We start from the raw sequence: 57671 nt of genomic DNA, 5'->3' as shown, positions 1-57671 counted from the left end.
ATCGGCAATTCAACGATATCAAAACCAAGTTTCCAGGCAGTGAATTTCATTTCGATCTGAAAAGCATATCCGATAAACCTGATTTTATCCAAATTAATGGCCTCCAGCACCTTTCTGTGGTAGCAGATAAAGCCCGCTGTGGTATCCTTGATGGGAATGCCGGTAATAAGTTGTACATACTTACTGGCAAAAAAGGACATCAATACCCTGCCCATAGGCCAGTTGACTACGTTTACTCCTGATACATAGCGGGAGCCGATCACCATATCACGGCCTTCCTCATATGCCTTAAGATACAGTTTACTGAGGTCTTTGGGGTCATGGGAAAAATCAGCATCCATTTCAAAAATATATTCATAGCCCTTTTCCAGCGCATAAGAAAAGCCTGCCAGGTAGGCTGTTCCCAATCCCAGCTTTCCTTTTCTTTCCATTAAATGAAGCCTGTTTGGGAAATCGGTCTGCAATGCCTTTACCAGTTCCGCGGTGCCATCAGGAGATCCGTCGTCAATTACCAATACATCAAATACCTCCGGAAGATGCAGTACGGCAGCTACAATATCCTGGATATTTTCCTTCTCATTGTAAGTGGGTATGATGACTAGTTTCCGGCTTTTCATATTTCAGAAAACAAAAGTAGGGTTTATAACCGTTTTTTTCTGAAAAACGGAAAGAAATACGGTTTTTATACAGTTAAAAATTATTAAATGAGTTCATGTATCCTTGCGCTCATTGGTAGCCATTGCAACGTTGCAAATTTGATTTGGCAAGTAAATTGCCGTTTAATGCGGCTGTTTCTAAGTCGAAGCAAGCCTGCCGGGGATTTTTGTCCATAAGGCAAATAGCCCGTCTGGCCAGGGCTTCATAATGTTTCGGATTGTCATCCAACACCTTATCAAAATCCTCAATGGCCCATTCCTTATAACCCAGTTTCATCAGGGCAAATCCCCGGTTGTAATGGGCACTCAGGTTATCGGGTTCAATTTCCAGGTATTTGTTAAAGGAAACAATTACTCCCAAACCATCTCCGGAATAGGCCATGGCAATTCCTTTATAATAGTGAGGCATGGGCTCTTCAGGTTTTAACCCGATGGCTTCATCCAAGAATTCCACTGCACTTTTATACCTCCCGTTTTTGATCATGGCCCTGGAGAGGAAAATAAGGATGTCATAATCTTTGGGGTCATGCCTGGCTGCCAGCAAAAAATTCTTTTCGGCAGTCTTCATGTCATCCTTTTCCCAGGCGATTTTTCCTATCCCTGCATAAGCCTGGGCATAAGTTGGATCCAGACTGAGGATTCTGCGGTAATCCTTGGTTGCCTTATCATACATCTGCAATTCCTCGTAAGACCGGGCTCTCAAATGTAAGGTCTTCAGGTCCGTTGCACTTACAAACAAAACCTTGTTAAATTCCTCAATGGCCTCTTCGTACCTGCCGTTTTGGTACAATGCTTCTGCATCCCTGAAGCTACCTATGCATTGGCTAAAAAGCAGGGAATAAAGCATAGCATAAAGGAAGGGAAGAGCAAAGGAAGATTTCATATATTAACTATTTAGTTTTAAATATACTGGATTTATATTTTTTTTACAAAAATTCCCTATCATTTCAATCCAATCGCTAGGATTCTGACGTAGGTTATCTCATAAATAACCGAAGTTCAGCTTGTAAATGTTCAAAAAAAGTGTGCGTCCATAGGCTGGGTTTGAGCAGAGGAGGCCGTGGGAATCTTCAAAATAGGGATAATACCAGGTTCTTACTCCTCCCACAATCAGGAAAAAGGTTTCTCAGTGACGAAATTGAAGGTTTTTTTGGAGAAATCAGCTCAAATCCAGGTTAATAACTGGCAATGTGAAACTTCCCTGATTTACCACGATAAGCGTAAGAATATCGCTTTAGGAATTGTTAAAAAGTAAATGCAATAAGGTAGAAAAAACAGCTATTTTTTAATAAAGGGCTATCCAATACGGCGGGATAGCCCTTTTGTTTCACAGTGTTCCTTTGGTACTTGGCAACTGGTCAAGCCCATGGGGATCTTTTTTTACCGCCATTTTGATGGCCCTTGCCAGGCCCTTGAAAATGGCTTCAATTTTATGGTGCTCGTTTTCTCCGCTTGCTTTGATGTTCAGGTTACATTTTGCCGTGTCGCTGAAGGATTTGAAAAAGTGAAAAAACATTTCTGTGGGCATATCACCAATTTTTTCCCGTTTAAAATCGGCTTCCCAGACCAGCCAGGGTCTTCCTCCAAAGTCAACGGCTACCTGGGCCAGGCAGTCATCCATGGGTAATAGAAAACCATATCTGTAAATACCTTTTTTATCTCCCAAAGCCTTTAGATATGCTTCACCCAGGGCCAATCCTGTGTCCTCGATGGTATGGTGCTCATCTATATGTAAATCACCGTTTACCTTTATTTCCAGATCTGTGCTCCCATGCCGGGCCAATTGATCCAGCATGTGGTCAAAAAAAGGAATGCCGGTCTGAATGTCGCTTTTCCCGGAGCCATCGAGGTTTAGGTGAATGGAAATTTCTGTTTCTGATGTGTTTCTTTTCAAACTTGATTTTCTGGGAGGCAATTTTAAAAAGTTGTAAATTCCATCCCAGGAATGGATACATAAATCGGCTCCCTGCATTTCCTCTGTTCCGAAAAAAATGGCACGGGTACCCAGGTTTTTCGCCAACTGAACGTCTGTCTTTCTATCGCCTATTACGAAGGAGTTTTCAAGATCATACTCCCCATTCAGGTAATCCTTAAGCAAGCCGATACCGGGTTTGCGAGTGGGTGCCTTTTCATGCTCAAAGGTCTTATCGATGTGAATGGCTTTGAATACCACTCCTTCCTGTTCCAGGGTTTTAAGCATCTTGTACTGGGCAGGCCAGAAGGTTTCCTCTGGAAAAGAGGGCGTGCCCAGACCATCCTGATTGGTGACCATTACCAGGTCAAAATCCCCATCTTCCGACAGCTTACTCAGGTTGGTAATGGCTCTGGGAATAAATTCCAATTTTTCAAGACTATCCACCTGAAAATCTGTAGGTGGCTCCTTGATGATGGTGCCGTCTCTATCAATAAACAATACCTTTCTTTTCATAATTTTCTTGGTTCAGGGATTTAGGAGCCTGCCTGACATTCCAAAACCTCTTTTAAGGCCTGCAGCATGCGCTTATTTTCGTCCATACTCCCTACAGTAATTCTCAAACAATCATCACATCGCTGTACTTGTGACCGGTCTCTTACTATTATTTTTCTACCAATAAGTTCCTGATAGACCTTCCGGGCTTGTGGTACTTTGACCAACAAGAAATTGGCCTGGGAGGGATAGACCTTTTCCACCAGCGGAATTCTATTTAATTCTTCTGCTAGTGATTCTTTTTGGGTCAGGATTTCCCGTACCATCCCATCCAGCTTATCCATATCGTTCATGGCCTGCAGCACCGTTTGCTGGGTAAGCCCGCTCACATTGTAGGGAGGCTTGATTTTATTGAGTATGGCTATGATTTCTGGGGAAGCGAAGGCCATTCCCAGTCTCAAAGCCGCCAGCCCCCATGCTTTGGATAAGGTTTGCAAGACCAAAAGGTTTGGGAACTGATCCAGTTCCAGAGAAAAACTGGGTTCATCACTAAAATCAATGTAGGCTTCATCGACCACCAGCAGGCCATCGAAACTCCGAAGGATTTGGTAGATGGATGCTCTTTTCAGTTTATTCCCACTGGGATTATTGGGTGAGCAGATAAATATGATTTTGGTATGCTCATCCACAGCCTGAAGGACTTTTTCTTCCTCCATCTGAAAATCAGTGCTTAAAGGCACCTTGACCACCCGGGTATCATTAATCCCTGCACTGACTTCATACATGCCATAGGTAGGAGGGAGAATGATTATATTGTCAATTCCAGGCCTGCAGAAAGCCCGGAAGAGCAAATCAATGGCTTCATCGCTTCCATTTCCTATAAATATCCTGTCCGCAGGTACTTGCTTAATTTGGGATAACCTGGCTTTCAGCGCTGTTTGATACGGATCCGGGTAGCGATTGAAAGCATCCTGAGTAATTGAACCGAGAGGATTTTCATTGGCATCCAGAAAAATGCCTTCTTTGCCTGTATATTCATCTCTGGCAGAGGAGTATGGTTTGAGTGCCGCAATGTGTGGCCTTAACAGGCTTTTAAGGTCAAACGCCATGTTATTTGTTTTTGGAGAGGTACTGTAATCGGATGCTTACTGCATTTTTGTGGGCCAGCAGGTTTTCATTTTCCGCCATGATTTCGATGGTTGGGCCCAAAGCTTTAATCCCCGCAGCAGTGATTTTCTGGTAGGTGATCTTTTTGACAAAACTATCCAGGGATACTCCGGAATAGCTCCTGGCATACCCATTGGTAGGTAGGGTGTGGTTGGTCCCTGAAGCATAGTCTCCCGCTGATTCCGGCGTATAATTGCCGATAAATACAGATCCTGCGTTAATTATACCTGATACGGCTTTATCTTCCTCTTTTACTGAAATGATCAGGTGTTCGGGGGCATAGGCATTGATCAGGTCCAGGGCTTTTTCAGTAGACGACATGACCACAGCTACACTGTTTTCCAGGGCTTTTTTAGCAATTTTTTGCCGGGGAAGATTTTCCAATTGAAGGTTAACAGATTTGATTACCTTTTTTACAAATTTCTCCGTGGGGCATACCAAAACCACCTGACTATCTACCCCATGCTCTGCCTGGGAAAGCAGGTCGGCAGCGACAAACTCTGGGATGGCCGTTTCGTCAGCATATACCAGTACTTCTGAAGGCCCGGCAGGCATATCTATGGCCACGCCTTGCTTGGTAGCCAACTGTTTGGCCGCAGTAACATACTGGTTACCAGGACCGAATATTTTGTCGACCTTTGGCACCGAATCCGTACCATAGGTCATGGCAGCGATGGCTTGTGCACCTCCGGCTTTAACAATTTTATCAATACCTACCATTTTGGCAGTAAATAAAATGGCGGGATGTATTTCTCCTTTGGTATCCGGAGGAGTGCATAAAACAATCTCCTGACAACCAGCTAATTTAGCTGGAATACCCAACATCAATACGGTGGAAAACAGGGGTGCGGTACCACCCGGAATATAGAGTCCTACTTTCTGGATGGGCACACTTCTTCTCATGCAGGTAACGCCATCCATGATTTCGGTGCTTAGGGGAGGGGCTTCCTGCAGTTTATGAAATTTCTCTATGTTTATTTTGGCGGTCTGTATGGCTTCTTTTAGCCGGGTATCGATTTTTTGGCCGGCTTTATCCAGGGCCTCCTGAGTTACCAATAACTGTTCAATTTCAACATGGTCATATTCCAAAGCAAACTTCCTCAAAGCCTTATCGCCCTGACGCTTTACTTTCTTCATGATCGGTTTGACGATCTTTTCGATATCCTTCATTTTCTGAACCGGCCTGGCCAGTTCTTTGCTCCAGGTATGGATGTCAGGATTCACCAGGATTTTCATGTTATATCGTATTTAATTGAGCCCTGATAATTACAGGAAATTTTATATTCAGTTTTGACCAGTAAAGCTGCAACAGGTAGTTTGCACTTGTTGAAAATGCGTTTAAATCACCATTTTTTCTATGGGCACTACCAAAATTCCCTGGGCACCAGCGGCCCTTAATTCCTCTATGTTTTCCCAAAACTGGTCTTCACTGATGACTGAATGTACCGAAGACCAGCCTTGCTCTGCCAGTGGCAATATGGTAGGACTTCTCATTCCGGGTATCAGCGAGACAATGCGATCCAATGAATCATTTGGAGCATTCAAAAGGACATATTTGTTCTTCTTGCCTTTTTGAACAGCGTCCATTCTAAAAAGCAGTTTTTCAACCGTTTGTTGCTTTAGATTCGAAATGCCCTTGTGGCAAATCAGGACTGCTTCAGATTGGAAAATCTCCTCTACTTCTTTCAAGCCATTCATCATCAGGGTGGAGCCGGAACTGACGATATCACAGATACCCTCTGCCAATCCAATACTGGGGGCTATTTCTACAGATCCACTGATTTCATGTATTTCGGCCTTAATTTTCTGAGACTCCAGGTAGTCACCCAATATTTTAGGATAGGAAGTAGCGATGCTTTTTCCCTCAAAATAGTTCATTCCCGTATAGTTTTCTCCTTTCGGTATGGCCAGGGATAGGCGGCATTTGGAAAAACCCAGTTTTTTAAGCACATCAATGGACTTGTTTTTTTCGACTACCTCATTTTCTCCGACAATTCCCAAATCTGCCACTCCATCTGCCACATATCCCGGAATATCATCATCTCTTAAAAACAAAAATTCTATCGGGAAGTTGGTAGAAGTAGACTTTAATTTTCCTGTTCCGTTGTAAAATTTAATGCCGCATTCTTTAATTAACTTCAGTGATTCCTCACTTAACCTTCCGCTTTTTTGAACAGCAATTCTGATGATATTTTCCATGTAATGATAGGTACAATATGATTTTAAATAAATTGTAGTATTTTTTGATTGAAAAAGTGCTTCGGCATTTTGAGCTACTTTCCGGTAACCATATGGTTTGCATGATGCCAGGCTGCATTTGAAAAACGTAAAAATAGTATGTTAGTGTATCTGTTCTTTTTGGTCATCATGATAGGGCAAATTTAGTGAGCTATTTCTAACATACAAAATATATGCTGCTTTCCAACGCAAAAAAGAGGCTCCATCCGGAGCCTCTGAAACAATAAACCAACTTAACCAAAAAACTTCTTTATATTTTAGCTTAATAGGTTGAAAAAATCATTGACAAAAATTAATTGTATAAATAAAAATCGTTTACCATTCTTTCATAATTGATCATGTCTTTATAAGGAGAAGCACTTCTGATTTTTTCAATTGACTTTTTCAAAAGCTGTTTATTCATCAGGCTGCTGGTCAAGCTTTTTTTGACCTTAAGGTTGTCATTATTCATGACTTTGGTAAAATATTGATCTCCGAAGGAGTGCTTATTAAGTAAGTCATTGGCTTGATCTAGCATATTCAAACCTTTTTTTTTATCCATCCAATCAAAAAATACCGCATTCCTTTGAGCAATAAGGGGTTTTGCTTTCTTTAACCACCTTTTATTGATGTCCATTTTATTTTCAATTATCTGATAGATATCTGCCAGCTCGAAAGAAATCACCAATTCATGATGGTTTAACCAAGCCAGGAAATCTCCTTTTAAAGACAGGTCTATCAATACTTTTGGGGAGGAAAGATCTGGTGTTTCCAGTTCTTGAGAAAATACCGGCTCCAGATCTTCCAGTGTGGAAATCACGATATCATTTTCCTGAAGCACATTTTTCGTTTGATCAAATGGCTCAAAGATGAAATTTTTCAATTCCTCACCTTGTAAGGTTGAAAAAGAAGTGATGCTGCTTTCTACAATGGTTATTTTGTTGAATCCCTTTTGGGTGAGGTTTTGGTAGACCCGTTTGCCCAGGGCATTGAAACCGACGATGGCGATTTTCGGAGTTTTCACTTTTCTTATCAATTCCGTAACCATGTCTGTGACTGTATAGGAGATCGAAAAATTGGGAAATTGAAAACTCACTTCATTTTTAATGGCATTATTTGTACTTACCAGGTGATTCCACCATTGTTCCAATAAATCACCAGTCATGCCACATTGAGAAGCGGTAGAAAATGCCGCAACAAAATGGGGAAAGAGGGGGACCGATCCGTAGGTGGAAGACTGAACACCAAAACAGAGCTCGGAGAGATGGGTCAGTGACCTTTCCTCATTACAGCTATGCTGAAATAAGTTAGCGGCAGGGAAGTTGTCCTTCGCCTTAATCGCTACAATGGCGGAATAAATCGCATCATCCAGGACTTCTGAACTGTAATACAGGATTTCTGTCCTTTCAGGAACGGACAAGACCAGGGCTTCTTTTATGGTCGGCCAGTGTTTTAACTGAAGGAGTAGTTTTTTAGTTTCTTCAAGATCCAGGTAGAAGTTAAAATCTTCTTTCGTTGTCACTTTTGTACTGAAGCTTAATAATCTGAACTGTCCCATTGCTGCTGTTATTTTTTGCTGTTAATTTTAGAAGTACATACGAACTTCCAAACTTTACCGGATTTGCCGGTAGTAAAAATATGATGATATGAAGGTAGTGGTATTCTTTATTATCCTGGAAAAAATTCGTCCAACTGTAAAAAGTGGTCGGTAAACTTCTGCTATCCGGGGGTTAAAAATATACGGGGTTATTGTTGGTGAGGGCAAAAAAAAATCCGGAGACATTTAGCCTCCGGATTTTTTTGCTTTGTATCCTTCCTGAATTAAATGCTCCAGCACTTTTTCCCTCTGATCACCCTGAATAATGATTTCTCCTGCTTTGGTATTCCCTCCAACACCACATTTTGTTTTCAGGGCTTTTCCCAAAGATTTCAGATCTTCTTCATTACCGATAAAACCAGTAACCAAAGTGACTTGTTTCCCACCTCTTGACTTTTTATCCAACATCACTTTTAAATGTTGCTGTTTGGGTGGAAGAGTTTCACCTGATTCGGAGTCATTTTCGTCATAATCAAAATTTTCTGCGGTAGAATACACCACCCCATCCCTTTTTTTCCAGTCATTGTCTTTTTTTCTACCCATAAATCCGCTTTTACTTTTTAAACTTCATGGTCCATACAGGCCTTTTGGCGCTATTGACCACATCTTCTGCAATGCTTCCGCTGAGAAGGTGTAGAAACCCTGTTCTCCCATGGGTAGCCATGGCAATCAGGTCTGCATTGATTTCATCTGCAAACTCAATGATTCCTTCCTCCTCGGTATCGGCATTGTAGATGTCAATCTGAACATTTGTCAGTTTATTGGCTTTTACAAATCCATTTATTTTCTCAAATGAGATTTTAGATTTCTCGAATGAGTTTGGGGTATTGATTTTGACCAACCTGATTTCAGCCTCCAGAAGCTCTTGAAAATCCTTGAGTTGCTTCATGACCTTTTTGCTGTCTTCGCTGAAATCGCTCGCAAATACGATAACTTTTAAATCTTCTGCTTTCAGAGGACTTTTCACCGTGATCACAGGACAGGAGGAATGCCTGACCACCTTCTCAGTATTCGAGCCTATCAACAGTTCTTCCAGGCCACTGGATCCTTTTGAGCCCATAATGACCAGATCCGCCTTGACTTCGGTGATTTCGCTGGATATGCCTGCATAAGGATTGCCAAATAACAGGTTGGTACTGAATTGATAAGGTTTTACGGCATGCGTTTCTTCCAGTTTTTTAAACTGTTCCTTTCTTTTATCTACCAAATCCACCATATAAATCCTGTCAATGAAATTATCTTCCATGTTGATTTCACCCATAGTATTAAAATGTTGGGCGGTAGGAATTTCGATGACATGAACCAATTTCAACTTGCAGGAAGCTTTGGCAGCTAATTCCTGTGCCAACTGGAAGGCATTTTCTGCTTCTTCCGAAAAATCATAAGGTACTAAAATGCTTTTCATCTTTGCTTCGAACTATTTAAGTTTATAATGCAGGGAAACTACAAAAATATCAACAGAATAGGTAGTAAATCCTCAATTTGTTTAAAAAATCAACCAGCCCAAACCAAAAAACAAAACACATAAAAAAGTGGAAACGGCCATGATTTTCAGGTAAGGATCCAGTTTCTCCGGAGAATCAAATTTTCCCAGGGCCCAACCTGTTTTTAATATCAGTGGTGTGGCCAGGAGGTAAAATAACCCCCCCCATGCTTTTTCCATTAATATGAATACAATAAAAAGGATCAGGGCTGAAACCAATAAAAACCAATGGTAATTTGTGGCGGCATTTTTTCCTATTCTTACAGGTACCGAACGTTTGCCTGCCGCTTTGTCTGATTGTATGTCCCGGATATTATTGATGTTAAGTACCGCAGTACTCAATAAACCCACGGCAGATGCGGGCAGCCACAACATGGAGTCAAATGTTTGGGTATGCAGATAGTAAGTACCCATGACACCTACCCAACCAAAAAAGACAAATACAGCCAAATCTCCAAAACCAGCATAGCCATAGGGTTTGCTTCCGGAAGTGTAGGAAATAGCCGCCCAAATGGCCAGTATTCCTATTCCCAAAAATAGCAAAAACTTCAATGGTTCCTCTAATGCAATAAGCAACAAGCTTACACCAGAGATAAAAGACAGCATGGCAAAAATCATCATGGCTGATTTCATCTCAGAGAGGGAAATGATACCTGACTGTACTGCCCTTACCGGGCCTTTTCTACCTGCGTGGTCCGCCCCATTAATGCTGTCTCCATAGTCATTAGCCAGATTCGACAAGACCTGCAAAAGGGTAGTGGTGAGGGCAGCAAGTACAAAAACAGACCATTTGATACCGGAGGTTTGAAAGGCAATGACAGTTCCCATCAAAATACTTGATAGGGCTAAGGGCAAAGTTCTCAATCTCATGGCATGAACCCATGCCTGTCTTTTGTTGATAATACTCAAGAGCTGAAGAATAATTTTAAACAAATAAATGAACGAGGCAAATTCCCTCCCTAGGAAATTTGCCCCTGGTTTCAGACCATCAACCTATAAACAAGATTTCAGGCCTTGATCAAAGCAATGATTTCCTCATCCATTGGTTTGACGGAAGAAGGAAAAAACTTAACCAGCTCTCCTTTTTCGTTGATAAAGTATTTACAAAAATTCCAGGAAGGCTCTGTATTGTTCCATCCGTTCAGGTTTTTGTCAGAAAGCCAGCGGTATAAGGGATGCTTGTCTACTCCCTTGACAGATATTTTTTCGAACATCGGAAAGGTAACTCCATAGTTTTCAGAGCAGAAGGACTTGATATCCTCATTCGTTCCCGGTTCCTGGCCTCCGAAATTATTTGCAGGAAAAGCCAAAATTGTAATTTGGTCTTTATAAGCTTCATAAAGTTCCTGTAATTCTGCGTACTGCGGGGTATAACCACATTTTGATGCCACATTGACGATTAAAAGCTTCTTGCCCTTAAAAGCAGAAAAATCAACCGGATTACCATCAATATCATTCATGGTAAAATCATAAAAATTTTCTTGTATATTCATATAATCTTCATTTGAAACCAATTCCAGGTCGTTGTTTTCCATAGGAAATTCCTGTCTATTGGATTGGGGGGACTGGAAAGCCAGTAAGGCTAAAGCGGTAAAACTGAGTAAAATTTTCATAGTTACATTTTTTGGGGTACAACGATACCTAACAAACCCATGCCCGACTTAATTGTTTTGGCTACCTGAGCGGATAAGCCTACTCTAAAAGCCTGCACTGCTGCTTTGGTTTCACTAAATATAGGGAGTTCTGCATAAAAGCGGTTATATTCTTTGGCCAAATCAAATAAATATTGAGCGATGACCGCCGGTGACAGTTCTTCAGCAGCCAAATGGACCTTGTTGCTGTAATCATCCAATTGATAAATCAAACTTTCTTCGGCTTTCTCCAATGTAGCATAGCCTTGAAATTGGGCAGGGGAATAATCCAGATCAATTTGTGCAGCCTTTCTCAGGATAGCCGCAATCCGGGCATGGGTATACTGGATAAAAGGCCCTGTATTGCCCTGAAATTCTATGGATTCCTGTGGGTTGAACAACATCCTTTTTTTGGGATCGACTTTTAATAGGAAATATTTTAAGGCTCCCAATCCCAAAATTTCATAAAGTGCTTCGGCTTCTTCCTGGCTAAATCCTTCAATTTTCCCCAATTCCTGCGTATGCTCCCGGGCTGTTGCCACCATTTCGGCCATAAGGTCGTCGGCATCCACTACGGTACCTTCCCTGGATTTCATTTTGCCTGTAGGTAAATCCACCATGCCATAGGAAAGGTGGTAAAGGCCATTTCCATAAGGCCTGCCGAGCTTCCGCATGATCTTAAACAAAACTTCAAAATGATAATCCTGCTCGTTGCCCACCACATAAACGGATTTTTCAATGTGGTGGTCCTTGTATTTCAAATCTGCCGTTCCCATATCCTGTGTCATGTAGACAGATGTTCCGTCGGCCCGCAAAACCAATTTTTCATCGAGGCCTTCCTCACTGAGGTCAGCCCATACGGAACCATTTTCTTTTTTGAAAAATACGCCTTTTTTTAACCCTTCGGCAACAATGTCCTTTCCCAATAGGTAGGTGTCGGACTCGTAATAGTATTGATCAAAATCTACTCCCATCTTCCGATAGGTTTCTTCAAAGCCCTGGTAAACCCAACCGTTTAGTTTTTTCCACAAATCAATGGTGGCAGCATCTCCCGCTTCCCAGCGCACGAGCATGTCCTGCGCTTCCTTCATCCAGGGGGCAGACTTTTTGGCTGCGGCTTCTTCTAAACCGGATTCGGTAAGTGCCCTGATTTGTTTTTTGTATTCCTGATCAAAAAGGACATAGTATTTACCCACCAGGTGATCCCCTTTCAGTCCTGAAGATTCCGGAGTCTCTCCCTTACCCAATTTTTCATAGGCTACCATGGACTTGCATATATGGATTCCCCGGTCATTTACCAGATTGGATTTGATTACCTCATAACCATAGGCCTCCAGGATAAGGGAAACGGCAAAACCCAGGAAATTATTTCTAAGGTGTCCCAGGTGAAGGGGTTTGTTGGTGTTGGGCGAACTGTATTCAACCATGACCTTTTTACCTTTGGAAGGAAATCGACCATGATCCTTTGCTTCATACAATTGCTGAAACAAATTCATCCAATACGAAGAGGAGAGCGAGATGTTTAAAAACCCTTTCACCACGTTAAATGTGCTTACTTCGGGAAGGTTTTTCTGTAAATAAGCACCAAGCTTCTCCCCACTGGCTTCCGGGGTGCTTTTGGTGATCTTTAAAAAAGGAAAGATGACAAATGTATAGGTACCTTCAAACTCCTTTCGGGTAGGTTGCAAGGCAAGACTATCCGGATCCACCGCATGATCAAATAAATCCCGGAATGCACCGGCTATGGTTTTTGTAATGGTTTGCTGGATATCCATACTTATCATAAGGTCAAATTTATTGAGGCGCAAATATAAGGCTTTCCCAGGAAAGACAGGAGAGCTCTTCCATTAAATCTATAGCCTGTTTTTTCGGTAGGGTGTCCCTCCCGAGAAAATTACCTGAAGGCTGTAGTATTATTTGGCTGCCCTGGCCAATCGACTTGGGATATTATTTACCGCTTTTTCTACCATTTCCTACCAAAAAAGGGGTATTTCTGGTCAATATTATGACTTGACGCACCAAAAAATTATTGACCTCAGGGAGTTTTATGCTTGCAATCATTTACAGGTTGTGGTAATTAATCCACACATTTTGACGAGCTATTTACGGGGTCAAGATTTCTTGGCGGTGCGCTTTAACCTGAATTAATGGGGTAGGTAACCTTTAAAGCCTGTTTTTATATAAATTAAAAACTTTAAATTAATTCGGCATAACATTTGGATAAGTATAATTGAAAATAATATTTAAATAGTATTGTTTTCAACCAACTATTATTTAACACCATAAATTAAAAATGTTATGAAAAAGTTAATGTTATCCCTTGCCGCAATGAGTGTTCTGGCCTTTGCCGGAATCAATGCCGAGACAGTGAAATCTGCAGATCAGGTAATGATTCAGGAGACTACAAAAATTGATCCTGAAAGCCTTCCGGAAAAGGTAAAAGAAGCCATTCAAAATGATGAGGCTGTCAAAGATCTCACAATCAAGGAAGCTCATCAGGTAATGGAAGAAGCTGTGGTTTTTTACATGGTAAAATTCGAAGGCGAAACTCCTGAAGGAGAAGTGAAGAAGAAATATGATGCCATGGGTAAAGAAGTGAATGAAAAGAAGAAGTAGAACCAGCTAAATAAGCTTTTAACCCAATTTTTGAAACAATTAACCAACTCTAAGGCAATGGTCTCTGATCATTGCCTTTTTTTTATCCAAAACCGGGGCATAACAGGGTGCCGTCCTTTGAACCCGAAGTATGCATTAGCCTATCCATTACGATTCCTAATGCATAGTCCGGGTTGTAATGGAGGGATATATTGGCGTCATCACCTTTGGTTTAGCTGATGAATGGCTCTACAACATGAAATGAAAATGTTAAAGTAATTCAGGGTTGGTTTCTAAAGATCCGGTATTGATTGGCGATTTCTTGTTTTTCCATGCCCTGGTGTACCAATAATTGATTTTTGAACCTTAAATGAGGAGCCTTTTTGCTCAGCAGAAGGGCTTCACTTCCAGGGAATGCCATGTTTTGCATGCTGTTTTCCGATCTTAATATCCAACCCTGGTAGGAGGGAAGCCTGTCAGGTTCTCCCATGATGACCACGCCAGGATCTTCAGCTTTTTCTCTGGTAACATTGATCCATGGGCCTGCCTGGACAGCCAACTCCTGTGGTACCACCGCTCCATTTTCATCAAAAAATCCTACATTTTCGGACAATTTGATCCTGGGAGAGAACCCGCCATACCCTTTGGGGTCTTCGGATCCTCCCAATCGTACATCGGAGAGTAAAGGCTTTAAAGTAATGTCAAAAGCGAGTTTAAAGGCCCTTGAAGAGATTCGCTGGTAGCTGATGATTAAAGTTTCTTCCAGGATGTTTTTTTTGACGGTTCCTGTGCCTTTCCAAATGACCCTGGCTTCCAGGCTAGCCGAACCGTTTGGGTTGGTTTGGGTTTTTACATTTTTGACCTCCCATATGATATCTTCGCAGATCCAGGGGTCTGCTGCTCTTTGATCCCCTACCCAAAGCTGATGCCAGGTCCAGAATATTCCACGGTGATGCGGGTGGTCGGCCGGAAAATCCTCCGTCACCACCTCACCATCTGTATTGTATAAAGGATGAATGTAATTTGCCCTGGGGTATTTTCCATCAAGGGACTTGGTCGCCGTTTGGTAAAAATACCGTGGCTTTCCATCGTCCAGTAAAAGCCAGCCATCTTCCTGTTCTTCAAAAGTAAGGGTCTGTGCTTTCAACTCCATCATGAAAATGAACAGCAATGAAAAGAAAAAAAGGATTTTCGAAAAGGGTAAGTAGGATACTTGCATGGTATGGGGCCGAGGGAGTAGCGTTAAAAATAATTGTTTCCTGTATATTAACCTAATTTCTGTCTCCATAAAAAAAGCGGAAAAAGTTTTCTTTTTCCGCCTTTAACCTGGTTGGCATGTATGATTATTTCCTGGCAATGGCTTTCTTCACCGCCTTTACAATGTTTTCCGCATTCAATCCATATTTTTCCAGTAGGTCCACTGGTTTGCCTGATTCGCCGAAGGAGTCATCTACACCGACAAATTCCTGAGGGGCCGGGTTGTTTCGGATCAGGGTTTGAGCAACGCTGTCACCCAAACCTCCATTAAGCTGATGCTCTTCGGCCGTCACTGCACAGCCGGTTTTGGCCACGGAGGCAAGAATTGCCGCTGTGTCCAAAGGTTTGATGGTGTGGATATTGATCAATTCCACGGAAATACCTTCTTCTCTCAACATGGCTTCGGCTACGACAGCTTCCCATACCAGGTGGCCGGTTGCAAAAAGGGAAACGTCCTTTCCGTCGATCATTTTCCAGGCCTTACCGATTTCGAATGGCTGATCCGCTGGGGTGAATATTGGCCAGCTGGGCCTGCCAAAGCGAAGGTACACGGGGCCTTCGTGGTCTGCTATGGCCAATGTGGCTGCCTTGGTCTGGTTATAATCACAAGGGTTGATCACCGTCATATTAGGCAGCATTTTCATCATGCCCACATCCTCCAGGATCTGGTGGGTGGCACCGTCTTCACCCAGGGTAAGACCCGCATGAGAGGCACAAATTTTCACATTCTTTTCAGAATAGGCAATAGATTGCCTGATCTGGTCATATACACGTCCCGTAGAAAAATTGGCAAAGGTACCGGTAAATGGTATTTTGCCGCCTATGGTCATACCTGCTGCCAGGCCCATCATGTTGGCTTCTGAAATGCCCACCTGAAAAAACCGGTCCGGGAATTCCTTTTGAAAGGCACCCATTTTGAGAGAACCGATGAGATCGGCACACAAACCGACCACATTTTTGTTTTTTCTGCCAAGCTCAAGAAAACCGTCACCAAATCCGGAACGGGTGTCTTTCTTTTCTGTATAAGTATATTTTGTATCGAGTGTTTTTTCCATTTTTCAAACCATTTAATGATCAAGTCTGATCGCTTTTAATAATCTCCCAGCGTTTCTTCCAATTGGCCCAGGGCCTTTTCCAATTGTTCGTCATTTGGAGCCACACCGTGCCATTTGTGGGTGCCTACCATGAAATCAACCCCAAAACCCATATCGGTATGGAGCAGGTTGAGTACTGGTTTACCTTTTCCAAGCAAGCTTTTCGCCTTTTCCAGGGATTGCAGCACGTTGGTGATGTCATTGCCATTTTCGGTGACGATCACTTCCCAGCCAAAGGCTTCCCACTTTGCTTTCAGGTCCAGCAAATTCATGATCTCTTTCGTAGGACCATCGATTTGTTGTCCGTTCAGGTCAATGGAAGCGATTAAATTATCCACCTTGTGATGGGGCGCACACATAGCGGCTTCCCAAATCTGTCCTTCCTGCTGTTCTCCATCTCCCATCAGGGCATAGACGGTCTGCTTGTCACCATTCATTTTTTTGGTCAGGGCTGCACCAATAGCCACAGACAATCCTTGTCCCAAAGAGCCGGAGGCCACTCTGATACCTGGAAGTCCTTCTTCGGTGGCCGGATGCCCCTGAAGTCTGCTGTTGATTTTTCTGAAAGTGGCCAGTTCTTTGGTGTCAAAATAGCCACTTCTGGAAAGCACACTGTACCAGACAGGGGAAATGTGTCCATTGGAAAGAAAAAATAAATCCTCGCCTATCCCATCGATATTGAAATTTTTATTGTGCTTCATTTGATCAAAATAAAGGGCTACGAAAAATTCCGTACAGCCCAGGGAGGCTCCGGGATGACCTGATTGACAGGCATGCACCATCCTTAAAATGTCTCTCCTTACCTGAGAGCAGATTGCTTGCAATTGTTCTGTTGAATGTTTTTCCATTGATTTGGAATTATTTGATAATTTGATTGGTGTGTTCTTTGGTTTTTACCTTTGAGATAATTTCTTCGATTTTACCCTCCTCATCGATGACAAAAGTAGTTCTGGCAGTACCCATGTATTTTCGGCCATACATGTTTTTTTCTACCCAGGTTCCGTATTTTTCATGCACGCTCTTGTCTTCATCAGCGATCAGTGAAAAAGGCAATTCATGTTTCTCTATAAATTTTTTGTGTGATTTTCCGGAATCAGAACTGATGCCCAAAACCACATATCCCGCCTTTTGAAGGGCCTCATAATTGTCTCTCAGGTTGCAGGCCTGGGCAGTACATCCGGGGGTATTGTCTTTGGGGTAAAAATACAAAACCACCTTTTTGCCTTTAAAATCGGAAAGCCTGATGGGATTTCCATCCTGGTCAACTGATTCAAAATCCGGTGCTGTTTGGCCTACTTCTAATGACATGATTTTTGTTTTTTATAGATTAGCAAATTAATTTGAGGCCTTAAATATCGTAATAAATTAAATTTTTCTCCTATAAATGGACTCGTTATTTGCCCGATCCCTTACTTTTAAAATTACCTCCCCCTGAAGGGACTTGCCAGAAGGAGGATCGGACCATATCACGGACTGCTTGTGTTCATACCGCATCTGTATCCATTCCCCATCTACACAGGCCTCAAAATCCCTGATTCCGGACATACCATCCCGGATAACGAAGCGCAATTCATTGCGGTTGACACGGATGGGTCGTATGCCTGGGGGAACAGTATCTGTGGCGAGTATGAATTTGCCGAAATTTGTGGTGGAAAAGTGAATACTGTTACCCTCCCAGGTACCTCCTTGAAAATTTTTATACCCATTATCATAAAGAAGGTACATATGTGTTTTGGATTTATCCCCCTGAAAATCCGGTGCATGGTAGGAGATGTGCATGGGGTTCCATAAATATTCGTAGGGATCATTAATGCTGATGCCCTCCGCATCTCCATCCCGGAAAGGGTTCAGCCGCAGGTAAAGGTCATCCAGCAGTGTTTCCTTATCGAAAGTCAGGGTCAAACGCCCATCATTGAAATGGATTTCCTTTTCTGAGGGAATGACCGCATTTACTTCAGGAATAAACGTTTCGGTACAAACATCCACCGAGTCAGGGATACCCAGTCGCATGTCCCAAAGATAGGTTCTTTTATTGGTTCCCTCATAGGCATAGGGTATTTCCATGATATAGCCATTTACATAAAACTTGGCCAGGCTGCCATTTTCTGAAGGCGGCGCATTGATGATCAGGTGGTTTTCATCATAATCCAGGCTTTTATTGCCGGAGGTATAGTTGAAATTCCTCAGCAGTTCAGGGGCTTCTTCCCCGAAAAAATCCAGTATCAGATCTGTTTCGTTGGCATAGGCATCCTTGAGTTTTACCCGGATCTCTTTATTGATACCGGGTTGGGCACTAATGGCTCCGCTAAACGCCGAATCGGGCTCGTAAAAATCAAATTTATTGTTCGGTTTCTTATAGAGCCGGGTATATCGGTTGCGGTAAGTGTGGACCAGGATAAACCGGCCAATATTAAAATTCACCTCATTAACCTCTGATTTGAAGATCCGGTTCTCCTGATCATAAATTTCATAAATGGGAAATCCATTTTGGTTGTACATTTCATCGAGCTGGTCATAGGCCAGAATTTCTATACCTACTTTTCCGGAAATGTTGATGGTTGGGGGTACCCGGAAGGCACCATTGCTATAGATCAGGGAAAACTCCTGTCTGCGAAACATGCCATTTACCCGGCTGTTCTGATCCAGGGGGGTAATGGCCACCCTTCTCACTATGGGAGAGGTGGTATCCTTTATTTCCGCAAAACCTGCATGTAGGGGATCTATGGCCCTGTTCAGGGAATCTCTGATTTCAAAGTGCAAATGTGGCCCACCCGAACTGCCGGTGTTGCCTGAGAGGGCGATGACATCTCCCTTTTTGACCGGAACTTCACCGGCTTCCGGAAAATATTCCAGCTCGTTTTGCCGGGCCTCATAGATTTTGGATTTCATGTAGCTGGCAATGGGTTCCTCAAAATTCCGCAAGTGGGCATACACGGTAGAGCTGCCATTGGGGTGTTTGAGAAAGATGACATTGCCATAACCAAAGCTGGATATTTTAATGCGGGAAACATACCCATCGGCAGCCGCATATACCGGCAGGCCCTGCCTTCCTTCGGTTTTGATGTCCAGTCCGGTATGAAAGTGATTGGGTCTGATTTCTGCCATATTGCCCGCCAAAAAATTCTGTTTTCCCGGTTTAATGGGGAAAAGGTAATAATCCTTAGCTGTCTGTGAGAGGAGCGTGATGGCAAGCAGTATTAAAAACAGGCAAAAAAGGGTTTTATTTAACTTCAAAGTCCAGTAATTTTTCTTGCTCCACATAAGCCTCCAACCGGTCACCGATAGCAACTTTTCCTACTCCTGCAGGGGTGCCGGTAAAAATTAAATCTCCTGTTTTAAGGGTAAAAAACTGCGAAACATAAGCCAAAATCACATCAAACGAAAAAAGCAATAGGGAGGTATTGCCGGTTTGCCGGCGTTCTCCATTTACGTCCAGGTGAAAACTGATATTGGCTACATCGGGGTAATTGGCTATCGGTCGAAATTCGCCGATAGGAGCGGACCCATTAAAGGCTTTGGCAATTTCCCAGGGCAATCCCTTTTCCTTACATTTTTGCTGCAGGTCCCGGGCGGTAAAATCGATACCAATTCCGATTTCATTGTAGTAGTTACGGGCGAATTTTGGATCAATGTATTTGCCTTCTTTTTTGATTTTCAGGACCAATTCCACTTCATGGTGGATATTTTCAGAAAATTCAGGATGATAAAAGGGCTCATTGTTTTTCAATAAAGCCGTATCCGGTTTAAGGAAAACCACCGGTTCAGTGGGCTTTTCGTTTTGCAATTCTTCTATATGAGCGGCGTAGTTACGGCCGATGGCAATTATTTTCATTTTGATGCATTTAAAACAAAGTGCAAAGAAAATGATTTAAGCAGTATTTCAAAGGGAATTTAATTTAAGTGCTGGAATCATTGACCGAAAGTTTGTTCAGGATTTTGGGCTCGGAAAGTAATGTTTTTGTAACATGCGCTCTAATTCCGTATTATTAGTAAGATCAAGGCTTAAAGGCGTCAGGGAAACAAGGCCGTGGTTTACCGCCCAACGATCGGTTCCTTCTTCTGCTTCTTCAATAGGTTCCACGGTAAACCAATAATGCTGTCTTCCCATTGGGTCTTCGGCAGGTTTGACTATACCATCGTAATGGCGGACAGATTGCCTGGCCCATACGATGCCACGTGGGTTAATTGGGAAGTTGACGTTGACAAGGGGAGGGCTTTCTTTTTCCTCGGTCAGGATTTTCAATATGTTTGAGGCGAATTGTTTTATGGCATGAAATTCGATTTCCGCTTGGTGGCTCGGGGTGCTAAAGGCGATTCCTTTAATGCCCAAAAGGGCAGCTTGTTTGGCACCTGCCAGCGTACCTGAATGCCACATCGAATTACCGAGGTTGGAGCCTATATTGATGCCAGACAATACCATGTCCACCTTATCCCAGTGAAAGCAGCCGAGAGATACACAGTCTGCCGGTGTGCCGTTAACCCGAAAAGCTTCAAAATGGCCAATTTTGGTCTTTTTATAAGAAAGTGGACGGGATGCGGTGATGGCGTGGCCCATGGATGATTGCTCAACGTCCGGAGCAACAATTCTGACATCGCCAAAATCAGCGGCTATTTCCGCAAGAGCTAAAATGCCAGGACTATATATGCCGTCGTCGTTTGTTATTAATATTTTCATTTACATAAATTTTGGTTTCAAACGTTACATTTAAGGTACAAAAATCGGGCGATAAAATGGAATAATTGGAAAAAGATGCATATCAACCTTATCTATAATGAAACGGCAGGTGATGGAAGTCATTCCATTGCAAGTATTGTGAAAAGGCTTAAAGACCACGGGGCCAATGTTCTAGCATTCAATAAAAAATCAGTTGATCTAAGCAATTTCCTTATGATAAAATGTGATTTTTTGCTAATTGCTGGGGGGGACGGTACGGTACAGGAAGTATTAAAAAAAATAATACAGAACCCTGTACCTTTCGCGATTTTGCCATTGGGAAACGCCAATAATATGGCAGAAAGCCTAAACCTTGATGATTATTTGGGCAAAATAGTACGTAATTGGAAAAACAAGAAAACAACACCTCTTAGTATAGGATATTTGGAGCAAGAGGGGAAAACGCACTATTTTTTTGAATCGGTAGGGTGGGGGTTGTTTGCTGATACACTAGCCAGAATAAAAAAAGAAAAAAAACGGTGGAACAGAAGTCCGGATGACAAAGTGGCATTTGGACTGAAAAAATTAAAGGATTCCATTAATGACCTCAAATCATCCCACTACCAAATAGAAGTCGATGGAAGGGATTATTCCGGAGAATACGTATGGATAGAAGTGATGAATACGCCCTTTATGGGTCCAAATCTCCATTTAGCACCAAATGCGGACCCTGAAGACCAGTATTTGGATGTCATTTTAATAACGAAAGCCGAGAAAGAAAAAATTGAACGGTTTATCGAACATCAGAAACAAACGGATCATTATCGATTTGATTTGGCACTAAAAGCGAGGGAGGTATTGATCAACTTTGAAGGGTCGATGCATGTTGATGATGAATTATTGGAAGGGGAATTAAAGAATCGATCCCGCCAAAACTGGCTAAAGCTCTGTTTGTATCCAAAAAAGTTAAGCCTGGTACCTAGTTATTAATCCTAATGGTTCACAGAACCTTACCGGAAAGAACGCTTTTTAAACCAAAAATCACCAATTATTTGGTCCGTTGATTTTGTTTAAATGGAAAATATTCGATTATATTTGCATCAAAATAGAGAGTTGGGTGAGTGGCTTAAACCAGCAGTTTGCTAAACTGTCGTACGCCTAACAGCGTACCGGGGGTTCGAATCCCCCACTCTCTACCAGTTAAAACCCTTTCTTATTGTACATCAATAGGGGAGGGTTTTTATTTTTTTATGGGGGGCTAAATGGGGGATATTTGGCATGGGTTTTTCAGCAGACCCTAGCTATCGTTTCCTTTTTGTTTCAGGAAATCCTGGAGGTCATTGTTGGCACCGTATAATACCAAAATATCCGATGCTTCCAGGTTTTGATCTGGGGTAGCTATTCCTTGTATTCTCATTTCTGTCCGGCTTTTCCCCAATATGCTTTTCACTTCGGTTTTTTTCATAATGGTAAGGACGAGCAGGTTGTATTTGAGGCGGAAGCCTACTTCCCGTATGGTCTTACCGATACAATCTTTTGGAACCTTGGCTTCAATGATGCTGAAATCATCACTTATTTCGAAAGAGTCCACCACATTGTTTAGGCATAACTTTTTTGCCCAGCGTTCGGCAGTTTCTTCTTCGGGATGCACGATTTCGTCTACCCCAATGGCCACCAACACTTTCTCATGAAGGCTGTTGATGGCCCTGCTGATCAGGCGTTTTACCTGCAGGTTTTTAAAGAGGGCGGTGGTCATGATATTGGATCCCTGATCTTCTCCTATGGCTACAATAACCACATCAGTATCCTCTAACGGCAAGCCGCTCACCGTAAACTCATCCGTTGCGTCCATACGAATGGTATGGGATATTTTTTCCTTGTACAAATCCACCTTTTCCATCCGGGTGTCTATTCCGATGACTTCATTTCCTTGTGCGGTGAGTTTTTGGGCCAGCGAGGCACCGAAATTTCCCAATCCTACGATAAGATATTTCATGTGTTTATAATTGATTTTTAATGGCCACATAGCCTGTCCCGATCCTTAATCGGGAGAATCTCGCAATAATAATCATCCCTCTGTGTGACGATTGCGTCATGCTCGATTTCATCTGTTTATAATTTGATTTTTAATGGTCAGATGGAATCTTTGACGATTAAAATCATCGTTGCCCTGTGTGTTTAATGATGATTTTAATCGTGTCGATTTCATCTGTTCTTTTTAGTTAATGGTTAGTTTTTCTGTGGGATACCGGTAGTTTTTACTTTTTACTTTCCGGAATACCGCAATGATGATGGTCAGCATGCTTACCCTGCCCACAAACATGATGGCTGTAATTATTAATCTACTTTCATTGGCCAGGTCTGCAGTGATACCCAGGCTCAGGCCAACCGTACTGTAGGCGGAGAAGCATTCAAATCCGATATCCATCAGGTTTTTATCCTTTTCAAATAAGGATATGGCCATGATGCCCAGGCCTATGACTATCAGCGAAAGCGATATAACGGCAAAAGCCCGCCTGACAGAAATGGCAGCGATTTCCCTTCCGAAAACTTCCATCCGATCTTTGCCCTTGGCCAAACTCAGCATGTTTAATGTTGCGATGGCAAATGTACTGGTCTTGATCCCACCTCCTGTAGAGGCGGGGGATGCTCCAATCCACATCAGCAAAAATACCATCATGGTGGTGGGAAAAAGCATGGAGGCGGTATCGATTGAGTTAAATCCTGCGGTTCGTGGGGTAGTAGCTCCAAAAAGTGCGGTAACCAGCTTTCCGAAGCCCTGATGCTAGGATAGGGCATTGTTGTACTCCAATAAATAAAAACCAACAAAAGCGACAGCAGTGATAGAAAAAGTGGTAATCAAAGTGATACGACTGTTCAGGTTCAATATCCAGGGGCGGTACCCCCAGCGGTTTTTTCCAAAAGAAAACAACTTTCTTACCCGGTATTTAAGGTAATTTATTGTGTTTGCAACTATCGGAAAACCAAGTCCCCCCAAAACAAAGGTGCCGATTACCGTTAACTGGAGCATGTAGTTGAATTTGAAATCACTTTCGTAAAGGCTATTTGGCAAAGTAGAAAATCCGGCATTGCAGAAGGCAGAAATAGCGTGGAAAACAGAGAAAAAAATCCGCTCATACTGAGAGGGAAAATGATCTGCATTTAAACTACTGTAAATCAGTATTCCAGAAACCAATTCAATACTGAAGGTAATCAGGATAATGTATTTTAGGGTAGAGAAGACTTCGCCAATCGTTTTTGAACTGGTGATATCGGTAAGCGCAAGTTGGTTTTCGTAGGTAGAACCACCTTTAAAAAAATAGCCGAAATAGCTGGCGAAAGTCAGGATTCCCAAGCCCCCGATCTGGATAAGGAACATCAGGATGATTTGACCAAATTCCGTAAAATAGCTGCCCGTATCCACTACAATAAGGCCAGTCACACATACTGCACTGGTAGAAGTAAACAAGGCATCAATAAAGGAAATGCCCTCATGGGTGGCTTTAGGCAACATGAGGAGAAAGGTTCCCAATAAAATAATGAGTAGAAAACTCGCAACAAAAAGCTGTGCGGGATTTAGTACCGTTCTTTTATAATTTAACTTCACTTCGGAAAATTCCCGGATAAAGGTAAATAGCACAGCAATTCTAACCCAGATGGGGTTTTCCAGCAACAAGTCTGTCTCAAAGGGAACGCCTACAAATAAAAACAAGTAAAAAACCCATAACGTAAAACAAACCGACAAAAAATCAAAAACAAATACTTTTCTTTTGATCAGGGACTTGTTGTAAAGGTATCTAGTCAAGGTGGAAACGATACCGATTCCAAGGACTACAAAATAAAACCCATCAAGTAACTGTTGAGATCGATCACTTTGTGTATATCCAAAATCAGAAATAAAGGCTATGATTCCAAATATGCTGGTCTATAAGGCAAGCCGGTGTAGTATTTGTAAATTCATTCGCTAAAATTTTCTATGCCGTCCGGAATACTTACGACCGCAGGTTCATTTTTTGGCCCCTGGCCAGATCTATTCTCCTTGCACTGCGCCAAAAGTAAAGAAAAAATTTATTACCAATGGGAAAAAGTTCATAAGGCCGCTACGGCGGAATACACCTCAATTCCTTCCCGGATACCGGATGCGGAGGCCTCAAATAATGTCATAATTATTTGATTAGCTTCGATTTACTTCAGGACAGACCATCCTTTCCGGCCGGGTACTGGTGCAAATAATGCGCTTCTAATCTTTATAGTTTCCACCATTCAAATGTCCTTTTCCCTCCAAGTCAAGCAGGTTTCCCAGAAGGCTTTCCTGGTGGATGAAGGAAACGGACAGCCGGTAATGCCAATTATTTCTTCAAAAAAATACGTATTTGCAGGGAAAGGCTTTGGTGTAGGGGCACTGAAAAGGGTAATAGCCCGACTGCAATTTGTTGCCCTGACGGCAGGCCAACTATACGGGGAACTGCGCTGGAGTAAGAGGCTGATTATTTATCCTTAAAATAAAAAGCCCCTGTAGGAAAATTATTCCTGTAGGGGCTTTCTTTGGTTGGAATGAAGCATTACAATTTAGCCAGCAACACTTCTGCGTGTACAGCCACTTCGCTCCAGGTTTTACTTACACCATCTGATCCGGTATGTAAGGCCTCGCAAGCTTTATTAATAGATGCTACTGCTCCCAGGGCATCCCAGTTGGCCAGGTCCATGACCCCGTCAAAAACAAATTTGGTATCGTTTTCGGTGGTGTAGGTCAGTGGGATGGTCTCGGTTTGTCCGTTTAGCGTTACATCAATGGCACATTGCTTATCCGCCCCAACTTTAAATACCCCGGAAATCAGCTCGGTATTCTCCAGGGCACCGAAGAAAAATTCCAGGATTTTTGGGTCCCTGGTCCCAGTGGGATCGTTGGTAAACAAACTGCTGACCGGAATACTGAATTCCGTACCATCCATGGCTTCCAAAGCGGTGTCTCCGGATCCAAAATCAGAGATGTTGATATTGGTAAATTCCCCGCCAACAGGAACTTTATCGGTGGTTTTATAGGCCACAAAGCTGACTTTGGTCGAATCTCTGACCAACTCGAAGCTCTCTGCACTTGCCTGTGTTTCGGTTTCTTCTCCTTTTTTGGCATTATTGCAACTGAAAGTCGCAAACAGGAGCAAGGCCATTACAATCTGTGGTATCTTTTTCATGTAGTAAGCGTTTGATTTATTGAAGGTGGATTTCTTGATTATCAAAAAACAAATAAACGATTTTTTCTTATCATCTGAAAGCGGGTAGGGAAATGGGGGCAATTAGCCGTATCTTACACCCTTCGATTGAGTACGACCACCCCATATTTTTTGATATTTCCATTTATCACTTGCTCAAGTACCCTATGGACCATAATATTGATCTCCGGGTCAACATCTCTCACTGCTTCACTGGCGCGCTTAAGCAACTCATCAAAAGATCCTGATGCCTCTCCTTCCATTTTTCCTTCAGGCCATAAAATCCCGCTGTGGATTTCATAACCAATCTACACCATTTCAGGGAATGTTCTTTTTTTGTACTGTCCATTCCCGGGATTGAGCAAGGCCGCTGGGATCTCCTGAAAACAACGTCCCTGCATCCAGGTCTCCTTTTAACTGCCACTTGTACCAGGCTGTTGCTACCCTGGCAAACTCACCACCATGCGTACGGGCATAGGTGCCGCCATGACCCACATTCATATTACCTACGAACACAGGAACATGGTCGATCCGATTGAAATCATCCATTCCATTGTTATAGGCAATGTCCTTTTCACCACCCAGCAAGTACAGGGTAGGCGTGTGCAGCTTTTTGAGTTGTGCTTTGTCCAGGCTGGGCATACCGGGCATGCCATCACCTGGTTTCGGAAGTATGCCACTATTGCATACCACCACGGTAGTGACCCTTGGATCCGGCGCGACTTCCAAGGTCTGTAATCCACCACAAGACATGCCGCTCACTGCAATTTTTGTGGTATCCACTCTTTTATAGTAGGGACTATTCTCATCTTCACTACTGGCGATTGCCCAATCGATAGCGGCTATCATTTGAGGGGAAGTTGACTTGCCGGTCCCTTTCTCACCCTCCTTGGGCATAGGCCCAAGCGCTATAACCAGAAATCCATGGGATGCCACTTCACTTAAAAAATTTACGTGTTCCCAGGGGGAGTTGGCGCAAGCTCCATTTCCCCAGGCGATGATGGGCAATTTTTCATTTTCGCCAAATTCACTCAGATTCCGAGGTCTAAATACGGTGTGAGTGGGTAATGAAGGGGCTTGCTCCATGATGGCAGGATAGGACCCAGTGCCGCCATCTTCTACGAGCCTGACAGTGTTTTCTTGGGCCAAAGAGAGATTGTATAACCCAGGCAGCACTACAACCAACAGGATCAAAATTTTTCCTGCTTGCAAAAAATTAATCCAAGGATAATTCTCACAGCCTTTTATTAATGGCATGTTTTTCGGGTTTTATATGACGATAGAATATTTAATGGCCAATTTACCTAAACCTTTCAACTTTAATGGAATAAAAGATTAATCGAATGGATAATGGTTGCCTAAGAATTTATTTTTCAGGTCTGAAATGACAATCTTTTTTTGAACCATATAAGACACATGAGAACACATAGGATTATTTTTAATACGGAGTCTGTACTATACTGATTTTTAAACTAAGGGGAGAATCATTGCTTTGCTGCAGGTTCCATTTTTATGCCCTTCTGTGCCTTATATGGTCTTTTTTTAACCACATAAGGACACATAAGACTTTTTTAATAATATTTTTTGCTGCCTATTTTTTATACAATAGCCTCTAGTAAAGCGAGGGAAGGATGTTTTTCCATCTCAAACCCCTCTAATATGCCCTTAAGTGCTTTATGCGGTTCTTTTTCTTAACCTTACAAAAAGTTTGCGGACCTATTGGTATTTATTGAAAAAATAAAGTTTAAATTTATTGGTGACTTTTTACTTTCTTTCCGATGTATAGGTAACATCCTAATTTGGTACAATTATGAAATTATCATCTGCTCTTTTAATGCTGCTGGTACTGCTGCTGGTCTTTAACTCATGTAAGGAGACCGAGGAGCCTACCCAACCAATAAGTCAAAACCCCGGTGTAGAAGATCCCGTTCCGGATGAAGGCGGCGAGGATACTGATCTTCCCACCGTGGATGTAAACATCCTGATTCCTGAAGGGTTGGATCTATCAGGGGGAATTGTTTCCACCGGATTAATGGATTTTTCCATCGATCCAACCGGTAATTCAAAAGTTGTTTTGCCTCCGGGAGTTTCCAGAATTGCCTATGTATTCGATAAAGAGGAGAATTTGGTGATGATGGGGCTGATCAGTGCCAATCATAAAACCATCGATTTCATGTCCACTTCGGAGGCATTGGCCTATATGGGATTGGGAATGTGGTATTTCCCTGAACAAGTCCAGCAGGAATTTTTTCAAAGCATGGATAAAGTCGGAGAGATTGCCGAATTCAAAACTCAGATCAAGGGACTTGCCGGGTCTGACCCCTATTTTTTGGAAAAGGGACTTTTTCAGGATGCCTTGGAGGGCCTTACGCAGGCATTCGAAAAAGATGCCGATCTGATTGATATCAGAAGCCGGCAGATCAACGTAGACCGTACCGGAAAAGCGAGTGGAATACAGGTTTACGAAAACGATCCCCAGACCATTAAAATACAAAACTATTACAGAAGATTGGCCAAGGCTTTTATTTACAAGCATGCTTTCATAAATAAGGAAGACGAAGAAAACACCTTACAGATTGTAAAGGAAAATATCAGGGGAAACGACGTAGCTGACCAAGATGTAAGTGTTACCGGCACCGCAGCGTTTGGGGGTACCATGGGCACCATAGCAGACTGGGTTTCGGGAAAGGGGATGGATTATGCCATGGTGGAAACTGAACCTATACCTATAACGTTGGGTCCCGGCGAAAAGGAAACCCGATATAAAGTACGGTTGATCGGGCCAAGTTTCCGTGGTACGGCAAATTATACCCTGACAGCGACCGAAAAGGATGCCTTCCGGGATCTGATGCTCCGCCAATTTGCTTTTGACTTTGTACTTCCCATCATGGGAGAGGTATTTGGTGAGCTGACCAGTGAGTTTGATGCAGATTATTTCCGTGATGAAGTCATTATTGAAGCAGTAAAATACCTTTATGCCAAATACCCGAATCTCTGGGATATGCTCGTGAATGGCAATTGGAAAAGTGCTGGTACTGAAACCATGAAATACCTGGTGGTGGATCTGGGGGGAGGATATTTTCAGGAACAAATCGTAAAAAAGGTGGTGGATCGCTATGCCAATCAACCCACCCAGAATTGGATAGAGCTGGACCGGGATTATCTCAATGAAAAAAAGGTATCAAAATATTTGAAAGTACTAAAGGTCATTGATTTAACCTTAAAAGCCGTGGATATGGCAAAATTGGCAGGGGAGATAGGCGTCAGCAATACCCTGGAAGAATTTGTGGTCAAAGCCATTGAGCACGATATCAAGCTATCTCCCAATGAAACCTCCGTATTGACCTTTAAAGATACACCCTTTACCGTATCCAGCCAGTCGGGTTTTTCGGATGGCCAGGCATTGTTGTTCAAATGGCGGACCAGCGGGCAATACGGATTTCTAAAAGATGCTTTAGGGAATGAGGGGATAACATTTGAAAACGGACAGAAGACCGTTAATTATCGCTCCAATAAGTCCGCCGCGCAACTTCCTGACGATGCGGTGGACACGATTTATGTGGAAGCGTATCTCAAGCAAGGAGAGCGGCTGGACAAGGTAGGAAGCACAGAAGCAGTGGTAACGGTAAAGCCAGCCGAATTGGTTGTTAAACCGGATGGATTATCGTTGGTTGGCAGAAAAAAAGATCAGGTTCGCCTACATGTCGAATGGGCCAATGGGGATACCTTTCACCAACCTGAGGTCTTTGATTACAAATACGAATGGAGTACCACGGGTAAGCATGGGCTTTTTGATGGATTTCTTAGTGAAGCAAATACCCAAACCCCCCAAATTACCTATCAGGCACTGGATGAGGAAATCGAGGAAGGAATCGATCAAATAACGGTTCGGGTGTCACTTTCTCCAAAAGGAAAGAATGATTATTCCTACTATGCGACTGCTGAGGGGGATATTAAAGTGGTCAATGATGAGCATTATGAGATTTTACATTTGCCGCTTACCGTAGAAATAATTGAAAACCCTTGTTCTACTTATTGCTTTACAAATTGGCTTAATGCCACGTTCAAAAAGGAAGATAACCATGAATCGTATACCGTTAGATTTTACGGTTTCAAGAAACAGGCCATGCCCAGTGTAGAAGGAAAAACCTATACATGGAATGCTGACCAAGAAGTTCCAAGAGCGATTGATTTCAGTAGACATAAGACCAATCTTGATGATAAAATTGGGGTTTGGATTTTAAACAATGCAGGCGGCACAGGAGCCAATCCCCGCCTATACAATGCACTGCAAGCATTTGGCGGGATGGTAGAGGTCAAAATTAAATTAAAACCCGAGTAAATTTGGATAAAAATCAGTCCATTTTCTATCCTGAAGCCCTCTAATTTGCCCTTCAATGCCTCCTATATGGTTCTTTTTAAACCACATAAGACACATGAGAGCACATAGAATTATTTTTAATATGGAATCTGTACAATACTAATTTTTTAAACCAAGGGGAGAACCATTTCGTTGCTGCAGGTTCCATTTATATGCCCTTAAGTGCCTTATGTGGTTCTTTTTTTAACCACATGAGAACACATAAGACTTTTTTAATAATATTATTTGCTGCCTATTTTTTGTACAATAACCTCTATTAAATCAAGGGAAGGGTGATTTTTAATCTTACACCCCTCTAATATGCCCTTAAGTGCCTTATGTGGTTTTTTTTGATATATATAAAAATTTCTTCATATTGAATTATATCAATAAAAAACAATGTTTTTATCTAAATTAACCATATTTATTTCAAGAATATTTGGTTTTTGAACGGCTTTATCTTGGCTATTATTTCAAATATTTTATATTTGAAATACAGAAAGTTGTTTAAAATCCAAAGATGAAAACTTTTGTCATCATTTTTATATTGCTTTTTTGCAGTTTATGTCCGCTTAGGGCCCAACAAAGAGATTATACCTTTAAAAATATTACCATTTCGGAAGGCCTGTCTCAAAATAGTGTGGTAGACGTGGTAGAAGATACCACCGGCTTTATTTGGTTTGCTACTCAGGATGGCCTGAACCGTTTTGATGGAAATGAGTTTCTGGTTTTTAAAAAGTTCTTTGATGACATCACCACTCCTGACAATACCCAACTGGGGAAACTCGCCTCAAACGGGCATGAATTATGGTTAATCACAAAAGGAGGAAAACTTGAAGTCCTCAACCTATTTACCCATGAATTTCAAGAAATAGAACGGATTGGTAAAGAGAATATCGTCGTTCCTCCGGCAACTGATTTATTTTTTGATGTTCAAGGAAATTTATGGATTGGAACGCTTAATGAAGGCGCTTTATGCTACAATCCAAGGAAAGAGGAGGTCCGCATTTTTGGAGAGGAGCATCTCAATAGCGGCGAGGTCCGGACCTTTTTCCAGGATAGCAAAGAAAATCTCTGGATTCTGACCAAATCCGGATTAGTAGAGGTAAAACCATCCGGAACTGAATTGTACCTGGAAACTATTAATACCCATGTGATGACAGAAGACCGCGAAGGAAACCTCTGGGTAGGGACTTTTAATGAGGGACTATACAGGAAGGGGCAATCATCGCAGAATTTTGAGAAATTCACCGGTTCCAAAGGTGATCAGATTCCGTCTGATTTAATTGTAGAAGCCATTCATGTTGATCACCTGAACCAGCTTTGGGTAGGAAGCTATGGTAAAGGCCTCTATATTATTGATTTAAAAGATGCTACATTCATCAATTTGATGCCAGATATCCGAAATCCATTTTCAATTGGTTTTCAGGATATATTATCTATTTACGAGGATAAAAAAGGGGGAATCTGGATTGGAACAGATGGGGGAGGAGTAAGCTATTATGACAAGCAATTCAATAATTTTCGACGTATCACCAATCAGAATGTATCGAAAGATGTCTCAATTGACCAAATCAGATCCATAACCACAAGTGAGGACGGCAAGGTTTGGATCGGCACTTCAGGCCAGGGTTTAACGTTGTACGATCCCATTAGCAGGGATTTTGAAACGATTTATTTACCCCCGATTCATACCAACATTGGCAATCCAAATAGGGTTGTTTCCCTGCTGTCGGATAAGAAAGGAGATGTTTGGGTTGGAACTCAGGATAATGGCTTAATTATTCTTGACAGGTTTACTAAAAAAATCAAGAAAAGATTTTTTAAAGAAGCCTCTATCGCATCGGAACGAATACCGGATAATACCATTTGGTGCATTTTGGAAAATGGGCAGGGTCAATATTGGTTAGGTACCCGAGATGCGGGGTTGCTTTTGTTGGATAAAAATAAGGGTCTGATAAAAAGGTTTATCAAGACACCAGTACACCTGCAGCAACAGGACGAAAACAGTATCAGAAGCATAATCGCCATAAACGACAGTACACTTGCCGTTGGGTTTGAGAAAATCCATGGTGTACAGTTGGTAAATACCAACACAGGCACCTTTACTAACCTTGATATTTCTCCTTCCGATACCACCCGGCCGGTAGTTAAGAGTTTGTATATCAATAAAGGATGGCTTTGGATTGGTACTTCGGGCGAAGGCTTACTTGCGACGCACCTGGAAACAGGAAATACCCTACAGCTGAATGAAGAAAATGGTCTTCCCAACAATGTGATTTATGGAATCTTACCGCAAAGCGACAGTTGTATTTGGGCAAGCACCAATCGGGGCCTTTTTCGGTTTAACTTTCAAATTTCCCGCAATCAGTTGCAATCCGGACAAATTTCTGCCTATACGGTATCAGATGGCTTGCAAAGCCCTGAGTTTAATACCGGTGCTTTTCACCGTTCGGAAAGGGGAACCATGTATTTTGGAGGCATTAGTGGTTTAAACTATTTTGACCCTGATCACCTGGTCTTTTCTGACAATTCGAAGAAAACGGTGCTTACAGAAGTCATGGTGGGCAATATTCCTGTACAGGCAGATACCTTGATTACCTATAAGAATTCAATACAACTCAAGTACTATGATCATTCCCTTGGTTTTTCTTACACCGCTTTTGATTTTATTTCGCCCGATAAAAGCACATTTTATTACAAGCTTGAGGGATATGATGAGGATTGGGTAGCGGCCGGAAACCGAAAATACACTGCTTACACCAATTTGTTGCCAGGAGAATACCAGTTTTTGGTAAAGTCTGCTAAAGCGCCTGATGACAAAGCCCATCAAGCGGCTTTGACCATTACAATAGCGGCTCCCTTTTGGCTGGAATGGTGGTTTATTTTGGCTGTATTGCTCCTGGTAATACTGCTTCTTTACGGAACCTACAAATACCGGGTTAATCAAATCATACATATTCAACAGGTGAAAAATACGATCTCTGCTGATCTTCATGATGAAATCGGATCCAAACTTACGAATATTCACCTGCTATCCGTTATTTCAAAAAACAAACTTAAAGGAGCTGACCCAATGGACACATTGGAGAAAATAGACAGGGAAGCCAGACTTTCTGCAGAGGCACTGGATGAAATTGTCTGGAACATCAAGATTTCTGACGAAAGCCTTCTTGATATTGTTACACGCATGAGGCGCCATGCCAGTGAAGTCCTGGAGAACGACGGGATAAATTACGAAATCGTCGTGGGTTCAGGTTTTCGGAGAAAAAAAATGTCCATGCAGAAAAGAAGAGAGCTTTTTATGGTTTTCAAAGAGTTGCTTACCAATGTCCGAAAACATGCGAAAGCTTCCTATGTAACCATAACCATTGTGCCACAAAAACATGGGATATCTTTAAAAGTCGTGGATAATGGGGTCGGTTTTGATACCTCAGGGGAAAGTCTCAGAAATGGCATACGAAACATTCAGTTTCGTATGGAAAAATGGAAAGGATGGGTACAATTTCACTCCCGGAAGGAAAAGGGAACGACTGCTGAAGTCTGGGTACCTTTTGAAAGCAATTGGCTATACAGGATCCTTGATCGAAAGTGAGCCAGGTTTGAAGGCCTGCAAAATTCAATATCCCCCTTTTATGGGATTGATAGTTATATTTTAGTTACCTATTTTTAACCATGTCGACGCGTTTGGTATTATTTGAGGATGACGATGCACTTAGAACATCTCTTTGTACACTTTTAGAGAGTGGGCCTGAGTTTGAGGTAATTGGAAATTACAGGGATGTGCTTCAGGTAAAAGAAGTGATCAGGAAAGATAAACCGGATGTAGTCATACTGGATATTGATATGCCAAAACTGGATGGAATCTCCGCAATCCCCATTATTAAGGAACTTAATGCCGGCATTTCGATTTTGATGTATACCCAATTCGAAGACGATGATAAATTGTTTGATAGCCTTTGTGCAGGAGCAGATGGCTATGTGCTAAAAAAGACTTCTCCCCTGAAATTATTTGAAGCGATAGATGATGTACAAATGGGAGGTGTACCCATGTCGCCGACCATCGCACAAAAGGTCTTGCATTCCTTTAGAAAAAAACACCGTACCCAAAAAGAGGTGTATTCTCTGACCACCCGGGAAACAGAGGTGCTCAGTTTGCTGGTAAAGGGCTATACCGTCAAATACATCGCATCAACACTCCACATGGCGTATGAAACCTGCAGGTCGCACCTGCGAAATATTTACAAAAAGCTTCATGTTCAATGCGGAAAAGAAGCCATTGCCAAAGTTTTGCAGGAGAAAATCAGGTTAAACAAGTAAAATATCACCCCAAAAGGGGATTGTCAGGATATTTATTCTTATTTAATTTTAAGGTATATCGTTCAAATCGCAAACAGGTCATTCTACCATTTCCTGAAGATTTGATTTCCTACTTTTATTCAAACTGGTTTGACTGTTTTGGGTAGGACTAGCTATTATAACCAACTGCGGTTCCACACCTTTTTGTGGATGTACTCATATGCCCTTTGAAGAAAGCACCGGTGGTTTTTTGAAAACCCTACGATCATTTCGGTAACAATTCATTCAAAGAACGGATCTACCTTATATTGTTTCATGTAATGGGACAAATTAGGAAGTATTGTGTTAACCTAAACCCTTTTTCAAAGATGGAGATTTTGCCTTCTTTATTAAACCAGCAACAGCAGCAATTGAATCATTTCAAGCAAATGATCATTGACAAGGATAATTCTATGGAGGAAGTGGGAGAAATGAGCCGGGAAATCATGCAGTATTGCAATAAGGATTTCCGATGTCTTTTTTTAAACCGGCGGGGAAGGAACTGGCTGGGCCTGGATGCTGCAGGGATGGAAACACTTAAGAAGAAAAACCCGGAGGAACTGTATCATCCCGACACCGTCGACTTCGAATTCCCAAGGATCAAAATGTATTTTAGGAATGAATGCAGTTCAAAGGTATATTCCAATTACCAGCAGTTTTACCATCCCGGGGAAAAAAACTACGCCATCTGCCTGGTCATGACTAAAAAATTATTTGAAGGTTATCTTTCCTTTATCCTTCCTTTGGAGAAAAAGGTTTTTTTATCTACCAAGATCAAAAGGATCATTGCCGAGGAATTGTTCAAAAGGGATCATGAAGCCCAGTTCAGTACCCTCACTGAGCGGGAACTGGAAGTGTTCAGGCGACTTGCCATGGGGGAAAACAACCCCAAAATAGCCGAGTGTTTATTTATCAGCCGGAGGACTGTGGAGCAACACCGGAAAAAGATCAACCAAAAGCTGGACATTCATTCGCCCAATGAATTGCTGACTTATGCGTATGCTTTTGATGTGATTGGATGAATATCGGGCTTAGTTGCAGTTCTTGAATATGTATGAACCGATAATTCTATTGCCCTATTCTTTTATACAGCGAATGGAATAAGCGGTGGTAGAGATTTGTGGAAACCCATGAAAATCGGGCATGTTCAATAGAAAACCAAAGCCATTTTTACCAGGCCCCACCGTGGGAAACAGGTCGTCAGCCAGATTATTGTTTGAGTTTAGGGTCAGGTAAAAGGTTGCATCACCTTTTCCAAAAAAACTCCCATCAATTTTTCTTCCACCTGCAGGTAAGGCTGAGAACCCACTTGAGTTGGTATTGTCAAGATTCTCTTCATTCCAGCTTTTCTCTGGTTTCAGTTTACCGGCAGGGAAGGGGTCTAGCTGATGGCTTAGTTGAGTCCAATCGTCAATGGTAGGTAAACGCCATCCTTCCGGGCATATGGCACAACAAGCAGTTTGTGCATTGTATAATTTCCCGTAGTTTTGGTGAGCTTCCTGATCGTAGTCGTACCAGGAGTACCCCGGACCGTCAAAAGCAACCCACTCTTCTGAACTTTCTAATGGTTCGATAGGTGTTCCATCATTGAATTTACCTACGCTCAGATTTTCAGCCATCCACCATTGTTCACCAATCCTGACGGTACGGTACTCATTTCCTTCAATATCTGCTACAGTTCCGAATTCAGGAATAGTAAATGATAGGCTTCTTTTGCAGCCCAGTGCATCTTCTACTTCCACTTCATATTGGCCTGGGGGTAGATCGGATAGGTTCTCGCTGCCCGTACCCTGCAACCAATGCAAAACATAGGGAGGGGTACCAAAAGTCATATCTAGGGACGGTTGGTCTTCCTCGATTACAAATTGGAAAATAATTGGACAACTTACCTGTACAATAACGGATAGCTGTTTAAAAAATTGGTACTGTGGGTTTTCAACCAGTACCTCCAAGGGAAATTCCACCGCATTTCCGGTCAGGGACTCCACCATTAGCTGGAGTACTCCTTCCACCCAATCAAATTCCCTTATTCTAAAGGTGCTTTCATCAAGTATTTCAGTCCGTGGTGCTACTGAGAAGCTTGCCGTTAATTTACTTTGGACCCTATCCGCATGTGGGGGCAAAGTGTGGATAAAATTGCTTGCTAAATCAGACAAGGAGAGTGAATAGGTTTCCAGATAGGAATTGATCAATTGCACCGATTGAATTTTATAGGGGGCTGCATTTGCAATGAATTCAGCAAAATCATGATGGCTACTGGATGCCTCTGAACCTAAATCCTGTTCATTTATATTTTGGTAATGGGCATAGAGGCTAAAGACGGTATGCTCTCCTGATTCTAAAAATAGTTTTTCAGTGGGTTCTTCAGCCAAATCAACGGAGTCAATTTTATAGAGGCTGATATCCCGAAGCATGGGAAATTCCAGTATTTTATGGGAAAGGTATTCATTCAGTACATTTCGGTACCAAAGTCCCATACCCAATCCCAATGTCATGGTGCTGTATAGCCGTTGGTCAGGAAATTGATTCATTATTGCTAACTGTTGCAGATCGTAAAGGTTGTTGTGGAAATCCAGGGTTGCCCGGCCGGATGATAAGTTTTCCACATTATCCAATTGGAGCAGGTCAATTTGATCGGTTTGAAATAGCTGCCTGAAGGTAAACTGCTGCATGGCACCCAGGACCGTTGTTTTTTCCTGATCGCTGAGTGCATGGAGATTTTCCTGAAACGTATTTATCCAGCTTTCAAATTCTGAGGACAATTCCGACAGGCTTTCGATGGTTTCTGCTTGAGAGAGCAAGACATTTGTTTTTCCCATCAGGTCCTCATAAAAATCATTGAGGTTTATTTCAAGTATGGGGTGCCGGATGTCCAATGACCATCGCTTCTTTTCCCCAGCTATGTTTACGCTGAGTAGGTGGTTTCCCTCCGGGATGATAGGAATAATGAAAACCAGGGAATCATCCGTATACCTACCCAAGTGCACCATTTGATCGCCGAGGGTACCGGTAAAGGCTGATTGATCTTCCGGCAAGTCAGGAACCTGGAATTTATAAATATGAAAAATTTCTGTTCCCCCATCCAAAGTAACAGGGGGAGGAGCAGGCTGGTCATCAATTTGGTCTGTTTCGCAGGAGTACAGCCCCAAAAAAGTCAATAGAAATAGAACAACAGTAGCCAGTCCCATCGCTTGTGCCAGCCATTCCTTGATTTTCTGATCATGCCAAAAGGGTAAATTCATTTGCCTTATTTTTGTGAATTTTCAGTGATATCGCCAATAGGGCCGGACCATAAAAAATAGTCAAATCCGGGTTGCATAAAATCTTTTGGTTCGCCCCATTTTAAGGCCATGATCGAGGTGCCCATTAGGTCTTTGGCCAGGCCCATCAGTATCCTGTCATTGAATAAATCATCCAAAAACTCCATGGTTTGGGTAGTCACAGACTGATCGATTTTTTCCTGTTCCTCGTTTGGATCGAAATAAACATGGTCGTGGGCTACCTTTTCGATGACAAAGGTGAGGTATTCTTCCCCTTCATACAGCATCAGGCGGCCTACTTTTTCGTGTTTGGCGGGGAAGAGAGCTATAAATTCATTGGGTTCACCAACCGTAAAGGTGTCACCGTATTTTTCTTTTAGTGCAGGAATAAGTTGGTCTCGGATCATGTTTTTTTATATTTATGGAAGTTTTAGCAGCTCTCCATTTAATGTATAATGGTAGGTTAGCTGTTATTTTGTATCGTTAGCTTTTCTTATTGTACTTTTTCCTTGATGAAAAAGTACCAAAAAATCAAGACAAAAAAATCCTTCCCCCCACAAGCCTCCTGCGCACCCCGGTTTTTTGTCGGGCCAGCTCGCTTTGTTTAATTAAATGTCAAACTTAGATCCGATAAAATTTTTATTGTAGGTTATATTTTTTAACAAAGATTGCTAATTGAACTGAATAGCAGCGTATAAAGGTACCGATAACGGTACTGATTCGAATTCAGGTTATAAATCATCATTTAACTTATTCCTGAAAACAGCGGTATCCCTGCCTTTTTCCTCCGCTAAGTTAGGGATAGGGCCGGACCATACAAAATAGTCCACACCGGGTTCCATAAACCCCTCCCTTTGGGAAACAGAACATTGTGGGATGGCAAATGAGAAAGTCAGGTCTCTGTCTATGGCCAAAAGCATGTTGTCATTGAAAAGATCTTCCAGAAAATCCACTACGGACCACTTCATATAATTGGCTGCATATTCCGGTGTATCATCTTCGGGGTAAGACAGGTGTCCGTGCGTGATATACGGGATGACATAGGTAATGTCTTTGATAGCCTGGTACAATTTCAGCTCGCCCACTTTCTCATGTTTGGCCGGAAAAATAGCAATATAGTCCCATGGGTTTCCCTCGATAAACTGTCCGGGATATCGCTTGTGCAGTTCCTCCAGTGTTTCTTCACGGATCTTAATATAGGCTTCTGGTTGCAGGTACATGAGGGAAGTATTGATGATAAAATGTGAAAAGGATTGATTTCCTTCAAGACTCAATTTGCTACTCAATCATTAATGCATGGTCAAGGTAGATTTTCTTTAGAATTCAGGCAATACCTAAGATTTGGTATTTTCAACCACCCCCCAACCCCCCTCCTTTTAGCAGGAGGGGGGCTAGTCTGTCCAATAAAGTGAGTTTTCTTCTTATTGAGGTTAATTGGTGCTTTGAATAAGGCAAATGGAAACTGAGAAAAATAGAAATAGAATTTAATAAACTTGGAATTGGCAAGCAGTTTCGTAAAACCAAATAAGCAATGGGAGGAACCAATAGTAATTCATATATCCCCCTCCTGTTTTAGGAGGGGGAAAAAGGGGGTGGTAAATGACAATATGGGAACTGATTAAATTTAGGAGACAAGGTTCAGTGGTTTACCGTTTTTGTATGGGTCCCACTTATTCGCAGCGCCTCAAGAAGTTCCTGGCTATTGATTTTTATTTCCAATCTATCCTCACAACCTATTTGTTTAAAGGTAATGCCATGAACGATTAGAAAATTATCTCCGAGTTCATCTACGTTGAGGATTATTTCTGCCCCATCATCACAGGAAATTCCGTTTACTTGCCAATTTGACTGACCCTCCGGACGATTTGCCTTCAGGAAAACCTGTATCCTTTCTGATTCACTTAACGGGAACCGTTTAAAGGTTGCCTGAAAGGAAGCGTCCAAAAACAGGAATTGTACAACTGTAAAAATATAATCAGTAGCTGTCTCCTGATAAATGGGAACGATGATTTCATTTTTTCCTTTTGCGATTTCCCTCGCGTCTTTTAATCTGATTTTACTTGCTTCCATTTGTATGCCTTCCCGTTGATCCACAGGAATAATTGGCAGTTCGCGTTCCAAGGAACAGGTAAAACTGGTAATTGGATGACATAGATATTCCTTTTTCTGTTCAAAAATCAACTTTTTATAGGTGTAGGTGTACATGCAGGGTGGAGGGTTTTGGATTTCCAGGCTGACCCTCATTTCCCCTACGCTAGGTTTAAACATACTTCTAAATATCCCTTGGTGTTCCTTGTTGTCATCATTGTACTGGTATTGACTGAGTTGCCAACCTAAGGGATATACAACTGTGGGACTGCTGGCAAAGGCAATATCCCACTCGCCTTCTTCGGTGTAGGCGATTTGCGAAATAACTATTTTCGGTTTTAGACTTTGGCTCACTTTAAATCGGATGGTTTCCAGATGGCCCTCCAGCTCATAGGTGAGCGTGTATTCTCCTGGTCCGATTACTGATGGAACGATTGTTTGTATAGTTAATTCCTTATCATCCAACCTAAGCTTTCCCCCCTCTGGTTTAACCCTTATCATATAAGAATCCCCATCCGTTTCGCAAAATTCCCGTTGCTTCAGTTCGATAACTGGTTTCCGAGATGCTGACTCACCCGGAGCATGTTTTTTCGATGGGCTAGGGTATTCCGGCTGGGGGAATGGGAAATAATAGGGCAAGTAAAAGTCTGCTATGACGATGTGATCCGGAATTTGGGTTGGCTTGCTCTTCTGTTCGGCGGCCTTTATGTCCAAAGCCGCTATCACTTTTTCCACATGCTCTCCCAGGGGTAGGTTTAACCACCTTAATGACTCGGCAAATTCAGCATATTTGGTGGCTTCAGGGTTTTGTCTAGATTGAATCGACTCATTATCATTGAATACAAGTATAAAGGTGCCACCTTTTGTAACCCCAGCCTTGTGCTCAATGCCATTTAATGGTTTTGATTCGTCCTGGAGCAATGCAGTGAAGTCGCCTGAACTTAATACAAGCAACTGAAAGGGCAGGGAATATGCCGATCGAAAGAAGTTCAGTTGTTGCCTTGCGGTTGTATAATGCTTTCCAATATGGCCCTCTATTTTAAAGAAGTTATAGGGCCCCAGGTTGTAATCCAGTGGTCTGTTAACCCAAGAAGGACAATTCATTTCATATTCGTTGAAATATCCCATTGGATGGTAATAGGGAAATGAAGCCACCTTATCGGTAAATTTCCAAAAGTCCTTCAATCTGCCCCAGTCATAATAAATGGGTATGGCCCGTGCTGCTGTTTCGACATTTCCTATCATGCTTGGTGTGACAATCACCTTACTGCTTTCCTCAATATTCACCCAGTCAAAGGCGGAAGCCATTATACCCAATCTTCTTAACAAAAAAGCCGCTTCTTCCAAGATATCAGGTGGAGCGTTGGTAAAGGTATTACGCTGGAAAGAATGACGGTATTTGTTTTCATTACCATAAACACCCTTTGCCGTGGTGCCCAGGGCGAGGTGAAGTGGAAATGGAAACGGATCGAGTTGACCAGAATCTATTGCTGCCTTTGTCTTTTCAAGGAACTCAGTGAATGCCCTGCACAAATCCTCTATAAAGTCCACGAGGTATTGTGCCATGATCCTTAATCGACTGTCCGATTTGAAGCTGGCCAATAGCCCATCCAGGTGAATAATGCTAAAGGGATTATCTTCTTGGATGCCCAATAAAGGCGCATAAAAATCCCAGACACGGACCATATTTTCTTGTAAAATACCTAAATGCCCATTCGAAATCAATTCCAGAAAATGCATAAGAACATCATTTCCGGAACGTATTTCACCTTTTCTTGGATTAAACCGCAGTGTCCGCTGAAAAAAATACAGCCCTGGCAATTGATCTTCAAAAACGGGACTACCTTTGGGTACCAAAAGGGGAACTACGTTCACTTTAACGAAAGATTCTTCGCTGTCTTGATATAAAACTGCTTCCAAAACTAAGGTGACCACAAATCCTGCTAAGTCCTCCTTGTGCTTCAGGTGGGTATCGTTATCCTTATCGGCTTCACCCTTCTTTATTAGCCGATAAATTTCTTTGGACCGATAGAGACTTTTTTTATTGCTTTCGCCAAGTTGTATCAAGGCAGCCAACTCAGAAGGAAAGGGTGGGGGACTGTAGGGGGTAAAGTGGGTGTATACGGTCTCCGGATGTTCTATCGGCAAGCCCCGCGAGGTGAACCCGAATCCCTCTTTGATGGTGATGGTGTGGTTGGCGCCCGATTCAAGTTCGAGTCCGGAGATGATGCCTTTGCCGTATTGGTTATTGCGGCTAAGGCTTTCTCTAAGCTTTAGCAAGGCATCCAGGTGTTCTTGTTTGGATTGGTCTAAGGGGATTTGGGGTAGGGGTTGCACTGGTTTTAATTTATAGAATAATTTAACTAATGATCCAGCAGTTGTGTCATGGCTTATCTTGTGGCTTGGTTAAAAACTCCTGTGATTTCCAGGTTTACCCAAGAGGTACGACAGTTGAGTTCAACCCATATTCGCTTAGGTACTTTTGATTATAGCTTGTATAGTCCCAAATCGCAAGGGCATTTTTGAAGAACGAAATTTGGGAAGTTTCTGCCTCCAATGCTCAAGACATAGCGGTTCCAGTTGATAGATGATATAAGGATTATTAAATCCTATAGTGTTCGGAATCAAATTTCATCCAAGAACCAATGTCTAGTCTGTTTTAGTTATATTATTAGCTACTGTGATCAGGAAATTATGACAAATATCCTCTAATTAATATATTAAAAGCCTTGCAGTATGATAATATCCTCCGGACCAAACAGGTGGCAATACTATATCCACTCGTTGTTTTGTCATTTTGAAGAGGGTGGTTTATCATTCGGGTGAGTATTTTCAGATGAAAGTGGATTATTAATACTTAATCCTAATGCCGTTATTAATCCTGCATCCATTAGTACATCAAAAGACCGTCTTCCCCAAAGCCTTGCTGATGCCTTTGAAACAGATTGGCCTGCAAATTGTCCAGACTGAAGTTGAACTCCATTGAGCCTATAAATAGGTATCGTATTTCCATTTACAACTCTGCTTCCAATTTGTTCTGCCGCCTCAAATGTAATATCACCAAAACCAGCTTTACTTTGACCAAGCATACGTTTTATCAAACTAAATGGACCGATCACTTCATGTTGCCTGAAAATATTGTTTGCACCCTGAAATTCAAAAATCGCAGAATTTGGACTAACAGAGCCTCCACCAGTTGCTCTCCAAGTGGGTAGGTTTGGTGTATTCATACTATAAACACTACCTTCAGTCTGGCCCCAGATTCTTCTACTATTAAGAATTAAATCTCTATCTCCTTGTAAAGTCCATGTTGCATTGGGGCGGCTGCTGCCTAATCCCGAGCCAGGAAATAAATTAAGGCTTTTGAATACTAGACCTGCTGTGCCTCCGGTTGCATAATCCCATGCCATTGTTTGAGGAGTAACTGGATTTACATACTCAGGAAACATATTATTAAATCCACCCCTCAGTATTCCTCCTGTAACAGTTGTACTTGTGCCAAAAAGCACAAAAGTTTGAGTTGCTGTAAGAGAAGCAGTGGCAGTTCCTGTTCCGGTTGCAAATATCCCTGCTCCGCCTGCTGCTAACACTGCTTCTCCTCCCACGATTGCCAACCCGCTAATGGCCGCAGCTCCAAAGACATTTCCCAAAACTCTTGCAGAACCGCCCAAGCCCTCATACCTGTTGGGGTTATGATATGCGTCATATCCACTATATCCTGCTCCTGCCAGCGCACCTCCGATAACGAATACAGCAACAATAATAGGTACGGCTTCTCCATTAGGGTCAATGTTATTGATGGGATCCTGACCTGCATAGACATATAGTGAAGATGCATCAACATATCCATTGGAATCTATACTCAAAAAAGCACCGTTTATTGGATCCATCAATCGTTTCTTGGACAGATAAAGATTAGATGCTTTTAAATATCTCTGCCCCCCATAGATCGGGTCTATGTCAAATGCAGAATTACTAATAATTCCGCCAGAATTATCAATTATTTCGGGTTTACCGAATGATTTGTAACGATAGCTCTCTATTGAGTTACCAGTATCATCTAATAGAGCAATTAAATTAAACCTTCTATCAAATAAAGTATAATGGCTTCCTGATGCAGAGTGATAAGCTATGGTTATCCCGGTTACAGGGTGCTGACTGATTTGTCTTGCTGCAGTTCCGTTTTCGTTTTCCTGTTCAACGAATCCCCCTAGATAATTGAATGATTTATCCGGTTTACCGGCTTCTTTTACAACGCTTGGTCTTCCAAGAGCATCATAAGTGATTTCAGTTATGGTGCTGGTTCCTGATTTTATTTTTACAATCCTGCCAAGTGCATCCGCCTCATAAATTAAAACGCCATCACTTCTTAATGTGCCATCCGTAAAATGAGTATAAGTGTTTGTACCGTCACTTTGAATCCTGTATCCGGGTTGATAAGCATAGTTTTTATCAGGCAAACCAGTTTCAGAGAATTTGGTCCTAGCATCAGATGGGTTATAAAGAAACTCTTCAAATTGAGATGCTACTGTCGAAGATGCTTTAACAGTGGAAATAGCCACATCATGTTCAGCCTGATTTACTGCATCCGGAATAGGGGAAACAAAACCGTTACTCGCATTCAGCAACCTGTAATTAGTGTCATAATCAAAATAACTGAGTTTAGGATTTTGCCCTGAAATAGCTTCTACTTGTATAAGGTTCGCAGAGTTATAGCGGTATTTTACAGATTCATTTAGTCCAGTTGGGCTTGAAGCGTCAATAGATGTCAACCGCTTTCTTTCATCGTAATTCTTTTTAATGGAAACACCACCATTGTAAATCGTTTCTCCCAAAAAGTTTGGGCCACTTGGCTTAAAAGTTGCCAAAGATAAATTGCCCGATCCTAGTGTGCCATTTACTGTCTCTTCAACTTTGCTCAGATTGCCATTTAAATCATGTGATAGCTTTTCTGTTCTACCATCAGGCCATATTTTTTCAACTTCTCCGGTGACGTCATTATACGTACATGAGATTGTATTACCATTCGTTGTTTCTTCGAGCAAACGACTTTGGCTGTCATATTTGCGGAGAACAACGTTGAGCCCAACTTTAGCAGAAAGTGTTCTGTCTAAACCATCGTAGGTAAATTCATGTGTATCAATTTTTATCAATGGAGCGGGGATCACTGTGTTTTCGATTTTTTGTAAACGATTTGAAAAATCGTATACGTAAACTAACTCTACACCGCTGCCTAATTGCTCCTTTATAATTTGATTGTAATCATTAAATGTTTTTTTACTTGAGAAACCATTAGGATAAGTTACTCGAAAGTTTCGACCAACCGAATCAAAAACATAACTTGAAATTTGCCCCATAGGGTCGATAAATGAAGTGACTCTTGACATATTATCAACAGTCCACTGCTTAGTTATATTTAGTCCACCGGAATCCTCAATCTCTCGGATTTTAGTATTGAAGCTATCATAAAACATTTCATTGACTACCCTTTGTTGGTCAGTCAGACTAACCAATAGGTTCCTGTCATCATATTGACTGATGACTTTTGCTCCGTCCGGTTCTATTAATCCAATTCTTCTGTTTCTTGCATCATATTCAAATTTCTTGATAAAAACAGATGTTGAACTATCTGGTTCCTTATGATGGCTTTCTGTTTTAATAAGATTTCCATTGTTATCATAAAAATAGTGCTCTTCATTACCCATTGGGTCAGTTTCAATACTGATTCTGCCTAGATTATCGTATTGTTTCGTTGAAACACCACTTCTGCTATCAATGATTTTTTCTATGCGATCTAAATTATCATAGAATAAGGTGGTAGTCATATCTACGGAAACAGAAGAATCATCTGTAAAAGATTTTATGGTTTCCGTAATTTTTCTGCCTTTTTCATCGTATGTAAAAGATTTGAATTGAAGCTGACGAATCGTACCTGTGCCATCATCACCAATTGTTTCTTCTGATTCCTGTAAATCATTTTTAAGCCATTTATATCTTATATGTGTTTCATTTGGCAATTCCACTTTAGTCAGCCTTGAAAAACCATCATATTCATATTTTGTAGTTAAGCCAAATTCATTTGTCTCCTGGATTAATTTTCCTGAACGGTCATAAACTTTTTTTGACGAGACTTTTTTACCGTCAGTTCCTAACAGTTCCTCGCTTAATAAAAAGCCTCTTTCGTCATAGATAGACCGGAATTTGCTTCCATCCGGATTAATGGTTTCGACCGGAAAACCTCTGTAATTATTAATTACTTTAAGTATTCTCTCTTCCCCGGTATTGCTGCTTAGTTTATATTTAACCGGGAAACCCAAAATATCTCTCTCAAAAAGATCAATAATATGATTCCCTGTCAATACCCCATCATTAAAATCTCCTTTTGGTTTTTCAATTGAAATTACGTTCATATCAGAGTCGTAATGCAAGAAGTATTCTGCTACATTTCCATTTACAGCAGGCAACATTGTTTTTTCTGGTATTCCAAGACTATTGTATTCCTGCCTGGATATATTGCCATTTCTGTCAACTTTCTCAGATGTAAATCCAAACGCGTCATACTTAATCAATTCTTCCGCATCAATTCCACCTACATCAAATACCTGTTTTATTAACCGGCTTCTCTCGTGTCCGGTTGTACCATATTTTAATTCATTTCTTATACCGTTTGGTTGAATAAAAGCAGTTGATTGACCTTTGGAATTATATTCAAAAAATGTTTTTGCAGTCTGTGCCGTGCCATCGGGCAGGGTAGAATCTGGTTGAATAAGCTCTATTAATTTTCCTGAACTGGCTGGAGCGGCAGGAGTAATATTAAAATCATACTTATAGGTAGTGGTTGCCCCTGTTTCGTTTTTTTCTTCAATTAACAGTTGGTAAACCGGTTCATACTTGCCCCTCCATATTATCCGGCTTGGAGAAGGAAAACCGGATGCAGATGTAATTTCTTTTCTTAAAAGTTTGCCTCTCATCCTTGGGTCAACATTGGCGAAATCAAAAACAGTTAATTCTTCACTTCCGTCCGGCCTGGTGGTTTTAGCAGGGTTTCCTTGTTCGTCAAATTCATATTGCCAGACCACTACACGATAAGATTTGTCTTTACTTAAACGATACCTGCGGTCAAGCAAATCGCCTCTGTAATTGAATGTATAAGTCTCCAAGCCAAAGTCGGGATTCATTACTTCCACTCGCAAAGCGGGAATATTAACATAGACTGAATTTGCAGGAACATATTGTAGTTGTGTATATCTGAATTGATATAAGTAGCCACCATACAATTGCTCGGTTACTCTTGCGAAACTCCAAGAAGCCGGGTCTTGTTCATAGGTATTTTCGAGATATACATTTCCCTGAGCATCTTCTACCCGTACAATATTATGCCTCAATTCAGGCAGTGTCCAGGGGTTCTCATAGTGATAAATACGGGTGATGCCGTTGGGATGGCCACTAATGGCAGGTGATTTGACATGAACCAATTGCATGGTTTCCTCATCATGTTCGTATAGAAATTTCCTGCCCGAATGGTCGGAAACAGCTACGAGTAATCCACACTGATCATAATCAAACCTGAAAAACCGGTCATCATCGTCCCGTACTTCAGCTAATTTGTCTTCAGCACCATAGGTAAATTGTAACTGATTTCCGTGCCGGTCTTTTATCCAAACAATTGGAATTCTTTCTCCATCAATCCATCCTGAGGGCCTTTCAAAACGCATAATTACCCCACCTTCGCCTTTTATCTCATACACTTGGGCTAATGCGGGAATTCTTTCAAGTTTCTCAAACACGCCTCTCTGAGGTTCAAAATTCGCACCATCAAACTTGAATTTTTCCTCGTGAAGGTTTCGCCACAATGCCATATCTCCGTTGTTTAATTCACGAAGGAATAAGTTGAAATTATGATCCCAATTCCACCCTAAGGGTCCAAATGAAGCTGCCCCACTCCTATAAAACCTTGTAAAAGCAAGTGGTAGAATAGTGTTGGGTATCTCCAAATCTGTTTCCTGCAAGTAGAAAGCACCATTGAAAATATCCACAGGGTCACCTGCATCAGTTTGTTCATGGGGTTGTTCTTCACCGTGGGAGGGGTGGGGCTCACCAGAAGGGGGTCTCATCGGTTCTTCGGTCGCATTAACAGTTGTGGAATTAATTTGATCGTCTATCTTAACTGTTCTAGAGACTGGTGGGTTTGGGGGGGCTTGAAGTTGATCCAAATCTTCATCAGCTTGATTTATATCTTCCACTGGATCTACCCTTGGAGCTGGCTGGGGATCGACTAAATTATCGGTTATAAAATTAATAGGGCAATTGTTCTCGGGGCGAGCAGCTTCTTCCTCTAATAGTCTGAAAGTTCTAGCCTTATATTCCTTTGCGTTAAATGGCGTAGTTCTTCGAATATACCGAATAAATTCGCAAACATCATCCGTCTCAAATGTTTCCCCAGTTACGTTATCTAAAGAGCGATATTTACCCATAAAAATTCAATTATTTATTAAATTGTATCAGCTGAAGCATTTTTTCAATTATAAATAACATCTCCCTCATTAATTTTAACGGTGGAGTTGTAGTTTTTTTAGTGAAAATAGTAATTGAGAAGATGATTCGATTTCGTTAAATCCAATAGACCTACTTAAAGAACTTGAAACACTTTTTGATTCTTGCTGTGCCAAAGAGATCCGTTTCAACCAAACGTTAAGTACGTTATCTAAACACTAGATTTCACCTGAATGCTAACTTCGGATTTGGCACATAGGTCGCTCAAGAGGAGACTCCTTTGGAACCGGTCTGCTCGGGTCCTCGAGAACCATCTTTCATTGAAGTCTCTGCTCCGGGGAACATGAGTACACGCCTGAGATGTGCGGCCTCGCTTACGGAGCGCCCGATCTGATTCGCCAGCTCCGTCACTTCCATGGCCAACACATCGCTCACACTCATTTTCAAACCGAGTTGGTCCTTCACGTCTGCGGAAAGTGTCGGTACATCTTCGATGGGGCAGCGCTTCCGATCTTCGGGCACCAAGTCGATTAACCGGTCTCGGATGTAATCAGTGTCAATCAAAGTTGTTTCGCCTAGCGGTCGCCGGCTCGGCATTTTCCAGCTCGATACTAAAGCCTTGCCGACCGCATCCGCTGTCGCACGCGCCTCTGAATAAGAATCTTGGCGGAGTGTCGCGGCCTTCGGGATCCGCAAATCGAGTTCATCGAGGATGCCCACGGTGCTCCTTGCCTCCGGCAGTGATTCCTCCTCGTCCGGCTTAGTCTCTTCTATGCAATGGTCCGCACTCCGGTACCACGCACACAAGCTTCTGCCGAGCACGATTAGCCGGCCCACATCCGCTCTGTCTGCGCCGGTCGTGCGAATCTCCCGCCGTAGATGCACCTTAAAGTCGCGGTGGAAACGCGTATTCTTTTCTGTATAGCTCCGGAGTTTCATCTTCACGAAAACGAGACCGGGTGAGCTCGCACCGTAGTCGTAATTCTCCATGGCGGGCAGTGAACGGTAAAACCCCCGCCCACCGGTCGAACCGTCCGCGTTGTCCCCCGACTTCAGAATCTGCTCAACACCGCCTTTGCCTCGATCACCTGAGGCAACGTCAAATTGCCAACCATCTTCTTCTAAGCCGTGAAAGGGTATATCAAAATTTCTCGTCGCCCGCTCACGTCCCCAGCGTCCTCTGCTCTTTACGGTTTTGTCCACCGTCACAGTAAGTGTGGACTTTTCCCATTTTTTTGACGGTTCCTCAATTGTAGTGTCCTCGGGAAAGTGGCCGGTCTCGAGCTGAATTTCCACCCGTAGTCCATCTGAATCTCGGGGGCGCGATACCACTAGAAAGAAATCCTGCACTCCCTCAATGACACGTAGGCCTTGGGCGAAAGTGCGGTGCTCGCTCGGCTGCTCGGTGTTCGGGCGAGGCAGCATGAGGAATACTGAGCGGTTGGTACCCAAGTGATACCCGGTCAAGAGATTGTACATTTGGTTCAGGTGAGTGGTAGTGGCGAACCGCTCACGCTCCTCCTGATGAGCGTCACGCGTGGACGAACGAACATCCTGAGTTGTTTCTCCCCAGGCTCTAGAAAGGCTGCCTTGCCCCTTCCCCTCATAGCTAGCGGTAAGGGATAACCCGGTCTCCACCGACTCAGTATGGCTGAATGTCTTGTCCAATCGAAGTCTGTTGACGGAAGCGGTGAGTACCTCACCACTTTCCGTGGCTGCCTGGTAAAGATCTCGCCTCTTAGGTTCGAAATCGATAATTCGTGGGTAGTGGCCGGTACCTTTCCCGCCCTCAACGATTGGGTGTACAGCCACGTTTACAAGTACCCCGTAACAGGCCATATACTCACCCAAAAGTTCCTTGAGTCTCTCCTTAGTCGGCACTCCGTCCTTCAGCCCAGTACCGGAAAGTCCTTCTATCGACTCCAGCTGAGTCCCAGTGATACTGCCGGATACCTTAAGGTAGGTCAGTCGCCGATCACAGAGCGAAGAAGGGAGATCTTCCACAGTCGGCTCAAAAACGGACAGTGCTATCGATGAACGCCAAGGGGGGGGTAGTTGCCCATCGCAAAATTTCATATCCATCATATCACTGCTATTGGCTATCAAGCGCCATGGAATATCTGTTGGAAGATTTAATCTAAAATTTGACATTAGGTTTTGAATTTTAGTTTGTGAAAATAATGATTTAGATGATTTGTTAGTTTGTTGTCAAATAAGAGCAACAAATGTGGTGTGTAAGAAAAATTTGGCTCTTTGACTTTTGGAAATCTGCCAAGCATTGTGCGGAGGCAGGTAAAAGAAAATGTGCCAAATGAGCGTCAGACGTAAAAATGAAAAAACAAAAAAAGATGGCGGAAAAAAAATATTCTTTGTCGGCTTGTTTACCTAGAACTCCATTTAACAAATCCGCTTGGAACCCGTTTAATTGTCCCAGTGTCCGGTTAGCATAAACTTTCTTATATGCAAAGACCTATCACTACACCACCATTGCCGCATACACGATGTGGGGTGTCTTGAATGGTAACTATACGTACAAAAATTGATCGTTTCAAAGGGTGAAAGTATCTTAAGCGCGAGGGTAATCCTGCGAAGCCAATTAAGTAGCAAGATGGTTTGAGGTTACACATGCACTGAAGTAAGCTAGGCAGCGGTGTCTTTAATGATAAAATAAGAACTAAAACTCCCACGGATACGGGAAATTCCATGTTTCTCTTCAAGAGCTTAAGCCCACTCTTGAAAAGAAACCCGTTGATTTGCGGTTTTATCTTACTTTCAAGATATTAACTGCAGTCACAGACCAGCGCAAAGTCCTCCGATTAATAGGTGAAGTAAATTTTCTTGGGGTTCCTCTCCCCTTTGTGTCCGGCATGGATGTATATTGTTTATATATTCACTAAAGTCCATTTGGACGATTGAACCAAAGATACTCCCACCTTGTGCTAAGCTTTTTGTCGGAACCATGGTTTGCTATCCATTTAGCCTTTCTTAAGTCATTGAGCAAAAACCTTTCTGCTCAATGGAATATTTTGCAAGATTCATTCATGAGAAATGTTGTGGAAACCACTTTTGATGTCCTCTTCCGGAATCTTTTTGGTCGAATTGCGTTGGCACAGCACGTTGTGGCATAAGACAATGTTTTTTTAGATTTACAACACATAAATGTCTGAAATACATATAATTTGGTATCGGTTAATTGTCTAATTTAATAGAATGTTTAGTCAGCTTCGCCACCTCACTCCCATAATGGGAACTAAAATCCTGACAAGCAAGATAACCCCCATGTCAAAGGCAGACAATACCAAAGCATTGGTATATTGGAGGTAAGTAGCGTGAAAAATAATTAGATAATTGAAAATTGGATAATGGAGAAAGGGTAGGGACCAGCAACTTATTATCTCTGGATTTATGTCTAGCAGTATAAGCCTATTCTCCGGACTAACTCAAAAAATAGCCCTACAACCTCGGATCCACCTCTTCACTCTCCAGGGCCAGCACCCCAAATACACTCTCATGAATACGACGTAAAGGTTCCTTGTTTACAAACCTTTCCAGCCCTTCTATACCAAGGGCAAATTCCCGCAAGGCAAGGGAACGTTTTTTCGAGAGCCCCCTGTTTTTGAGCCTTTCTAAATTTTCCGGGCTGTCGTATTCCGGGCCGTATACGATGCGCAGGTATTCACTTCCCCTGCATTTGATGGCCGGTTGTAACAGTCCTTCCTGGCCATAAGCGAGGAATTCGAAGGGCTTTACCACCATTCCCTCACCGCCTTTTCCCGTTAGTTCCAGCCACCAGTCAATGGCCGCCTGGATGCTTTCGATATCTTTGGTGTCGACTACCCGGTTGGGAGTGGCTCGAAAAAGTTTTTCATCGACCAGGCAGATCTCTCTGATGGTTTCCATATGCCATTCATGCGTTTTGTCCACATGTACGGCACCTTCAGTGGCCAGCACATGGAAGGGGGCTATTTTGTAATCTTCCAGGCTGTTGACATCCCAACAGTAGTGTTGGTAGGCCTGAATAAATTTGGAGATGGAGGCTTTTTTATGGCTGAATTTTTTTAGGGAAGGATTGGCACCTTCTATGCCTCGGTCTATCGCTTTTTGTAAGGCCTTTTCTACTTCGGGAAGTGCGTTGTGGGCGGCGGCACCTACGGAGGCATATTGATCTTTTAGTAGCAGTTGGGCCTTGGCAGACCAGGGCATGATTTCGGTATCCAGGCAAACCCATCCGGTTTGCAATTGATCCCAAAAACCGGATTTGCCCAATGCTTTATTTACTCTTTCAATGAATTCCTTTTCCATTTTGCCATCATTGAAAAAGTTCCTCCCTGTCCGGGTATAACATACGCCAATGCCTTCATTTTTTATCCCAAAGCGCTTTAATGCCACGACTTCGTCCCTGCAAATAACCAGGATGGCTCGGGATCCCATGTGTTTTTCTTCACAAATTATTTTGGCTATGCCTCTTTTCCTGTAATAATCGATGGCCAGCCTGGGGTGCTCTAGGTATTCCGGCATGTCGCTGGTGCTGCAGGGGGACATTGTGGGAGGGAGGTAAATCAACCATTTGGGGTTGACTGCAAAACGACTCATCACTTCCAGTGCGGCAATGGAGTTTTCTTCCCGAATGGACAGGTTCTTCCTGAGACGTGTTTGAATGATGCTGTTCCCAATCACATCATCAATGTCCAACAAGTCATCGTACGCCTGCTGGAGGGTCATTTCGGTCTCGGATTTCGCTTGCAGGGGCTTTACAGGTTCGCAATACACTTTCTTTGCCCGCACGGCTACCAGTTCCTCTTCGGGATACCGCAGCGCAGTCAATTGACCACCAAAAACGCAGCCCGTGTCGATGTCTATGGTCTTGTTAAACCATTCCGCCTCCGGCACGGGTGTGTGTCCGTAGACTACTTTTGCCCTGCCTGAATATTCCGATGCCCAATTGTAGCGGACGGGCAGGCCAAACTCGTCGGTTTCACCGGTTGTTTCTCCATACAGGCAAAAAGACCGGATGGCACCCGAACCCCTGCCTTGCATTTCTTCTTTTAATCCTGCATGAGCGACAACGAGTTTTCCATCATCAAATACATAATGGCTGATCAGGCTGTACAGGAAGTCCTTAACCTCCAGGAGAAATTCAGGCGGTTCTTTCTCCAGTTGCTGCATGGTTTCTGCCAGTCCATGGTTGAGGGATACATTTTTTCCGTTGAGTTTCTTTTGCAGCTTGAGGTCGTGATTGCCGGGAACGCACCAGGCGATGCCGCTGTGCACCATGCTCATGGCCAGTTTCATGACTGCCGGGGAATCAGGTCCCCAGTCTACCAGATCTCCCAGGAAAATCACCTGACGGTTTTCCGGATGGGTAAGGTCAATGCCATAGTTCTTTCCGTTATCGGCTACGTTATCTATGCGGTAATCGAGCTTTTCCAGTAGCTCCAAGGTTTCTTCATGGCATCCATGAATATCCCCAATGATATCAAACGGACCCCTGATATCCTTCTTATCGTTATAAAGCCTTTCCCGAACAATGGCAGTGACACTGTCTACTTCTTCAGGAGATTTGAGCTCGTAGATCTGTCGAAAACCTTCCCGTCGCAAGCCTCGAATGGACCGTTTCAAAAGAGACTTTTGTCGGCGAATAACATAATTTCCGAAATCACGCTCGGGCCGTCCGGCATTGCGTTCTTCACAGACCCTTTGTGGCATATCCAGCACAATGGCCACCGGCAGGGTATGGTAGTTTCTTGCCAGTTGAATCAGGCTTTTCCGGGCATCAAACTCCACATTGGTAGCATCCACCACCGTCAGGTAACCATTTTTCAGGCGCTTGCCGATAATGTAATGCAACAGCTCAAAAGCATCGGTAGTAGCCGCTGTATTGTTTTCATCATTCGATACGATTCCACGGCACTTGTCTGAGGAAACCACCTCATGCTTGCCAAAATGTTTCCTGGCAAAGGTGCTTTTTCCCGCTCCGGAAGCACCGATCAGGAGCACTAGAGAAAGTTCTGGTAGCTTAATTTCCATAGGTAAAAATGCCCATTTGTGAAGGAGCCCCCACCTTGTCGGTTTCCGGACCCACCGGCAGGAACTCCACGGTATAATTGTTTTTATTGGCCACATGCTTTGCCCAGGCCTCAAACCGCTTTCTGGTCCATTCAAAACGGTGGTCGGCATGGCGCATGCTGCCTGGCTCCATTTTCTCAAACAGGGCATTGTACTCGGCATTGGGAGTAGTCAGCACCACGGTTTTGGGTTGGGCAAACTCAAAAACGACCCGCTCAAAGGAATCCAATCTATTTTCGTCCAGGTGCTCCATGACTTCCACGATGGCTGCGGCATCGTATCCTTCCAGGCGTTTGTCCCGGTAGGTGAGGGCCCCTTGAAACAAGGTGATGCGTTCCTTTTGCTTAGGGGCCATGTTTTCCCAATGCATGCGTTCTTTGGCTTTGTTCAGCTGTTCATAGGACACATCCATGCCGGCAATCCTGGAAAACTGCTTTTCTTTTAACAGCATTCTCAGCATTTTTCCTTCCCCACAGCCCAGATCAATAACCGTTTTGGCTTCAGTCTTTTTTAGCTGCTCCAATACAAGGGCAAGCCGTTGCTGGTGCAGTGTCTCCTTTTTCTTGATTTCCTCCTTGCTTATTTTCTCCTCCTCGCTGTCTTCAGGCTGCTCGTCTGCTTCATGAAAACTTTCCAGAGCCTTACGGGTGAGTGACCTCAGGTTAAGCAGGTAGCGACTGCTGATTTGATCCCTCTCCGGATGGCCTTCCAGCCATCCCTTTCCCCTTTCGAGCAACTTTTCAATCTCATTTTGGCTGACAAAATAATGTTTGTCATTGTCAAGGACGGGAATCAGCACATAGAGGTGGGAAAGCAGTTCCTGAAGCGTCAGGCTGTTAGAAAGCGCAAGGGTAAAGTATTTGCTATCTCCCCAATCCTTGAATTTATCGTCTAGTGCATGTCTTTGTAGGCTTACTTGATATCCCAGGGGCTCAAACAATTTCCGGATCAGGAATTCTCCTCCTTTGGGTGCCGGCAAAACGGCTATTTTGATCTCAAAGGGCAATTTCGTGGATACCAATTCTGGTCTGTCCTCACATTTGCCATTCATGGCCGTGGAAAAGGCCTTGGAAAGGGCAACACTCATAAAGGAGGAGGCCACGTAGGGCCTGTCGTTCACGTATTGCCCCAGTGCAAATCCCTTACCGGCGAGGTTTCTTGCCCCTCGTACCATATCGGTGGGGTCGATGTCCAGCAGCAGGGCAACGGTGGTTTTGGCTTCAGCACTTTCGGGATAAAAAATATGTGCCTGCCCAATGGAAAGGTCCACGGACTGGAATTTGTCCGGATGTTTGTGGAGCAAGAACCCCAGGTCTGTTGCCGGTTGATGGGTGGTGGTGATGGTTAATAGCATCTAAAGTGTTAAAAATAAGGCTGGTTAACTGGATTTTATTTGGTCAGGATTATGGTTCTTAGTTTTACCACATAGGACACATGAGCGCACATAGGAGTCTTTTTGACAATTTTCCATCTTTTACCCCTCTAATAGGACTTTAACTGCCTTATATGGTTCTCTTTTTTAAACCACATAGGAGGCATGTAAGCACATAGGATCATTCTGATCACAGGCTATGCATAATAATAGGCTTTTTATATTGAGAAAAGAAACCCCCTCTCGGTTGAGAAGTGGTTTCTAAAGGTTGATCTAGTAAATTACGGTTTAATTAGTATGAAATTATGGAACCCTGTAGATGGGGACATCAATCGGAACAATAGCTTCCCTGTCTTAATATTTATAGCATTGATAGGAATCACAACTTTATTTTGTCCTTTCACAATTGGCCATTTCTCCTCATACAGCAGTCTGCCTGTCAGGTCAAAGATGCTGATGAGCACTACCTCATCAAAATTACTTTGCAAGTCAATAAACAACTTTTCCTGAACAGGATTAGGATATACCTTCAAGTTAAGCGTTACAGACCCTTCCGGGAATTTCTCAGAAATCGGTTTACCAGTCCTATTACTAACATCGAAACGGTTATTTTTACCCGAATTGCCCTTCCCGGGTTTTTCTTTAGCTATTTTTCCCTTTCCTTGACTACCCTTACCTGGCTTTTCATTTTTGGTTCCAAGATTGCCTCCCCCAATCACAGTGGTGGGTTCCGCATCATCTGAAGTACCCATTTCGTTATCGTAAATAACCGTACCGCTGAATTTCTCCCAGATTTTTATGCGAAACCTGTCCAAACCATCGCCATTGAGCCTGCCATTTACCGCAACGAGTAAAAAGCCGTATTGGCCCAGGCCATTGTTCGTGCCATTCCCTTTGAGCATAGTTGAAGCACCCGATACCAACAGGGATTCATAGGAAAGGCTTTCAAAGTCGATATTTCCGCGTCTAAACTGGAATGTTGTATTTCCAGTTGCTTTACTGGCACCGGGTTGATATTGGGCATCGAAACTGAATTTTGCTTTTCCTGTAGCCCTGGGGTATTGAACTGCAGCTCCGGCTGGAGAATCAATCCAGCCTCTACCTCTGACTGAGGTTGCATCGGGATCAACGATGTCTATCTGATCAGGATAGGAAAATTCTACCTTTTCATTGCAATGGTCAGTTATCACCAATGTGACCGTATAATTCTGAGCACTAGTAAAGCTACGCTGACCACTCACGTTACTGGTACCTGTGTTAGCATCATATGTAAAGGAACCCGATGTAACAACACCATCATTCCAATGCCATTCCGCTGATTGGATATTGTTGTCCGTAACCATATCACTGAAGGTAACAGTTGTTCCCACAGGATTGGGACCAATAGGAGCGGTCGTTAATGTGCCGTTAATTACAGGTAAAGTGTTTGTTACTGTAACCGTAAAGGTCTGTTCAGCCGCTTCATTACCGGCAGCGTCCATCGCATTTACAAAAACCATGGTTTCTCCCACTGGAAAGGTATAGGGGGAACTGATTTCCGTACTTTCTCCATCAACCAGCATACTGAATACAGGAGAAACAGATGAATCGCAGTTGTCGGATATTGTTACGGAAAAATCCACCGAAGCAGCACAAGTTCCGGCATCGGCATTTGCAGTAATGGGTGCTATCGCCTCAATAACCGGAGATTCGTTATCTTCAACGGTAACCGTAAAGGTCTGTTCAG

The 57671-nt window shown here is 42.7% G+C and carries 39 protein-coding genes, 1 tRNA gene and 1 pseudogene (1 of these 41 running past the window's edge); 8 read left to right on the top strand and 33 right to left on the bottom strand.

Annotated elements, in window-relative coordinates:
- From GL182_RS10630 to argS, 12 genes are all read right to left on the bottom strand, one after another.
- Positions 1-617 carry the 5' portion of a polyprenol monophosphomannose synthase gene (locus tag GL182_RS10630; RefSeq protein ID WP_163379623.1) on the bottom strand. It extends 130 nt beyond the left edge of the window, so the window shows 617 of its 747 coding nt (coding positions 1-617); the start codon lies at positions 615-617; the stop codon falls past the left edge of the window.
- 109 nt (positions 618-726) lie between these two features.
- Complete coding sequence (locus tag GL182_RS10625) at positions 727-1539, bottom strand: tetratricopeptide repeat protein (RefSeq protein ID WP_240469775.1); 813 nt, start codon at positions 1537-1539, stop codon at positions 727-729.
- A 444-nt stretch (positions 1540-1983) separates the two neighbouring features.
- Positions 1984-3084 carry a bifunctional histidinol-phosphatase/imidazoleglycerol-phosphate dehydratase HisB gene (gene hisB, locus GL182_RS10620; protein ID WP_163379622.1) on the bottom strand — a complete coding sequence of 367 codons (1101 nt, stop codon included), beginning with the start codon at positions 3082-3084 and terminating at the stop codon, positions 1984-1986.
- 20 nt (positions 3085-3104) lie between these two features.
- Positions 3105-4172 carry a histidinol-phosphate transaminase gene (gene hisC / locus GL182_RS10615; protein ID WP_163379621.1) on the bottom strand — a complete coding sequence of 356 codons (1068 nt, stop codon included), beginning with the start codon at positions 4170-4172 and terminating at the stop codon, positions 3105-3107.
- Between the two features lies 1 nt (position 4173).
- Positions 4174-5466 carry a histidinol dehydrogenase gene (gene hisD, locus GL182_RS10610; protein WP_163379620.1) on the bottom strand — a complete coding sequence of 431 codons (1293 nt, stop codon included), beginning with the start codon at positions 5464-5466 and terminating at the stop codon, positions 4174-4176.
- Positions 5467-5568: 102 nt separating this feature from the next.
- Complete coding sequence (gene hisG, locus GL182_RS10605; RefSeq protein ID WP_163379619.1) at positions 5569-6429, bottom strand: ATP phosphoribosyltransferase; 861 nt, start codon at positions 6427-6429, stop codon at positions 5569-5571.
- 331 nt (positions 6430-6760) lie between these two features.
- Positions 6761-8005 carry a hypothetical protein gene (locus GL182_RS10600; RefSeq protein ID WP_163379618.1) on the bottom strand — a complete coding sequence of 415 codons (1245 nt, stop codon included), beginning with the start codon at positions 8003-8005 and terminating at the stop codon, positions 6761-6763.
- A gap of 225 nt (positions 8006-8230) precedes the next feature.
- Entirely contained in the window at positions 8231-8587 is a 357-nt protein-coding gene (locus GL182_RS10595; protein WP_163379617.1) for a translation initiation factor, read from the bottom strand.
- Positions 8588-8597: 10 nt separating this feature from the next.
- Positions 8598-9449 (bottom strand): universal stress protein, encoded by an 852-nt coding sequence (locus tag GL182_RS10590; RefSeq protein WP_163379616.1) that lies wholly within the window; start codon positions 9447-9449, stop codon positions 8598-8600.
- A gap of 81 nt (positions 9450-9530) precedes the next feature.
- Complete coding sequence (locus GL182_RS10585; protein ID WP_163379615.1) at positions 9531-10436, bottom strand: 1,4-dihydroxy-2-naphthoate polyprenyltransferase; 906 nt, start codon at positions 10434-10436, stop codon at positions 9531-9533.
- Between the two features lie 98 nt (positions 10437-10534).
- Entirely contained in the window at positions 10535-11062 is a 528-nt protein-coding gene (locus GL182_RS10580; RefSeq protein WP_410492711.1) for a glutathione peroxidase, read from the bottom strand.
- Positions 11063-11142: 80 nt separating this feature from the next.
- The gene (gene argS / locus GL182_RS10575; RefSeq protein WP_163379712.1) at positions 11143-12933 is read right to left on the bottom strand and encodes an arginine--tRNA ligase; all 1791 of its coding nucleotides are present in this window, start codon (positions 12931-12933) and stop codon (positions 11143-11145) included.
- A 523-nt stretch (positions 12934-13456) separates the two neighbouring features.
- On the opposite strand from argS, the gene GL182_RS10570 reads away from it, so the two are divergent.
- A complete protein-coding gene (locus tag GL182_RS10570; protein ID WP_163379613.1) occupies positions 13457-13774 on the top strand; it encodes a hypothetical protein in 318 nt (105 codons plus the stop codon).
- Positions 13775-14033: 259 nt separating this feature from the next.
- Here GL182_RS10570 and GL182_RS10565 read toward each other — a convergent pair whose 3' ends face one another.
- From GL182_RS10565 to surE, 7 genes are all read right to left on the bottom strand, one after another.
- The gene (locus tag GL182_RS10565) at positions 14034-14909 is read right to left on the bottom strand and encodes a DUF6807 family protein (RefSeq protein WP_240469774.1); all 876 of its coding nucleotides are present in this window, start codon (positions 14907-14909) and stop codon (positions 14034-14036) included.
- Positions 14910-15096: 187 nt separating this feature from the next.
- Complete coding sequence (locus GL182_RS10560) at positions 15097-16065, bottom strand: transketolase family protein (protein WP_163379611.1); 969 nt, start codon at positions 16063-16065, stop codon at positions 15097-15099.
- A 35-nt stretch (positions 16066-16100) separates the two neighbouring features.
- Positions 16101-16952 carry a transketolase gene (locus GL182_RS10555; protein WP_163379610.1) on the bottom strand — a complete coding sequence of 284 codons (852 nt, stop codon included), beginning with the start codon at positions 16950-16952 and terminating at the stop codon, positions 16101-16103.
- A 10-nt stretch (positions 16953-16962) separates the two neighbouring features.
- Complete coding sequence (gene bcp / locus GL182_RS10550) at positions 16963-17412, bottom strand: thioredoxin-dependent thiol peroxidase (protein WP_163379609.1); 450 nt, start codon at positions 17410-17412, stop codon at positions 16963-16965.
- Positions 17413-17469: 57 nt separating this feature from the next.
- Positions 17470-19338: a M23 family metallopeptidase gene (locus GL182_RS10545; RefSeq protein ID WP_240469773.1), complete on the bottom strand. Its 1869-nt coding sequence runs from the start codon at positions 19336-19338 to the stop codon at positions 17470-17472.
- Positions 19325-19936 carry a fumarylacetoacetate hydrolase family protein gene (locus GL182_RS10540; RefSeq protein WP_163379607.1) on the bottom strand — a complete coding sequence of 204 codons (612 nt, stop codon included), beginning with the start codon at positions 19934-19936 and terminating at the stop codon, positions 19325-19327. Before GL182_RS10540 ends, GL182_RS10545 begins: the two co-directional genes overlap by 14 nt.
- 96 nt (positions 19937-20032) lie before the next feature.
- The gene (surE, locus tag GL182_RS10535) at positions 20033-20779 is read right to left on the bottom strand and encodes a 5'/3'-nucleotidase SurE (RefSeq protein WP_163379606.1); all 747 of its coding nucleotides are present in this window, start codon (positions 20777-20779) and stop codon (positions 20033-20035) included.
- Between the two features lie 75 nt (positions 20780-20854).
- On the opposite strand from surE, the gene GL182_RS10530 reads away from it, so the two are divergent.
- Positions 20855-21748, top strand: coding sequence for a diacylglycerol/lipid kinase family protein (locus GL182_RS10530; protein ID WP_163379605.1), 894 nt, complete (start codon positions 20855-20857; stop codon positions 21746-21748).
- 117 nt (positions 21749-21865) lie between these two features.
- Positions 21866-21957 (top strand) — tRNA-Ser (locus tag GL182_RS10525).
- Between the two features lie 98 nt (positions 21958-22055).
- Here the strand turns inward: GL182_RS10525 and GL182_RS10520 are convergent.
- Positions 22056-22754 (bottom strand): potassium channel family protein, encoded by a 699-nt coding sequence (locus tag GL182_RS10520; protein ID WP_163379604.1) that lies wholly within the window; start codon positions 22752-22754, stop codon positions 22056-22058.
- A gap of 222 nt (positions 22755-22976) precedes the next feature.
- Positions 22977-24398: pseudogene (locus tag GL182_RS24255) on the bottom strand (TrkH family potassium uptake protein).
- Between the two features lie 627 nt (positions 24399-25025).
- Here GL182_RS24255 and GL182_RS10510 point away from each other — a divergent pair.
- Positions 25026-25259 (top strand): hypothetical protein, encoded by a 234-nt coding sequence (locus GL182_RS10510; RefSeq protein WP_163379603.1) that lies wholly within the window; start codon positions 25026-25028, stop codon positions 25257-25259.
- 61 nt (positions 25260-25320) lie between these two features.
- On the opposite strand, the gene GL182_RS10505 is transcribed toward GL182_RS10510, so the two are convergent.
- From GL182_RS10505 to GL182_RS10495, 3 genes are all read right to left on the bottom strand, one after another.
- Positions 25321-25950, bottom strand: coding sequence for a YceI family protein (locus GL182_RS10505; RefSeq protein ID WP_163379602.1), 630 nt, complete (start codon positions 25948-25950; stop codon positions 25321-25323).
- Between the two features lie 113 nt (positions 25951-26063).
- On the bottom strand, positions 26064-26264 hold the full coding sequence (locus GL182_RS10500; protein ID WP_262889337.1) for an arabinogalactan endo-1,4-beta-galactosidase: 201 nt from the start codon (positions 26262-26264) through the stop codon (positions 26064-26066).
- Between the two features lie 22 nt (positions 26265-26286).
- Positions 26287-27225, bottom strand: coding sequence for an alpha/beta hydrolase (locus GL182_RS10495; RefSeq protein WP_240469772.1), 939 nt, complete (start codon positions 27223-27225; stop codon positions 26287-26289).
- A 553-nt stretch (positions 27226-27778) separates the two neighbouring features.
- Between GL182_RS10495 and GL182_RS10490 the strand changes: the two genes are divergently transcribed.
- The 4 genes from GL182_RS10490 (at position 27779) to GL182_RS10475 (ending at position 35688) form a co-directional block, all read left to right on the top strand.
- Positions 27779-30310 (top strand): hypothetical protein, encoded by a 2532-nt coding sequence (locus GL182_RS10490; protein WP_163379601.1) that lies wholly within the window; start codon positions 27779-27781, stop codon positions 30308-30310.
- Between the two features lie 538 nt (positions 30311-30848).
- Entirely contained in the window at positions 30849-33923 is a 3075-nt protein-coding gene (locus GL182_RS10485) for a sensor histidine kinase (protein ID WP_163379600.1), read from the top strand.
- Between the two features lie 80 nt (positions 33924-34003).
- Positions 34004-34648: a response regulator transcription factor gene (locus GL182_RS10480; protein ID WP_163379599.1), complete on the top strand. Its 645-nt coding sequence runs from the start codon at positions 34004-34006 to the stop codon at positions 34646-34648.
- A gap of 347 nt (positions 34649-34995) precedes the next feature.
- A complete protein-coding gene (locus GL182_RS10475; protein ID WP_163379598.1) occupies positions 34996-35688 on the top strand; it encodes a response regulator transcription factor in 693 nt (230 codons plus the stop codon).
- Between the two features lie 54 nt (positions 35689-35742).
- Here GL182_RS10475 and GL182_RS10470 read toward each other — a convergent pair whose 3' ends face one another.
- The 9 genes from GL182_RS10470 to GL182_RS10430 form a co-directional block, all read right to left on the bottom strand.
- The gene (locus GL182_RS10470) at positions 35743-37908 is read right to left on the bottom strand and encodes a fibrobacter succinogenes major paralogous domain-containing protein (RefSeq protein ID WP_163379597.1); all 2166 of its coding nucleotides are present in this window, start codon (positions 37906-37908) and stop codon (positions 35743-35745) included.
- Between the two features lie 5 nt (positions 37909-37913).
- Positions 37914-38333 carry a hypothetical protein gene (locus GL182_RS10465; protein WP_163379596.1) on the bottom strand — a complete coding sequence of 140 codons (420 nt, stop codon included), beginning with the start codon at positions 38331-38333 and terminating at the stop codon, positions 37914-37916.
- Between the two features lie 324 nt (positions 38334-38657).
- Positions 38658-39212 carry a hypothetical protein gene (locus GL182_RS10460; protein WP_163379595.1) on the bottom strand — a complete coding sequence of 185 codons (555 nt, stop codon included), beginning with the start codon at positions 39210-39212 and terminating at the stop codon, positions 38658-38660.
- Positions 39213-39564: 352 nt separating this feature from the next.
- Complete coding sequence (locus GL182_RS10455) at positions 39565-42351, bottom strand: hypothetical protein (RefSeq protein WP_163379594.1); 2787 nt, start codon at positions 42349-42351, stop codon at positions 39565-39567.
- Between the two features lie 455 nt (positions 42352-42806).
- Positions 42807-48488: a DUF6531 domain-containing protein gene (locus GL182_RS10450; protein ID WP_163379593.1), complete on the bottom strand. Its 5682-nt coding sequence runs from the start codon at positions 48486-48488 to the stop codon at positions 42807-42809.
- Positions 48489-48771: 283 nt separating this feature from the next.
- Positions 48772-50658 (bottom strand): hypothetical protein, encoded by a 1887-nt coding sequence (locus GL182_RS10445; RefSeq protein WP_163379592.1) that lies wholly within the window; start codon positions 50656-50658, stop codon positions 48772-48774.
- Positions 50659-51960: 1302 nt separating this feature from the next.
- Positions 51961-54534, bottom strand: a complete 2574-nt coding sequence (locus GL182_RS10440; protein ID WP_163379591.1) for a polynucleotide kinase-phosphatase — start codon at positions 54532-54534, stop codon at positions 51961-51963.
- Positions 54524-55927, bottom strand: a complete 1404-nt coding sequence (locus GL182_RS10435) for a 3' terminal RNA ribose 2'-O-methyltransferase Hen1 (RefSeq protein WP_163379590.1) — start codon at positions 55925-55927, stop codon at positions 54524-54526. The genes GL182_RS10440 and GL182_RS10435 overlap by 11 nt, the downstream gene beginning before the upstream one ends.
- Positions 55928-56226: 299 nt before the next feature.
- Positions 56227-57671: HYR domain-containing protein (locus tag GL182_RS10430; RefSeq protein WP_163379589.1), on the bottom strand; the 1445-nt coding region annotated here is incomplete at its 5' end.

Origin of the sequence: Cyclobacterium sp. SYSU L10401 (genome assembly GCF_010993705.1) — a bacterium.
Classification (GTDB): Bacteria; Bacteroidota; Bacteroidia; order Cytophagales; family Cyclobacteriaceae; genus Cyclobacterium.
This window is presented reverse-complemented; position numbering and strand designations above follow the sequence as displayed.

Coding starts and splice junctions, on each gene's coding strand:
- GL182_RS10625 (WP_240469775.1), bottom strand. CDS start 1,539: ATGAAATCTTCCTTTGCTCTTCCCTTCCTTTATGCTATGCTTTATTCC.
- hisB (WP_163379622.1), bottom strand. CDS start 3,084: ATGAAAAGAAAGGTATTGTTTATTGATAGAGACGGCACCATCATCAAG.
- hisC (WP_163379621.1), bottom strand. CDS start 4,172: ATGGCGTTTGACCTTAAAAGCCTGTTAAGGCCACACATTGCGGCACTC.
- hisD (WP_163379620.1), bottom strand. CDS start 5,466: ATGAAAATCCTGGTGAATCCTGACATCCATACCTGGAGCAAAGAACTG.
- hisG (WP_163379619.1), bottom strand. CDS start 6,429: ATGGAAAATATCATCAGAATTGCTGTTCAAAAAAGCGGAAGGTTAAGT.
- GL182_RS10600 (WP_163379618.1), bottom strand. CDS start 8,005: ATGGGACAGTTCAGATTATTAAGCTTCAGTACAAAAGTGACAACGAAA.
- GL182_RS10595 (WP_163379617.1), bottom strand. CDS start 8,587: ATGGGTAGAAAAAAAGACAATGACTGGAAAAAAAGGGATGGGGTGGTG.
- GL182_RS10590 (WP_163379616.1), bottom strand. CDS start 9,449: ATGAAAAGCATTTTAGTACCTTATGATTTTTCGGAAGAAGCAGAAAAT.
- GL182_RS10580 (WP_410492711.1), bottom strand. CDS start 11,062: ATGGAAAACAACGACCTGGAATTGGTTTCAAATGAAGATTATATGAAT.
- argS (WP_163379712.1), bottom strand. CDS start 12,933: ATGGATATCCAGCAAACCATTACAAAAACCATAGCCGGTGCATTCCGG.
- GL182_RS10570 (WP_163379613.1), top strand. CDS start 13,457: ATGAAAAAGTTAATGTTATCCCTTGCCGCAATGAGTGTTCTGGCCTTT.
- GL182_RS10565 (WP_240469774.1), bottom strand. CDS start 14,909: ATGATGGAGTTGAAAGCACAGACCCTTACTTTTGAAGAACAGGAAGAT.
- GL182_RS10560 (WP_163379611.1), bottom strand. CDS start 16,065: ATGGAAAAAACACTCGATACAAAATATACTTATACAGAAAAGAAAGAC.
- GL182_RS10555 (WP_163379610.1), bottom strand. CDS start 16,952: ATGGAAAAACATTCAACAGAACAATTGCAAGCAATCTGCTCTCAGGTA.
- bcp (WP_163379609.1), bottom strand. CDS start 17,412: ATGTCATTAGAAGTAGGCCAAACAGCACCGGATTTTGAATCAGTTGAC.
- GL182_RS10540 (WP_163379607.1), bottom strand. CDS start 19,936: ATGAAAATAATTGCCATCGGCCGTAACTACGCCGCTCATATAGAAGAA.
- surE (WP_163379606.1), bottom strand. CDS start 20,779: ATGAAAATATTAATAACAAACGACGACGGCATATATAGTCCTGGCATT.
- GL182_RS10530 (WP_163379605.1), top strand. CDS start 20,855: ATGCATATCAACCTTATCTATAATGAAACGGCAGGTGATGGAAGTCAT.
- GL182_RS10520 (WP_163379604.1), bottom strand. CDS start 22,754: ATGAAATATCTTATCGTAGGATTGGGAAATTTCGGTGCCTCGCTGGCC.
- GL182_RS10510 (WP_163379603.1), top strand. CDS start 25,026: ATGTCCTTTTCCCTCCAAGTCAAGCAGGTTTCCCAGAAGGCTTTCCTG.
- GL182_RS10505 (WP_163379602.1), bottom strand. CDS start 25,950: ATGAAAAAGATACCACAGATTGTAATGGCCTTGCTCCTGTTTGCGACT.
- GL182_RS10495 (WP_240469772.1), bottom strand. CDS start 27,225: ATGCCATTAATAAAAGGCTGTGAGAATTATCCTTGGATTAATTTTTTG.
- GL182_RS10490 (WP_163379601.1), top strand. CDS start 27,779: ATGAAATTATCATCTGCTCTTTTAATGCTGCTGGTACTGCTGCTGGTC.
- GL182_RS10485 (WP_163379600.1), top strand. CDS start 30,849: ATGAAAACTTTTGTCATCATTTTTATATTGCTTTTTTGCAGTTTATGT.
- GL182_RS10480 (WP_163379599.1), top strand. CDS start 34,004: ATGTCGACGCGTTTGGTATTATTTGAGGATGACGATGCACTTAGAACA.
- GL182_RS10475 (WP_163379598.1), top strand. CDS start 34,996: ATGGAGATTTTGCCTTCTTTATTAAACCAGCAACAGCAGCAATTGAAT.
- GL182_RS10470 (WP_163379597.1), bottom strand. CDS start 37,908: ATGAATTTACCCTTTTGGCATGATCAGAAAATCAAGGAATGGCTGGCA.
- GL182_RS10465 (WP_163379596.1), bottom strand. CDS start 38,333: ATGATCCGAGACCAACTTATTCCTGCACTAAAAGAAAAATACGGTGAC.
- GL182_RS10450 (WP_163379593.1), bottom strand. CDS start 48,488: ATGGGTAAATATCGCTCTTTAGATAACGTAACTGGGGAAACATTTGAG.
- GL182_RS10445 (WP_163379592.1), bottom strand. CDS start 50,658: ATGTCAAATTTTAGATTAAATCTTCCAACAGATATTCCATGGCGCTTG.
- GL182_RS10440 (WP_163379591.1), bottom strand. CDS start 54,534: ATGGAAATTAAGCTACCAGAACTTTCTCTAGTGCTCCTGATCGGTGCT.
- GL182_RS10435 (WP_163379590.1), bottom strand. CDS start 55,927: ATGCTATTAACCATCACCACCACCCATCAACCGGCAACAGACCTGGGG.